We start from the raw sequence: 56,613 nt of genomic DNA on the forward strand, positions 1-56,613 counted from the left end.
GTCGAATACTTCAAACCTAGCCTGTTCACGCCGAACAGACTTTTTTTCTGCCTCATCTATACCCCGCAACTTAGGTTTGCTAGCAATCCACCGTAAATAAAATGCCCCGGCCGGGGCCGGGGCACAAAGCGGGGGGAGGGCTGGTTAAAACTGGCTGCGCACAAACTTATGCCGGGCATCGACCGGCAGCGGGTTGGCGCTGTACCACTCAACGAACTTATCCCACTGCCCCTGGCTCACCGTTCTCCACTTGATAAAGCTGTCTTCTTCGCCTTTCATCAGCAGCCAGTAGTTGTAGGCTTCGGCATGGCCCGCCTGGGCCATCTGCTGCTGGTAGTCAAACAGGATGTTGCGCGGGTGCTTTTCCTCATTCTTCAGCTGGTAGTAATGGCTGATGAAGTTGCTGCGAATGAGGTTGAGCGTGCGCAGGTTGACGGCCCGTTGCTGGCTCACGGCCAAGGCCATGGTGGTTCCGTAGGTAATGCTGTAGGGCATCTTGAATTTTTTGCCTTTGCCAAAATCCCCGATGCTCATCACGTGGCTGCTGAAGTTCACCGATACCGACGAGTCGGAGGGAAAGGTGATGCCGCTTTTGTAGGTGTCGTAGAGCAGCTTGCTCATCTCGGCCGTGCGTTTGGAGTTGCGTTCGAGGTTCATAAACAGCTCGCCGTACATCAGGCCCCACATCTTGGCCGAGGACGACAGGTACAGCTTGGCGGCCCAGTAGTAGTTGGAAGGAAATTGCGGTGCCAGCTCAATGCCTTTCTCGTAGTACTCCAGTGCCGGCTGGTACCGCTCCTGGCCCATCTCCATGTTGCCCATCTCCAGGTGTAGCGGGCCCGAGGCGGGGAATTTGTGTAGTCCGGCTTCGTAGGTGGCAATGGCCTTTTTGGCGTCGCCCGTCATGTCGTAGCTGTTGCCGAGCAGCTGAAAGGTTTTGTCGGAGCAGCTTTTATGGCGCAACAGCGGCTCGAGCAGGGAAATAGCCACTTTATACTCCTCCTGGCTGTAGTGGGCATAAGCCAGCTCGTAGGGGTAGTCGTAGCGGTTGGGGTCGAGCACCCGCGCCTCTTCGAGCAGCTTTATGGATTCAGGAATCTTACCGTTGTCCATGAGCTTAATGGCTTCCAAGCCTTTGGCCAGAGCCTGCTCCTTGGGCGATTGGGCGAAGCCCTGGGCTCCCAGCAACGCCAGGCCCGCAGCAAGTAGTAGTTTTTTCATTGATGAAAGGCAGGAATAGGAACCGTAACGGGCACCGGAACTGAGATAAAAGGCAGATGCCAAAGTACAGGTTAATTCACAGATGAGAATTGGCCTGTTGATGAAAGTAATATGCCCTCCAAGGGGCGCCTGCCACACCTTCAAGGTTACCTTTGAGCGGTCTGCTATTTGTGTTCTCCCTTTGCAATCCCCGTCCGCTCTTCCTTTGCCCGCTCCCGGCGGCCGGCCGCCGGGCCAAAACCGGCGCTGGGAAGAAGGGCTGCTCGCCGGCGCCATCACGCTGGTTTACCTGCTGTATCTGCTCACATCAGAGTACCAGAACCTGTACTACGATGCCGAAAACTACTGGCAGCTAAGCCACCGCTTCTACCAGCAGGGCCGCTTCAGCCTGTTGGGCTACGACGATGCCCTGCGGGGCTATGCTTACCCCTTGGTAAATTTTCTCTGCCTGGTGGTGCGCAAAGCGCTGGACTGGCCCGCCGTGCGGGTAGTGAAGCTTCTCAATGCCGGGCTGGCCGGGCTGCTGTTTGGGGTGGTGGGGCCGCGCCTGTGGCAGGCAGCAACGGACAGCCCCAGCCTGCCCTCGGTAGCCCGGCGCCTGCTCTGGGCCGCACTGGGCTTTGTGTTCTGGCGCGACTATTTCAGCTTTTCACTTTCCGACTTTCCGGCTGTACTGGCGTTGGGGGTGGCACTCTGGCAAGCCCAGCGGAGTACCGGATGGGCGGCACTGCTCACAGGGCTGGCGCTGGCGCTGGCGCTTAATGTGCGGCCCATCTACCAGATTTCGGCCCTACCCGTGCTGGGGCTCCTGCTGCTGGGCCAGCCCAAGCGGGCCTGGGCGGGCCGGCTGATGGCCTGCGGGCTGGGCCTGGTTTTTATTCTAGCTCCTCAGTGGCTGATTAACCGCCGACACTTCGGCGCAAATACGCCGCTGGTGCTTTCGCAGTCCAAGGAGCTGAACATTCATAACCTCTACCTGCAAAAGCTGAAGTGGGGCCTGCTGCACCTTAAGTACGAAGCCTCGGTAGGGCCGGGGCTGCCCACCGGCCAGCTATTGTTTCTGGACCAGGCCGGTGCCCAGGTGCTGCAAGAAGAGGGCCTGGACGACTTCCGTTCGCCGGGGCAGTACCTGCAGGTGGCGCTACGGCACCCGGGGCCTTTCCTGGCCACCTATGCCCGCCACCTGTTCGCCGGGCTCGACATCAGCCATCCCACGCCATACCTGCGGCGCTGGGAACCGTCGGCTTTGCTTAGCGGGCTGAATTATAGCCTCTGGTTCTGGGCCATGCTGGTGACGCTGGGAGGGAAGCGGCCCCGTCGGAAGGCGGCCCTGGTGCTGGCAGGCCTGCTGCTGCCCTGCCTGGCGGTGCTGCCCATGAGCATGGAGGTACGGTTTCTGCTGCCTTTGCACCTGCTGCTGCTGGCGCTGGTGGCCTTTGGGCCTGCGCCGGTTTGGGTGCTGCGAAGCAAGCGCCGGCTGCTGCTGGTAGCAGCCGCCTACGGAGTCTTTCTATTAGGTTGTTTTGCCTTATCAGCCAGTATCACGCGGGCAGTAGAGCCGCGGTTTCAGGGGTATCTGGGGTATGCCGTGCCGGGTAGCAAGCGGCCATAGCGCATGGTACCCCGAATTCCCTGCTGGGGTTCGGGGTACCACAAAAAGCCTGAGCTAATTTGCCTGAAAGAGCTGAGTGCTGAACTCAGCTACGCCCAATGCACGGGAGCCGCCCAGCCAGTCTTCGTGTAGTGCGGCCGCCCGGGCGGGCAATCCATGGTCTCCCCAGGCTGGCAAATCAATAATTGCCTACCGACAGCATAACCAGCGTGCAGGCTTCCTCGGTGCGGATGCCCTGGGCCTGGGCCCGCCGCTCCAGCTCGGGGTTTTCGGTGCCGGGGTTGAAGATGATGCGCCGGGGCTTCAGGCCCAGGATGTAATCGTACCAGGTGGGCTGGTTCTGCGGGCCCACGTAAAGCGTCACCGTGTCAACATCACTGGCTTCTGGCCGGTCGGTATGAATGTCGAGGCCGGCAACCTGGCCTTTACGAATACCCACCGGCACCACTTCGTGCCCGTGATTTTTCAGCATGTGAACCGCCCGGAACGAATAGCGGGAAGGATTGTCGGAGGCGCCGAGGACGAGGGTCTTTTTCATGATTTTATTGTTGTCAGTTGTTCGTTGTCAGTTGTCAGGTAGAAACAACAACCTTTTACGGTAAATGCATACACTTAACTGACAACTGACAACTGACAACTGACAACTGACAACGAACAACTGACAACTGACAACTGACAACCTACCAACTACCCACCAATTCCGTTACAGCTTCGGCACACCGCTCGCCGTCCATGGCCGCGCTCACAATGCCGCCCGCGTAGCCCGCGCCCTCGCCGCAGGGAAACAGGCCTTGCACTACCGGGTGCTGCAGCGTAGCGGCATCGCGCGGAATGCGCACCGGGGAAGAAGTACGGCTTTCCACGCCTACAATCTGCGCGGCGTTGGTGGCGTAGCCGGGAATTTTACGGCCGAAGTTCTCAAACCCCTGACGCAGGCGGGCAGCCAGGGTAGCGCCCAGCACCTCATCCATGCGCACGGGCAGCAGGCCGGGCTGGTAGGAGGTTTCCAGCAGCTCCGCCGATGCCTTGTTTTTGAGGAAGTCGCCCAGCCGCTGGGCCGGGGCCTGCTGGGTTCCGCCCGCGGCCAGGCAGGCCCGCTGCTCAATCTGCTGCTGAAAATGCAGGCCCGCCAGAGGCCCGTGCTGCTTTAGGTCCAGGTCGTCAAGCTCCACGGCCGCCACGATGCCGGAGTTGGCAAAGCGGGAGTCGCGGCGGCTGGGACTCATGCCATTCACCACCACTTCGCCGGGAGCCGTGGCGGCCGGCACAATAAAGCCACCGGGGCACATGCAGAACGAAAACACGCCCCGCTGCCGGCCCTTCACCTCCGTCTGATGCACCAGGGCATAGGAGGCCGCCGGCAGCAGCCCCCGCTCACGCCGCCGGTACTGCGCCTGGTCGATGAGGGACTGCGGATGCTCCACGCGCACGCCCAGGGCAAAGGGCTTGGCCTCAATGAGCACCCCGCGCCGGTGCAGCAGCTCGTAGATGTCGCGGGCCGAGTGGCCCGTAGCCAGAATGGTGGCGTCGGCCTCCAGGGCTTCGCCCGTGGCCGTCACCACGCCGCGCAGGTGGTTGTGGTCGAGAATGAGGTCCGTGACGCGGGTTTCGAAGCGCACCTCGCCGCCGGCGTCGGTAATGGCTTCGCGCAGGGCCTGCACCACGGCGGGCAGCTTGTTGGTACCGATGTGGGGGTGGGCATCTACCAGAATATCGGGGGTGGCGCCGTGCTGCACCAGGCGGCGCAGCACCCGGCCCACGTCGCCGCGCTTGGTGGCGCGGGTGTAGAGCTTGCCATCGGAGTAGGTGCCCGCGCCGCCTTCCCCGAAACAATAGTTGGAGTCGGGGTGCACGGTGTGCTCCTTGTTGATGGCGGCCAGGTCGCGGCGGCGGGCCCGCACGTCCTTGCCGCGCTCCAGCACAATGGGCTTTATGCCCAGCTCAATGCAGCGCAGGGCCGCAAACAGCCCGGCCGGGCCGGCTCCCACAATCAGTACTTTGCGCCGGGCCCGGCTTACGTCCGGATAAGTGAACCAGGGACCGAATAAGTCCTTGGGCGGGGCTTCGGTGTATACATCGGCCCGCAGGCGCACCAGGGGCTGCCGGCCCCGGGCATCGATGGAGCGGCGGCGCAGGTGCACGAAGTCGGCCTGGCCGGGGCGTAGGCCGGCATGTTGGAGAATGGCCTCGTAGCGGGCTAATTCATCGAAGGCTACCTCGGGGGCGAGGAGCAGCTCCAGTTCTTGCTTCATGGGTGGGAAGAGAGTTAGTCTTCAGCGGAAAATACAAAGGTCGGTGGCGGCGCCGGTTTAGCACAACGTAGCCTGGCGGATGGACGCCGGTATGCACTAACCAAGTGCGGGCCGGCATCGTTCTTTGCCGCATGACAACATCGCCGCCCGCCGCCATTTCCCGCCTGCGCTCCATTCTCAGCGGCTCCATCGGCAACCTGGTGGAGTGGTACGACTGGTATGCCTATTCCGCTTTCGCCCTCTACTTTGCGCCCGTCTTTTTTCCTAAAGGCGACGCCACGGCCCAGCTGCTGAACACGGCGGCCATCTTTGCCGTGGGCTTTCTGATGCGCCCATTGGGCGCCTGGCTGCTGGGAGCCTACGCCGACCGCCACGGGCGCCGGGCCGCGCTGCTGCTGTCGGTGCAGCTCATGGCCGGTGGCTCCGTGCTGATTGCGGCCACTCCCGGCTACCAGACCATTGGCGTGGCCGCGCCGGCCCTGCTGCTGCTGGCCCGCCTGCTGCAGGGCCTGAGCGTGGGCGGCGAGTACGGCACCTCGGCCACTTACCTGAGTGAGATGGCCGGCGCCAGGCACCGCGGCTTTTGGTCCAGCTTCCAGTACCTGACCCTGATGGGCGGGCAGCTGGTGGCGCTGCTGGTGCAGCTGGGCCTGCAGCAGCTGCTCAGTACCGCCCAGCTCGAAGCCTGGGGCTGGCGCGTGCCCTTTGTCATCGGAGCCCTGGCCGCCCTCGGCGCGCTCTACCTGCGTAGCCACATGGGCGAAACAGCCGCGTTTGAGCAGCAAAAATTGGCCGACCCGGCCAGTCAGCATCGCAAACCGGGCCTGCCCGACCAGATGCGCCTGCTGATGCAGCACCCCAAGGCCGTCCTGTCAGTGGTGGGCCTTACGATGGGAGGGACCCTGGCCTTTTACACCTTTACCACCTATGCCCAGAAGTTTCTGGTAAATACCACCGGCTTTTCCAAGGAGCAGGCCACGCTCATATCCTTTGTGGCAATGGCAGTGGCCTTGTTTTTCCAGCCCTTGCTGGGGGCGGTTTCGGATAAGATAGGCCGGCGGCCGGTGCTGCTGTTCTTTGGCATCGGCGCCACGCTGGGCACCGTGCCGCTGCTGCGTATGCTGGCCACCACCCAGGCCCCGGGCACGGCTACCGGACTGCTGATTCTCGCGCTTTTTGTAGTGAGCGGCTATACTTCCATCAATGCCGTAGTCAAAGCCGAGCTTTTTCCAACCGAAATCCGGGCCCTGGGCGTAGGCCTGCCCTTTGCTCTGACAGTCGCTATTTTCGGCGGCACCGCCGAGTACCTGGCTCTCTTCGCCAAGGAGCAAGGCGTAGAAGAGTGGTTTTACTGGTATGTGACGGCCTGCGCCCTGCTCTCGCTGCTGGTGTACTGGCGCATGCCCGACACCAAGCAGCATTCGCGCATGGCAGCTGATTAGGTTGTCAGTTGTCAGTTGTCAGTTGTCAGTTGTCAGTTGTCAGTTGTCAGTTGTCAGTTGTCAGTTGTCAGTTGTCAGTTGTCAGTTGTCAGTNAGTTGTCAGTTGTCAGTTGTCAGTAATAATTCTATATGACAATCTTACAACTGACAACGAGCAACTGACAACTAACAAATCAAACCGACTTCATGGACGAGTCTTCGTCTGAGCGGGCTTTGCCGGAGTTGGGAAAACCGTTGGTAAGGCTGCCCAGGTTGGCGTGCGACTTTGAGGCATTGTCGAACACCTCGGTAAGCATGGCGGCAATGGCCTGCGCTACTTCTGGTCCGTTGCGGGCAATGGTGCCGCTGAGCACGTTGTAATAAAAGGACGCCATGGTGTCGGCGTCCCACAGGCGGCCCATGTTTTCGTGTACGCCCCGCAGCTGGTCGAGGGTCTTGTCGATGATTTTCTGGTCGGTCTGGTCCATAGGTTAGAAAGAAATGGGTGTCTTTCTTACGGACAAGCGGCGTTCTAGGTGTCCTGCGCCTGCTTTATACCGACCCGGTTGCGGGATACTTAAGTAGTACTGTACTTGCGCGGTTGCGTTATTCGGGGTCTGGTCCGGGACTTACCTTTGTGCTGTCGCACGGTTACTCCACCTCACCACACGGTTGCCCCTGAAAAGGCGAAACCCCGGTTGGTGAGACAACCGGGGTTTCAAAGAAGCAGGTGGATAAGCACCTAAACTTCTTTCCTGGAATGAAAAAGGAACGTGCGAAAAAACTACTTCAAGCAGTCGGCAAGGCTGTTTTGCTGGGGTTTGTAAGCGGGGCAGCCAAGGCCATTGGCCTGTTGCTGCTCACTCATCTGCTTCAGCGGTAGTTGGGTAAGGGGTTGGGCCGAGTGCCCGGCCCCTTATTTTTTGCCTGGCAAATATACACTTGCCATTGCAAAGGCATAACGCTCAGCTGAAAGAGTTGGTTGCGCTACCGCGCCGGTACCGTGGGCTCGTAATCGGGGGGCAACCGGATATTCCGGTTGCGGAGACACTGGTTGGGGGTGTGGATAGGAAGGCAGAGCGAGTGTCGCAGCTTGCCTGCACCGGCTGAATGCCGCTTACCTAAATCTGACCCGCACCGGTTTTTTACCATCATCAGTGGGGTAAAGTACGGAGAACCAAAGTGGCTTTAGGCGCTTTTGGGCAGTAGTATAGCCAATTAGTTCACCTTTTGCTACGCGTTGGCCAATGGCTACTGTGGCACTTTGCTGCCGTAGGTAGTGGTACCAGGCGTAGCTGCCGTCGTCATGAAAAACAATAATATAATTACCCGATTCAGACGTGTTCTTTGCTACATCCGCCTTGATTTGAGCCACAATGCCTTCTCGCGCTGCGAGCACAGGGGAATTGGCCGGTAGTTTAAAGTAAAAGTTGAGGCTATCGGGTGTGGTATTTACTTCGATAGCGAGTGTTCCTGCCTTTCGAAAAGGAAGCCCATAGTGGTAGGTAGTATCAGGCCTGTTGCCGGTGCATATGCCCATTTGAGCATCAAACTCGTAATGCCAGGCGTTGTCCCAGGGCTTTTCAGGGATAAACGTTACAATGGGCCGTGGGGCTTTGCTGGGAAAAACCACCAGCCTAGCGGGCAGGGCCAGGGAACTGCGCATATTGCGCAATTCAGCCCGTAAGTGAATGGTATAGGGCACAAAGCCCCGGTTCTCGGCCAGGATAAGGACACTGCCGTCCTTGTTTTCTTCATGAAATACCCTGGCTAATGGAGCCTGCCCGGCTGCCTGCAAACTCAGGCAGAGGCCGGCCAGCAGCAGTATAGCTCTAAGCATCGTGCTACCTCAAAAGCTATACTGGCGCTACCGCGCCGGCACAGTTTCCTCCAGCACCTGCTCTACCCAGCTCTTCCCCCAGTCTTCCAGCTCCTGCGCGCTCCAAATCTGGGGGTAGAAGATGCGGCGCTGAAACTTGGGAGGCAGGTAGTTGCGCCAGTTGGTGCCGCCCGTGGCAGGCACGTCGGCGGGGTTGCGCTGCAGGTAGCGCACGGCCGACTTGAAGTGCATCAGCGGCCAGTTGATGTTGACGTTCACATCGAGCTGTTTCAGGGCCCGGATAAGGCGGGGGTGGTGGCGGTCTTCTTCGGAGAGGCGCTGCACCACGGCCCACACGTTGCGGTCGTGGTAGGCCCGGGCATGGCGCACCAGCACATCAGAGTACTTTTTTTCAAACTCCACCAGCGTCAGGGCTTTGGCGCCGGTATCTTCTACTGTGGCGCCGGCCTTCCAGTAGATGCAGCCGAACATCTGCTCGTGGTCGGGCGTCTGGCCCAGGGCCTTGCGCTTTTCCTGGTCGGTGAGGTTCTCCAGGGCCGTGCTGGCAATCTCAATCATGCGGTACTGCACGCTCTGAAAGCCCGAGGCCGGCATCAGGGCCATGCGGAAGTTGAGAAACTGCTGCTTGTCCATGCCGTCGACCATCACGTCGAAGGAGTCAATCAGGTTCTCGAAGTAGCGGTTGATGCGGCCCAGACGTAGCACTACTTCGCCCAGGGTAGGTTCCTTTGGCTCACCAATCTGCTCGTACTCGCACAGGCAGAGCTTGAAGTAGAGCTCGGTAATCTGGTGGTACATGATGAAAATCCGTTCGTCGGGCAGCTTGGTCAGCGGCCGCTGCAGCGAAAGCAGGGTTTCCAGCTCAATGTAGTCCCAGTAGTTGATGTAGTCGGCGTAGTACAGGCCTTCGAGGTAGGAGGCCAGGTCCTGGCCGTCGGGAGCATATTTCTCTTGTAGGCGGCGCAGCTGGGTGAGCACGGCCGGCGAAAACTCGTCCGAGATGGGGTGGGCGGACATGGGTGGTGTGAGGGTTTGGTGGGTGGGGTGGGGCTGGCAAATATCGTTAAAATAAGAAGGAATACGCCCTAGGTTACGAAACCAGTGCAACTTTTTCCCCATAGTACGGTCTATAGGCGTTTTGCTCTCAGGAAAGTAATAGCTTTTCTTTTTTAATCACCGGCTTGTGGGGGGTAAGGGGGCAAAAAACGCGGTGGTTTCCGGCAAACCCGCTACTTTTGGCCTGCGCCGTCCAATGCGGCCAAGCTCACCACCTCCCCGCAGCCGGCCTGGCGCCGGCCCTGCCAATGGCTGAAAAATCCAGCATTTTCGATATGATAGGGCCGGTGATGATAGGGCCCAGCTCTTCGCACACGGCCGGTGTGGTACGTATCGCCCGGGCCGCTATCCGCATTCTGGGCTCCTTGCCCACCGAGGCCGTCATCACGTTTTACAACTCATTCGCCCGCACCTACGAAGGCCACGGCTCCGACCGCGCCATCGTAGCCGGCCTGCTGGGCTTTGCTACCGACGACACCCGCATCCGTACGGCCTTCGACCACGCGGCCGAAGCCGGGCTGAAGTACACCTTCCAGAGCGTGGGCAATGCGTCGACCATGCACCCCAACACCATTAAGGTGCAGGCGACCGACGCCCGCAGCGGCCGCAGCGTGGAAGTGCTTGGCCAGAGCCGGGGAGGGGGCGTCATCCGCATCGTGGAAGTAGACGGCTTTCCTTCCGACTTCTCGGCTTCCCTGCATACGCTCATCGTCGATGCCGACGACGTGCCGGGCTCCATTGCGTTCATTGCCTCGGTTATTGCCCACGACGACTGCAACATTGCCACCATGTTTGTGTCGCGCAAGGGCAAGAACGACGCCGCCCGGCAGTTTATCGAGATGGACAGCCCCATCAAGGAAATCACGCTGGCCTACCTGCGCCAGCTGAGCTGGGTGCACCACATCACTTACATCCCCACGCTGGACTAAGCCCGGGCAACCCCTGGGCTTGAAAAAACATCTACCTACGCGCCTGTGCTGCCACCAATCCGGCAGTTTCGCTATTCTATGATACGTACAGCTTTTGCCTGGGCAGCCAGGGCCACCGGCCAGATTTCGGGAACATCATGTGGCCGGCGCCCCCTGGCTGGGGCTGCGCTGCTGGCGAGCCTGCTTGGCAGCCACAGCACGCTGGCCCAGACGCCCACCGTTCCCCCTACGCCAGGCTTACCTGCTGCCCCGGTAGCGGCAGCAGTACCAACAGGCCCTTGGACCCTGCAGCAGGCTGTAAACTATGCCCTGGAACATAACCTGAATGTGCGCCAGTCCGACCTGCAAACCAGCCAGCAGGAAGCGCAGCAGCGCCTGAACCGGGCCGCCCTGCTGCCCACGGCGGGCATCAGCGCCACCCAGGGCTTTAACTTCGGTACCAACCGCGACCCGTTCACCAACCAGTTTCAGCAGCTGAACGTGCGGTCCAACAACTTTTCGGCGACTACGCAGCTGACCTTGTTCTCGGGCTTCCAGCTGCGCAACGCCATTAAGCAGGGGGATGTGGAGGCCCAGGCCACCCGCCTCGATGCCCAGAAAGCGCGCAACGACCTGTCGCTGAACGTGGCGTCGTCTTACCTGCAGCTGCTGCTGGCCCAGGAGCTCATTCGGGCTTCGGAAGCGCGCATTAGCAGCACGCGCCAGCAGGTAGAGCGCAGCGAGAAGCTGCTCAAGGCCGGCGCCGTGGCCGAGGGCAACGTGCTCGACAGCCGCGCCCAGCTGGCCAGTGAGGAAAGTGCGCGCATAACGGCGCAGAACCAGCGCGACCTTGCCCGCCTCAGCCTGGTGCAGCTGCTCAACCTGGACCCGGCCAGCGCCAGTCGCTTCGAGGTGCAGGCGCCCGCTTTGCCCAACCCCGACGCTTTTGTCGCGACCGGGGATGGGGCCGACCCCAACGCCACCTTTGAGATTGCCCGCCAGCAGCAGCCCGACATCAAGGCGGCCGAGCTACGCATCGAAAGCGCCCGGCGGGGCCTGGAAATTGCCCGCGGGGCCCACTACCCCCGTCTGACGATGGCTGCCGGGGTGCAGTCGGGCTTTTCGTCGGTGCGCAACCAGCAAACCCGGGTGGGGGATGAAACCTTCACGGCCCCCATTTTTCAGGTTGACGCTGCCGCTCCGGGTGGCTTGCGCCCTTCGCCTTACGTGTTTGTAAGCAGCCAGCCCAAGTTTGAGCGACTTCCTTATAAGTTTCTCGACCAGCTGGCCGACAACCGCGGGGAGTTTATTCAATTCTCGCTGAACGTTCCCATTCTGAACGGGCTGCAAACCCGCGTGGGCGTGCAGCGGGCCCAAATCACCATTCAGCAGGCCGAGCTGCGCTCCGAGCAAACGAAGCTGCAGCTGCGCCAAACCATTCAGCAGGCCTACGCCGACGCCCTGGCAGCCCAGCGGCGCTTTTCGGCGAGCTCCCGTCAGGTAGAAGCCCTGACCCTGGCCTTGCGCAACGCCGAAATCCGATTCAACAACGGCCTGCTCAACGGCACCGACTTCAACATCGCCCGCAACAACCTCACCGCCGCCGAGTCGGATATGATTCAGGCTAAGTACGAGTTTGTGTTCCGCCGCAAGGTGCTTGATTTCTACCAGGGCAAGCCGCTGACACTTTAAGGCATGGGGGAATGGTGGAATGCGTGAGTGGGTGAAGGAATTATTACCCAACTTTCACTCCCTAATGCCCTTCCAGCTCATTCACCCATTCACCCATTTACCCATTCACTCATTGATTTCGTGAAAAACAACCGTTTACTGTTTGTACTGCTGGGCATCGTCGTGCTGATGCTGGTGGGGTATGTTGTTGCCAAAAAGCAGGGCTGGGTGGGCAAGCCCAATGGCGTGGAGGTGCTGGTGGCCAAAGCCGGCCCGGCCAACATCGTAGAAAAAGTAAGCGCCTCGGGCAAGGTGCAGCCCGAAACGGAAGTTAAAATCTCGCCCGACGTATCCGGTGAAATCACCGAGCTTTATGTGCAGGAAGGCGACTCGGTGCGAAAAGGCCAGCTGCTGCTGCGCATCCGGCCCGACAACTACCAGGCCATGGTGAACATGCAAAGCGCCCAGGTAAACACCCAGCGCGCCAACGTGGGCCAGGCCCAGGCCCGGCTGCAGCAGCTTATTGCCAACGCCCGGCAGGTGGAGCTCACGTACCGCCGCAATGCCTCGCTCTTCAAGCAGAAGGTGATTTCCCAGGCCGAGTACGAGTCGAGCCGCGCCACGTACGAAGCTTCCCAGGAAGAAATCAACAGTGCCCGCCAGCAGATACGGGCCGCCCAGAGCACGGTAAGCAGTGCCCAGGCCTCGCTGGAGGAAGCCCGTAAAAACCTCAACAAAACCACCATATATGCACCCGTAAGTGGCACGGTGAGCAAGCTCAACGTGAAGAAGGGCGAGCGGGTGGTGGGCACCACGCAGATGGCCGGCACGGAAATCATGCGCATCGCCAACCTCAACAACATGGAAGTGCGCGTGAATGTGAACGAGAACGACATCATCAACGTGCACCTCGGCGACTCGGTGGAAGTTGAAGTGGACTCCTACGCCAGCAAGGATGAAAAATTCCGCGGCCTCGTCACCAACATCGCCAACACAGCCAAGGACGCCCTCACGGCCGAAGCCGTAACCGAGTTTGAGGTGCGCATTCGCCTGCTGCCCGAAAGCTACCGCCACCTGGTGCGCGTGGTGAACAAGCAAACGGTTGTGCCCTTCCGCCCGGGCATGACGGCCTCGGTCGACATCATCACCGACCGTAAGTCGGGCGTGCTGAGCGTGCCGCTGGCGGCCGTTACCACCCGCTCCGATTCCAGCGCGGTGAAAAAAGCGAGCGGCAGCGCCGACCGCGGCCCGGCGAAAGCCGAGCTGGTAGACCCCACTGCCTCGGCGCCCAAGGTGGAGATTGAAGAAGTGGTGTTTGTGGTGAAAAACGGCAAGGCCGTGCTTACGCCCGTAAAAACAGGCATCAGCGACTTCCAGAACATCGAAATCCTGCGGGGCCTGCAGGCCGGCGACCAGGTAGTGAGCGGCCCCTTCCGTGCCGTAGCTAAAACCCTGAAGAATGGCTCGGTAGTGGACATTAAGGATGCCAAGAGCCTGAATAAGGAAGCCCTTAAAGAGGGCCCGGAGGATAAGTAAGCTTCTGGCCACTCCTCGGCGATGCGACCAATTCTGCCTCTTAGCTAAGGAGCGGGATTGGTCGTTTCAGCGAAAAGATGCGCCGAATTCCGTTCTTTTACAGTGTTCTGGTTATGTGCTGCCGGCGTAACCACCCCGGTTGTCGCATTTGCGACAACATCCCCTCCTTGGTAAGGAGGGGAGTTTCGTTCTGCTTACCATTTCTTACTCACTGTTAACTGCTCATTGTTAACTGCCAATTGCCAATCCCACCTTGGAAAAAGTTGCCATGCTTGGCGGGGGCTCCTGGGCCACCGCACTTACGAAAATCCTGTCGGAAAACGGCGCGCGCGTCGACTGGTGGCTGCGCTCGAAAGACGACGTGCAGCACCTGCTGCGCACCCGCCACAACCCGCGCTACCTCTCGGCCGTGCAGTTCGACCTGAACAGCGTGTACCCGACCACCGACCTGGAAGATGCCATTGAGGAAGCCGACTGGCTGGTGCTGGCCGTGCCCGCCGCCTTCGTGCAGCCCGTGCTCGACAAGCTCGACCGCGGCGCCCTCAAGCACAAGCGCGTGGTATCGGCCATCAAGGGCATGATTCCAAGTAAAAACCTGCTGGTGACCGACTACGTGGCCGAGCGGTTCCGCCTGGCCCACGCCCAGCTGGGCGTAATTGCGGGGCCCTGCCACGCCGAGGAAGTGGCCCTGGAAAAGCAGAGCTACCTCACCATTGGCTCGCCCGACGCCGGGCTGGCCCTGGACTTCTGCGACATGCTGCGCAACCGCTACGTGCGCGCCTACCCCGCCGCCGACCTCGACGGCATCGAGTACTGCGCCGTGATGAAGAACATCATCGCCCTTACCGGTGGTATTGCCCACGGCGTGGGCTACGGCGACAACTTCCTGGCCGTGCTGGTAAGCAACGCGGTGCAGGAGATTCGTCGCTTCCTGCAGGCCATCAGCCCGCAGCCGCGCGACCTTTCGGCCTCGGCTTACCTCGGCGATTTGCTGGTGACGGCTTACTCTCAGTTTTCGCGCAACCGTACTTTCGGCAGCATGGTGGGCCGCAGCTACACCGTGAAATCGGCCCAGCTGGAGATGAACATGGTGGCCGAGGGCTACTACGCCGTCAAAAGCATCTACGAGCTCAACCGCAAGCTCAACGTGCACATGCCCATTACCACTGCCGCCTACCGCGTGCTGTATGAGAAGGTGGCCCCGCAGGTAGAGATGGAGCTGCTGAAGGAGCAGCTGCGCTAGCAGTACGCAATGTGTTTTTTCGTCAACTGACCAATCCACAACACCTCACCAATGGGAGCCTGGGGACACCGCAATTTTGAGAACGACCCGGCCGCTGACCTGGCGGACGAGTTTACCGACATGCCCGGCGAAGTAGTGCTGCTGGAGGCACTATCGGTGATTGAGGAAATAGGCGAGGAAGGCGGCATCATCGAAGCCGACGATGCCAGCGCGGCCCTTGCGGCCGCCGAAATCGTGGCTGCCGCCCTGGGCCGGCCGGGCCCCGATTTGCCGCAGGACGTCATGGCGGCGGTAGCGCAGCTCGACCTGGGCGAAGACTCCGAGCTTCAGGAAATGGCCCAGGAAGCCGTGGAAGCCATGCTGCGGGCCTCCGAGCTGAAAGAGCTGATGCAGGAAGGAGCCGATTACGATAGATGGGTGGCCGTCCAGCAGGATTTGCTGGCCCGTCTGCAGTAGCCATACGAACAGCCATGGAGCGTTTCAGGAAGTGGTGGTTTTGCTCGCTTGGAGCGGCCGCCGCCAACTGCCTGCTGATTGCGGCCACCATGCTGTGGCTGGGCAAGCCCTGGTGGCTTACGAAGCAGCCGGCTTATGGCTGGACCATCTACCCGCCACTATCGGCTTTGCCGCCAGAACAGGCCTTGCAAGCAGACCCCATTTTGGGCCCTTATTATACAATCTTGTATAACGGCATGCTCTTCGCCGCCGTTGTAATGGGAGCCCTGGCATTAGCAATGTGGCTGCTGGCGCTTTATTATCGATTGCGAAGCGGGGCGCAGCAACGCTTCTTTGCAGTGCCTGTGCTGCTGCTAATTCCCCTACTGGTGCACATGCTGGGTTTTACGTATCAACTATACCGGACCCCAACCACAAATTTCAATTACGAAGAGCTGGCAGGAAATGAGTTCCGGGTATATGGGCAGGGTCGGCCTCAGCCGGATTCAGTAAAATACCAGGTAGATTCCTCGTCATCTGACTCAACCGAGTAAGACTTTCCTATGCCACCTTGGCTCCCCTTAGCCCTGCTCACGGCGCTGTGCCTGGCTTTGTACAACTTCTTTATCAAGCTGGCCTCGGCCCACGTGCCGGCGGCCGTAGGAGCCGTGGTGCTGCAGCTGGTGGCCGCGGCCCTGGGCGGGCTGTGGCTGCTGCAGCTGAAGTGGCAGGGGCAGCCGCTGCCGGTTTCGGGCAAGGGCCTGGGCTTGGCGGCCGCGGCCGGGCTGGGAGTGGGGCTGGCCGAGATTCTGACTTTTATCGTGTTCAGGCGCGGGGTTCCTTCTTCGGTAGGGACACCGGTGATTGTGGGCGGCTCGGTGCTGCTCACGGCCCTGCTGGGCCTGCTCTTGCTGCGCGAAGCCCTGAGCTGGCCACAAGCCGCGGGGCTGCTGCTGATTGTGGCTGGTATTGCCCTGCTGGCCCGGGGCCACTAAAGGGCCTGCCATGCCCGCAAGGAAGGGAATTCTGGTCGGCGTGCGTGGGCTGTTTGCGGGCAAAATTTGGGCATTGGCGGGTGGAAGTAGGTATTTTTCCTAAACATCTGCCACCTTTGCCTGTAGTGTACCGAGGTCCTCCGGGGCCCTCTGCCGCGTCAATTTCCAAGTTTTTTACCATAAACCTTACTACTATGAGCGACAACCAGTCTGGCAACGGCCACTCGCCGGCCGATGGCACGGGCACGGCCGTGAATGGCACCGGCTCCTCGCACGACGGCCGCATGGCCGACGGCGAAAACGCCCAGACCCTGACCACGCGCCAGGGACACCCCATCTACGACAACCAGAACACCCGCACCGTGGGCAACCGCGGCCCGGCTACGCTGGAGAACTACCAGTTTATTGAGAAAATCAGCCACTTCGACCGCGAGCGAATTCCCGAGCGCGTGGTACACGCCCGCGGGGCCGGCGCTCATGGCGTATTCGAAGCCTACGGCAAAGTGGGTGATGAGGCCATTGAAAAATACACCCGCGCCAAGCTGTTCAGCCAGAAAGGCAAAGAGACCCCGGTGTTTGTGCGGTTTTCCAGTGTTATTCATGGCGGCCACTCCCCCGAAACCCTGCGCGACCCCCGGGGCTTTGCGGTGAAGTTCTACACCGAAGACGGCAACTGGGACCTGGTGGGCAACAACCTCAAGGTGTTCTTTATCCGCGATGCCATGAAGTTTCCGGATATGGTGCACGCGCTCAAGCCCGACCCGGTGACCAACCGCCAGGACGGAGGCCGCATCTTCGACTTCATGAGCAACACGCCCGAGTCGCTGCACATGCTCACCTTCCTGTTTTCGCCCTGGGGCATTCCGGCCAACTACCGGCAGATGCAGGGCTCGGGGGTGAACACCTACAAGTGGGTAAACAAAGACGGCGTGGGCGTACTGGTGAAGTACCACTGGGAGCCCATGCAGGGCATTAAAAACCTGACCCAGCCCGAAGCCGAAGCCATACAGGCCAAGAACTTCAACCACGCCACCGAAGACCTGTACGAAGCCATTGAAGCCGGCAACTTCCCGCAGTGGGAGCTGCGCGTGCAGATTATGAGCGACGACGAGCACCCCGAGCTGGACTTCGACCCGCTCGACGACACCAAGCTCTGGCCCGAAGACCAGTTCCCCCACCTGCCCGTGGGCATGATGACCCTGAACCGCAACCCCGAAAACTACTTTGCCGAAGTCGAGCAGGTGGCCTTCGGTACCGGCGTGCTGGTGGATGGCCTGGATTTCTCCGACGACAAGATGCTGCAGGGCCGCACCTTCTCGTACTCCGACACCCAGCGCTACCGCGTGGGCCCCAACTACCTGCAGCTGCCCATCAACGCGCCCAAAAAGCACGTGGCCACCAACCAGCGCGATGGCCAGATGACTTACCACGTCGATGTGGCGCCCAAGCAGAATCCTCACGTCAACTACGAGCCCAGCTCGCTGAACGGGCTGACGGAGAGCCCCCGCGCCGGAGCCGACCACGAGCCCACGTACCAGGGGCGCCTGGTGCGGCAGAAAATTGACCGCCGCGGCGACATCGATTTCAAGCAGGCCGGTGAGCGCTGGAACCTGCACACCGACCTGGAGAAAGAAGACCTGGTGAATAACCTGTGCGATGCCCTGAGCGCGGCAACCAAGGAAATCCAGGACCGCATGGTGGAGCTGTTTTCCAAGTGCGACGCCGAATATGGTCGCCGCGTGCGCGAAGGGCTGGACCGCATTGCGCACAACCCCAGCGCGGCCACGAGCCGCTACATGGGCCGTCGCCTGCGTCCGGCCGGCAAAGAAGCCGAAGCAGTTCGTCAGGCCGAAGAAATAGCCCACGACGCCAAGCCGTACTAATTGGCGAATCGCAGTCCAATAAAAAAGGGCGCTGCTTCGGCAGCGCCCTTTTTTATTGGCTCAGGGTCGACGGGGAAGAGCAAAAATCTCCACATCGGCATTGCGGTAAGCAGGCGGGAAGGAGATAGGCGGCTGGAACATGCCGCGCTTGTTGGGAAAGGCTACCACGTAGGCATAGCGCACGCTGTCGACTTTGGCATCGTGAAATTGCCAGCGGCGACCCGGGGTAAGCGAATGCGCGTAGAAGCGGAAAAACAGGTTATGAGTAGGCTCCGGAATCAGCACGGGGCCGGGGGGCTGGGCAGCCAGCCAGGCAAGGGCACTGCGGTAGGAGGCATTAGACGAGCGGTAAGCCTGGTTTTGCCTTTCGATGGACCAGGCCTGGTAGCCGATATAGCCCAGGGCCAGGAGGAGCATACTTCCCGGCAGGAAACGCTGCCGGGGCCAGCGGTCGAGAACCCAGTTCAATACCAGCGCAGCCAGAATAAACAGGAAGAAGGCCTTGAACAGCAGCACCCGCTCCGGGGGGAACACGTGCTTGACCATCAACACCGCGTAGGGAACCGCTACAAACCACAGTGCCGGCTGCGCCAGCTGCCGCAGCCAGGTGCGTTGGTTCGAGGGAAGGCGGCCTTGGTTATCCAGGCGCTGCAGCCCGGCAAGACCCAGCAGAACGGCCAGGGTAAGCAGCCCGCCCACGGTGCGCTGCCCGGCCAGAAAGCCCTCCGAATACCAGAGGTAGGCCGGTAGCCCTCGCCAGAACTCCTCAAAGCCCCGGGAGGCCACGAAACCATTTTCAAAAAACAGCTCCGGTCCCGAAATCAGCAGTAAGGGGGCATATAAGGCCAGGGTGGCGGCTACGGTTGTAGCTCCAACCAGAAGCAGGGCCAGCAGGTATTTGCCGGCGCGGGAAAGTAAAAACAGCAGGCCCAGCCAGGAGTAGGCCGATGCCAGCACCAGCGCGAAGGTGGGAATGGTGTAGCTGCCTAGTATGCCGCCGCCCAGCAGCCCAGCCCAGGCCAGGCGGGGGCGCTGTGGGCTTTCACTCAGCGCCAGCGTACTGAAAAACACCAGTCCCGCCAGCACCGTCAACAGCCAGTAGCCCCGGCCTACGCCTGCATGGTATAGGCTTAGCTGCAGCCAGCCAAACCCGGCCGTAGCCAGCAGCGCCACCCGAAAGCTGCTTTGCCGCAGCAGCAGGCCAAACAGCCACACGGTTCCTGCCGTGCTGACCAGCAGCACCGGCAGGCGCATGCAAAACCAGAAGCCCGGGTAAAGCTGATAGAACAGCCAGCTTAGGGTGTTGGCCAGCACGTGGTTGTTGGGAATGGGGTAGTAGCCCCCCACCGCCAGCAGCCCTTTGCTTACAAACACCTCGTAGGAAACGGCGTCGTCGTACTCCGGATTGCGCAGGCTGAAGTAGAGGCGGGTGCCGGTGAGGAGCGCCAGCAGGCCCAGGGCCAGCCGGCGCTGCCCCGGGGCCAGCCGGCGCAGGCACTCCCGGAATGATGCCCCATGGCTCAGCAGCTCAACCTTGAGGCGGGCAATTTCCTGTTGAAGCTTAGGCGGCCGCGCCAAAGCAAGAGTAGCTGCCGCCAACAGGGCGGCAGTTAGCGCCAGCCCGGCTCGGGCATTTTCGTATTCCGCCAGCGTAAAGGGCCTGATGTGCCAGGCATAGAATGGAAAAACCCGGTCCAGGGCCCGGGCTTCTTCCCAACTGCCGCTGCTGAGCAGCAGCGCGGCATAGCCGGTGCAAGCCAGCAGGGCGGCGCAGGTAAGAAGCAGAAAAAAGCGGAAAGACGGCATTCAGTGCTAAGCGTACGGCAAAATTCAGCGGACCCGGGCATAAATCGTCACCAGCTGGTCGCGGTACAAAGCCCGATAAGCCTTTTGCTGCGCAAAGTTTGCCCGCAGCCTGTTATTCACCACCAGCCAGTCGTAGCCCGGGCCTGGCACCGGGTTTCGGCTGGAGTGAAGCAGCAGCTGACTGGCAGGAGGTAGCTGGCGGGAGTAATGCGCGAAAAACAACTCGTGCAGCGGAGCATTCAGCCACACTTTAGTTGGCTGAGGCTTCCCGGCATGCTGCTGAATAAACCAGAATGCCTGGGTAAGCTGCCGGGTTTCGCGCTGGGAGGCCTGCACCTGGGCCTGGTGCTGATAGAGGCGGTAGCCACCTGTAAGCAGCACAGCGGTCAGCAGGGGCAGATAAAGGCGCCGGAGCTGGCAAAGCAGGCGGGGCTGCAAAATCAGCAGGGCCAGCAGCAGGTAGCCAAAGTACGTGAGGTAGAGCAGCACCCGGGTAGGCGCATACACGCGCTGGGCCATCATCATCGGCAGGGGCAAAGCCAGAAGCAGCCAGGCCAGGAAGGCCGTGTTTCGGCGCGGGCCAGCCGGCAGCAAGCACCGCACTGCGGCTGCGCCAAGGCAGGCAGCCGCCAGCCACCACGGCCCGCTGATGCGCAGTGAGGGGCCAAACAGCTCGGCTGCGGTTTCATACAATACCGCCCGGAACGGGGGCCAGAAGTCCGCTGCGGCTTTGCTGGCCACGTAGCGGTTGCCCAGAAGCTGCTCCCAGCCAGACACCATTCCTACGGGTAGGTAAAGCACCAGCGTAAGCAGCAGGATGAAGGCGCCGGCGGCTGCTAATGCCGGGAGCTGGCCGGCGCGCCGCTGCAGCAGCAGGCCGCTCCCAAGGCCCAGGCCAAGGGCCGCCAGCGGGTAGGCATAAGAAGGCACGCAATAAAGCCCCAGCACGCTGCTAGCCAGAAAAGCGAGCCAGGCCAGATGGGGGAAGCCGGCTGGACGCCTTAGCAGCTCGAGCACGGCAAAAAAGCCGGCCTGCACCAGGCAGAACTGCAGAAAGTACCCCCGGCCCACGGCTGCATAGTACGCCCACAGGGGGCTAAGGCCCACCAGGCCAGTTATTAGTAATGCCAGGCGCAGACCAGTTAGCCGAGCCAGTAAAACCAGGCCCACTGCCGTACCGGCCGAGCCCAGCACGAGCGTGGGCAGGCGCATTACCAGCCGGGGGGAAAGGCCCAGCTGCGCCAGCGGCCAGGCCAGCAGGTTGTAGAAAATATGGTTGTTGGGAATGGGATAAAAGCTCGTAACCGACAACAGGCCCGGCCGGACAAAGAAGTCATACGAGGCTATTTCATCCGTGCTCAAAGGGTAGTTGAGCATGTACCAGGCTCTTACCAAGAGCAGCAAAGCTGTCAGCGCAAGGCATAGGGCTTTGGCCTGGAGTGGCAGGCGCTTCCACCAGGCCAGCGAGCGGGTAAAAAGCAGGGAGGCCTCGGCTTTCAGGCGGGCCACGGGACGATGCCGGCGGTGCAGCCACACGGCTGTTGCCACCCCGCCGGCTCCAGCCAGGGCCAGCAGGCTGCGCAGCCACTGCAGCCGTTCTGCCGTGAGGGCCAGCGGCAGCTGCCGGTATCCGTTCTCATGGTACACCAGGTTGCCCAGGGCCTGTAGCTGCGCATACGTGCTGCTTCCGTAGAGCAGCCCCAGCGCCATTCCGGAAAAAGCCAGTCCCAGCGCCGCCACAAAAGCCAGCAATGGAAGCGCAGGCAAGTCCTTTGTTCCGGGCCCGGGTACTAATCGTGCAGGTATGTTCGTCACCGACCCGGGCATGGACAAAATTAGGATTTGGGGGGCAGGGCGCTGAGCTTTTCCAGCTCCGCCCACACGCGGTGCACCGGCAGGCCCATCACGTTGAAGTACGACCCTTCGAGCCGGGTAATGGCCACCATGCCAATCCAGTCCTGGGCACCGTAAGCCCCGGCTTTGTCGAAGGGCTGGTAGTGCAGCACGTAGTAGTCAATTTCGGCCGGTGTCAGGGCGCGGAAATACACCGTGGTCTGGTCGGAAAATACCACCTGCCGGCCGTCGCCGCACTGCAGGCACACGCCGGTGAACACGTCGTGGGCCCGGCCCTGCAGCCGGGTGAGCATGGCCACGGCTTCGGTGGCGTTGGCCGGCTTGTTCAGCACGTCGTTTTCCAGGCACACGATGGTGTCGGCAGTGAGTACTACCTCGTCGGGGGCCAGGTCGGCGGCGTAAGCCGCTGCTTTGCGGGCGGCCAGGTACTCGGCCACTTCGGCCCGCACCAGGTGTTCGGGAAAGTCTTCGTTTACTTCCCGCAGGCGGACTTCGTAAGCCAGCCCCAGGTCCGACAGCAGCTGCCGGCGGCGGGGCGAGTTCGAGGCGAGGATGAGCTTGACGGCAGGGTCAGCGCGGCGCATGGTGTTGATAGTAGGCGGTGAAATGGTTGTCGGCTTCCTCATCGGCAATGCTGCTGAAAAGAAAGCCACCAATGGTTTTGGGATAGAAGAAGGTGGACTTGGGCGGCATCACGGCCCCCGAGTGGCACACGGCTTCTACTTCATTCATGCGCACTTCGTTTACTATCAGGGCTGCGCGGGCTTCGCCGTTGTCGACGCGCAGCAGGCATTCGGCAAAGTTGCGGGCGTAAGTAACCCCAGGCCAGCTGCGTTGGGCTTCCGGGCCGGCAATGCCCAGGGCTTTTTCCAACACAAAAAAGTGGAGCACCGTCAAGTCCAGGGCTTTCACTTCCGGCGTGGTTTCCCAATCCAGCTGCTGGTGTACCTCGGGCCGGAGTCGGATTTTGTACGCCTGGCCGTTGAGGTAAAGTCCAAAGGCCCACAGCTTGCCGGCAATAAACTCGGGCAGGTCGGTGGCTTCAGGCCGGGGCAGCACGGTGAAATACGGCGTCAGGCGGCAAAGAAACTCCTCGTCGCTCAGGTTGCCGGGCAGCTCCAGCAGGAGGCGGTGGGTGGGCAGAATGCGCAGGTCGTCGGCCGCCGCGTTGGTGAGGTACATGAGGTGGTAGTTCCAGGGCTCGCGCCCGGTGGCGTCGGGCGCCGCCTGCTGCCGGGCGCGGCGGTAAGCCAGCGAGCCTTCGTAGCGGTGGTGACCGTCGGCCAGAATAACCTCGCGGTCGGCCAGCACCTGCTGAAACCGCCGGATAATGCGGGCGTCCTGAATCACGGCCAGCACATCGCGGGCTCCCTGGTAGTCTTCTTCGGTTTCATACAGCGGCGTGCGCATGGCCTCGTCGAGGTACTGCTCCAGCTCAAAGGCGTCGTCGCGGTAAAGCCCGTGGGTGGCGCTGGTTTGAAACTCGGTGCGGGCCAGCAGCTCCGCCCGGTCGTTTACCGACGCCGGCAGCGTGTTCTCGTGGCGCAGCACCACATTCTCGGCCCAGTCGTAGGCCCTGATGTGGCACATAAACCCCTTGCGGCAGTAGGCCTGGGCCGAGCCGGGCAGGCGGAAGTACTGGTAGTAGGCATAGATGCCGGGCAGCTCGTCCTGGCGCAGGATGCCCCGGGACTGCCACTCCCGCAGCCGCGTCAGGGCCGCGCCGGCCGGGTCGTCGCCCAGCGGCACCGACAGGTGTATGGAGTTCAGCGGGTTCTGGTACAGGGCCGCCCGCTGCTTGGGCGATACCACGTCGAACAGCGGCGATACCAGCTCGGCAATGCGGCTGCCCAGCTCGGGGTTGTAGCGCCAGCCGCGCAGGGGTTGAATTTCAGCCAAAACAAAAACAATGAGCAATAAACAATGAACAATGAGCAATCGAAGCAGGGCAGCAAACTACATTGTTCATTGCACACTGGTCATTGCTCATTGAAACTAAGGGGCCAGGCGGCTGATTTTCCAGCCTTCGCCTGCCCGCTCGTACAGGATGCGGTCGTGCAGGCGGCTGGGGCGGCCCTGCCAGAACTCAACCCGCTCGGGGGTGAGCACGAAACCGCCCCAGTGCGGGGGGCGGGGCAGGGGCGAGGTACCGGCAAACCGGTCCGCCACTTCCCGCTCCCGGGCTTCCAGCTCCGCGCGGCTGCTCACCACCTGGCTTTGGGGCGAAGCCCAGGCGCCCACCTGGCTGCCCAGGGGCCGGCTTTGGAAATAGGCCGTGGAAACATCCTCGGGGGCTTTTTCTACCCGCCCCTCCACCCGGACCTGCCGCTCCAGCGCGGGCCAGAAAAACGTCAGGGCCGCCCGGGCACCAGCGCCCAGCTCCTGGCCTTTGCGGCTGTCGTAGTTGGTGTAAAACACAAATCCCAGGTCTTCGTGCAGGCCTTTAAGTAAAACCACGCGGGCCGAAGGCTGCCCCTCGGGGCTCACCGTGGCCAGCACCATGGCCGTGGGCTCGTCCACCTGCGCGGCCAGCGCCTCGTCGAGCCAGTGCCGAAACTGCTGCACGGCATTGGCCTGCACATCGGCTTCTGAAAGGGTGCGCTGCGCGTAGTTTTTGCGTAAATCAGCCAGCTGGGCGTCGGTCATGGAATGAATGAGCAAAAAGTCAGGTTGAAAGAAAGGCGCGGTAGGACGGCTGCCCCGTGTATAATTAAGCTGCAAGGTAGCAACGTGGCAGGGCTGCGACGAAAAAGGCGGGCACATCGTCCCGGCTGCCATTCTTTACGTACTTCAGTAACCCAGCTCAGCTTCAGGCGGCTGTTAGCCGAATTGGTTTTTTACTTATTTTAGCTTGGAATATTATGAAGCCTGGTACCCTTTTGATATCTCAGCCTTTTCTGGGCGACCCCAACTTTGAGCGGAGCGTAATTCTGCTGTGCCGGGATTCTCCGGAAGAAGGCTCCTTTGGCCTGGTGCTGAACCGCCTCACCAACATCACGCTGGGCGACGTGCTGGAGCTGCCGCTGGGCGAGCTCTCGCCGGCCGCGCCGCTGCCCTTGTACCTGGGCGGGCCCGTGCAGCCCGATACCCTGCATTACCTGCACCGCCGGGCCGACGTGCCCGGGGCCACCCACCTGGGCCAGGACGTGTACTGGGGCGGCGACTTTGAAGTGGTGCTGGGCTTGCTGCTCAGCGGCGACGTCGGGCCCGACGATATTCGCCTGTTTGTGGGCTATTCCGGCTGGTCGGAAGGGCAGCTGGCGGGGGAAATGGAGCAGCAGGTTTGGATATCTCACCCCGCAAGCGCCGGGAAAGTGTTTACTTTGACAACGGATGCGTTCTGGCGGGACATTCTGCGCGAGAAAGGCGGACGGTTTCGTATGCTGTCCAACTATCCCATTGACCCCCGCCTGAACTAACCCCCGCTTTTTTTCGGAACCCATCATTCCTTTTCGCTCTTCCACCTGGCCCCAAGTGAGGGCCGGCCATTACGAAGCTTATGTCAGCTGAACAAAACCCCACTGCCCCGAACCCGGGCGGCAACGCGCCCGGCCCCGAAGACCGGATGACTATTCTCGAACGCCGCCTGGCCGAAATTCAGGCCAAGTCCGGGGCGCAGCCGGAGCCGGTTGCGCCAGCGCCTGCGGCGGAACCTGCCGGCGAAACCCAACTTGAAATGCCAGTCCAGGGCACGCCGGCGCTGCCGGCCGAAGAGCCTGCGGGCGCCGGCACGGCCGAAGCACCGGCCAACGGGCCCGCCGCCACGGGAACACACAGTGTAGCGCCTCCCGCCGACAGCCCGGAGGCGGCCGCCGCGGCCCAGTCGGCCCAGCACCTGCCCGACGCTGTTGCCCCGGCTGACGGCGACCTGTCGGCCCCGCAGGCCCGCGCCATTGCCCACTACGGCGAGCAGATGGCCGCCGATGCAGCAGCGGAGCCCACGCCGGCTCAGCCCGAAGAAACGCTGGCTGCGGAGCCCATTGCCAGCAGCGCGCCGGCCTTGGTGCCCGACCCGGAAACTGCCGTAGAAGCGCCCGTGGTTTCGGGACCGGCTTCCGAAGCCGAAACCCTGGTGTCGACCGAGCCGGTTGCGGAGACTGAAACAACTACAGCCGAGAGCACGGCCGACCAGGAGCCGGCTCAGGCGGCCGACCACAGCCCGGAGTCTGAGTCCGGCGAAGCGGTAGTTGTCGAAGCCGGCCAGCCCGCCGAGCTGCCCGCGCCCGACTTCACCCAGCTCGACCTCCCCGCCCAGGCCGCTTACCTGGTGCAGCTTATCCGCAGCCCCAACGCCCGCAGCCACCGCAAGCAGATTCTGGACCTTACCCGGCAGTACGAAGCCAACGTAGGCGCCGCCCGCGCCGAGGCGCGGCAGCGCTTCTCCGACAGCGGCAACGAGGCCGAAGCCTTCGCCTTTCAGCAGCCCGAAGGCCAGCAGGAGCTCAACAAGGCCCTGCAGGAGTTCCGCGAAAGCCGCGTGAAGGAAGCAAAAGCCGAAGATGCCAACCGCGTCGATAACCTCACCAAGAAAAAGGCCCTGCTCGACCAGCTCCGCCTGCTGGTAGAAGCGGCCGAAACCAAGGACAGCTCGGCCAAGCTCAAAGCGTTGCAGGCCGAGTGGAAAGCCGCGGGCCCCGTGCCCCAGGCCGACAGCCAGAGCATCTGGGACACCTACCACGGCCTGCTCGATATCTACTACAGCAAACAGGGCCGCTTCCACGAGATGAAGGACCTGGACCGCCGTCGTAACCTGGAAGCCAAGGAAGCCCTTATCAAGCGGGCCGAAGCCCTGGTGAACCTGCCGGGTATCAACAAAGCCCTCGACGAGCTGACCAAGCTGCACGAAGACTGGAAAAACATCGGGCCCGTGCCCAACGACCAGCGCGAGCCGCTGTGGCAGCGCTTCATCGCTGCTTCCGATGCCCTGCACCAGCGCCGCAAGGAGTTTGCCGACGTGCGCTCTACCCAGGAGAAGGCCAACCTGCAAGTGAAGCAGGCCCTGCTGGAGCGTATCCTGCCCTTTGCCGAGTTCGAAACCGACCGGGTAAACCTGTGGCGCTCCAAAACCGATGAGATTCAGGAAATCAAGCAGGAGTGGGAAGCCGCGGGCCTGGTGCCCCGTGCGCAAGCCGATGCCCTGAACAAGCAGTATTGGGCTGCCTATAAAGCCTTCTTCAACCGCAAGAACGAGTTCTTCAAGTCGCTCGACAACGAGAAGAACACCAACCTGAAGGCTAAAATGTCGCTGATTGAGCAGGCCGAAGAGGCCCTGAACAATTCCGACTGGGAAGCGGCCCGCAACGTGGTTATCCGCGTGCAGAAGGAGTGGAAGGAAATCGGGCGCGTACCGGAAAAGCAGGCCGACAAAATCTGGCACCGCTTCCGCACCGCCTGCGACAACTTCTTCGACCGGCCCAAGATGGAAGCCCGGCAGCGCGAAGAGAAGGCCCATGCCTCTTCCGCCGAGCAGGTTGCCCATTTGGATAAAGTGGCTGAGCAGGTGAATGCGCTGTCAGCCGACAACCCCGGCTCTCTGGCAGGCTTCCGCGACATCCTGGCTGAGTGGACGGCGGCGTTCGACCCCACCGAGGACCAGCCCGGTCGTGGCACGTCCGACCGCAGCGAGGAGCAGCTGCTTGGTTTGCTGGGCAAGTACCTCGAGCAGGTACCGGGCCTAAGCTACGCCGACCGTGGGGAGCTGCTGTTCCAGGCGGAAATTGCGCGCCTGAAAGCTCGACCGCAAGCCCAGCAGCAGCTCACCAAAAAGGAAATGGCCTTGCGCAAGGAAATCAACGACCTGGAAAACGACAACGCCACCCTGCAAACCAACCTCGACTTCTTTGCCCGCTCCAAAAACGCGGCTCAGCTGCGTGAGGAATACCAGGGCCGTATGGAAGAAGGCAAGAAGCGGATTGAAACCCTGAAAAAGCAGCTGAAGACGATTCGCAGCTAGTTAGCTCTTGCTTGTACAAATGTGTAAAGCCCCTGCGTCTTTAAGATGTAGGGGCTTTACTGTTTTTCAGTGGTGCGCGCTTACAGTTGCTCGTAGGTGCTAGCAGCGCTATGCAACCGGTAGGATTAGAGTTTAGGGCTCATGGGGCCAGCAGGAATTATATGCTAGCAGCAGCCCATCACCCTGTTCGATGGAAGGGTGCTGGTCTAGGGACTATGTTAGCAGCACGTCAACAAAGAAAAAGCCCCACTGCAACCCGTAAGGCTGCAATGGGGCTTTGCTAAGAGCCTCCTGCCGGGATCGAACCAGCGACCTACTGATTACAAGTCAGTTGCTCTACCAGCTGAGCTAAGGAGGCGTTTAGTGGCACAAAAGTACGGCAGGCCATGCTTTCAACCACGTTTTAACCCGAATTTTCTGAAAAAAACTTACCCTCTGCCGCTATTCACTATGGCCACTGGCTGATATCGAAGCGAATAAGCTCAGTGCTTCGGCTGCCAACGGAAGGTGAGGCCCGCGCCGGAAGCTGGGCTCCAGAACGGCTGCAGCCCCACGTCCCGGGCTATGGGCTTTCGTCCCCAGCGGTTGCGGTGGGTCAGATAGGCGAGGTGAGCCGACAGGATGCCAATGCCGGCGCCGGCAAACACATCCGACTGCCAGTGCCGGTTGTTGAGCATGCGCAGCGCCCCTACGCTGCTGGCAATGGTGTAGGCCCCAATGCCATACCACTGGCTTTTGTCGCGCAGCTCGGTGTGCACAATGCTGGCGGCCAGGAAAGCCTGGGCGGTGTGCCCGGAAGGAAAGGCGTTGTTGGCCGAGCCATCGGGCCGTAAAATATCCGTGGAGGTCTTGAGGGCATACACGGTGCCCAGCATGATGGCCTCCGACTTGGCAATAACCAGCAGCAGGTTCAGCTGGTCGTTGCGTGACTCTACGCCGGCCAGCACCGTGGCCCCAAGCTCGAGGTAGGGAACAAACTGCAGGTAATCGTCGGCCTTGGTATGAAAGCCCGGAAAGGTTTTCAGAATGTCGCGCCGAGCGTCGTAGGAGCTATAAAAGCCGTTGTCGTTGATGGTGCTGATGCCGTAGCCGATGAGTACCGCCGGAACGACTGTGGCCTTGAAGAGCTTGCTTTTGAGAAAGGGCTGCTTGGGCTGCTGGGGCGGGGACTGGTACTTTCGGATGGTGTCGGCCGCGGCATTGGGGGGTGGTACGGGTATCTGCGCCTGCAGCGCTGGGGCTGCGAGGCTCAGCAGGAGCGTAGCCGGGATTGCAAAACGGGTTTTCATACCGCAAAGATGGCATCTAAGACCAGGGGGCCTTAATGCGGAGCTTATAATTGGGTACTTTCACAGGCAGGCTGTTTCTTTGCCTGATTCAACGCTGTTATTTTTTGTGCTGCCGATGCGTTTGCAAGAAGTTTCGACTCCGGCCCAGGCCCGGGAGTTTCTGGAATTCCCCGTTCGTCTCTACAAAGGCGACCCGAACTACGTAAGGCCCCTCGACCAGGACATTGAGGCTGTATTCGACCGCAAGCGCAACAAGTACTTCCGCCACGGCTCGCTGGTGCGCTGGGTGCTCCTTGACGAGCAGGGCAAAACCCTGGGGAGAGTGGCCGCATTTATTAACAAGCGCACGGCCAACACCTTTGAGCAACCCACCGGCGGTCTGGGCTTCTTTGAGTGCATCGACAGCCAGGAGGCTGCCAACATGCTCCTCGATGGCTGCCGCGACTGGCTGGCCGGGCAGGGAATGGAAGCCATGGACGGGCCCATCAACTTCGGCGACCGGGACCAGTGGTGGGGGCTGCTTATCGACAACTTCGGGGCACCCCTCTACGGGCAGAACTACAACCCGCCGTATTACCAGCAGCTGTTTGAGCGCTACGGATTTAAGCTTTACTTCAACCAGTTCACTTACTTCCGTAAGGTGTTGGACCCGCTCACCCCGGCCTATACCGAAAAGGCGGCGCAGCTGCTGCGCAACTCAGAATACCGCTTCGAGCACATGCAGCTCAAGAACCTGCCCAAGTACACGGAGGATTTCCGGCAGGTTTACAACCGGGCCTGGGTGAAGCACTCCGGCGTAAAGGAAATGACGCCGGAGCAGGCCACCAACATCATGCGCAAGCTGCGGCCCATACTCGACGAGAAGGTCTGCTGGTTTGCGTATTACCAGGGCGAGCCCGTCGGGTTTTTCATCGCCTTGCCGGAGCTCAATGAGTTGTTTCGCTACGTAAACGGCCAGCTGAACTGGCTGGGCAAGCTCAAGTTTGCGTATCACCGCTGGAGGGGCGCGGTAAAGACCCTGACCGGAATTGCGTTTGGAATTGCTCCCGAGCACCAGCGCAAAGGCGTGGAGATGGCCATGGTGCTGGCCGTGGCGAAAGTGGTGCAGGATACGTCCAAGGTCAATTACCAGGATTTCGTCATGAACTGGATAGGCGACTTCAACCCCAAGATGATGACCGTGGCCCGCAACCTGGGCGGTGAAATCTGGCGCACTCACGCCACGTACCGCTACCTGTTTGATAGGGAGAAGCCCTTCAAGCGGGCTCCGGCAATCTAAAGAAGGTCCACGGCTTCTGGTAAGCGGAAGCGGTTATATTCTCATCCCAGCCGGACCGGTCGGTTTCCAGGCTTATTCTTATTACCTCAGATTCCCAAATGCAAGTGAATTTCATCCCGGCTACTGTCGCATTCATTCAGGAAAAATTTGCGCAGGAGGGCAGTGGGCACGACTGGGCCCACATCGAGCGGGTGTGGCAGATGGCACGCCGGCTGGCGGAAGAAGAGTCCGGGGCCGACCTCCAGGTTACCGAGCTGGCGGCCCTGCTGCATGATATTGCCGACTGGAAATTCCACGGCGGCGACTACGAGGCGGGGCCGCGGGCAGCCGGCGACTGGCTGCGAAGCCAGGGCGCCGACGAAGCCCTGATTGAGCGGGTGCAGGTAATTATCCGGGAGGTGTCCTTTAAAGGCCTGGGAGTGGAAACGCCGGTCACGTCGGTGGAGGCCGCGCTGGTGCAGGATGCCGACCGGCTGGATGCCATCGGTGCCATTGGCATTGCGCGGGCGTTTGCCTACGGCGGGCACAAAGGCCGGCCCCTGCACGACCCGGCCGTGCCGCCGGTATCCCACGAAAGCTTCGCCAGCTACCAGAAAAGCACGGCGCCTACGCTGAACCATTTCTACGAGAAGCTGCTGCATCTGAAGGACCGGCTGCACACACCGGCTGCGCGTCGGGTAGCGGAAGGGCGGCACCGCTTTATGGAGCAGTTTGTGGACCAGTTTCTGGCGGAGTGGGAGGGAATGCGCTAAAGCTACCATCCGCTTTGCCGGTGCTGAGCAACATCGCTAGGCGAGTAGCGCTTACTCTGACCTACAGGGCCGCTTTTCCGTTAGAAGGGCCAGCGCAAGTGTTGTTCCTTGTTACTTTTACGGTATGCTTCGTCGTTTTCGGTTGACCATCCTACCCGGGCTTATACTGCTTACCGCCCTGCTCGGTAGCTGTCGCACCTGTCCTATGGAGTCCTGCCACGTGCGCAAGGTGCACCTGCACAGCGGCGTGCGCTACCGTGGGCAGCCCCTGTGGAAAAAGCAGAACCCGTCCATTGGCGAGAAAATCAAAACCCATAATCCCAAGTCGGGTACCCATACCAACGACAAGAGCAAGAAGCTTTAGGGATGGGATTTTTTGGTTACGGGCAGGCTGTCGCAGGTTGCATTTTCCAAACAAAAAACACCTCCTGATTTGCCTGTTTTTATCCCTTAAAAAAGGCCGCTACGCTTGTCGTTGTGGCCTTTTTTGCGTAACTTCGCACGCGTAACAAGAACCATTCACTCTGCGGCTGAAAACCCGATAAAACCGGGTTTTAAATGCTGCCTTACAACCCCTCAATGGCGGACGGCGAAAAAATCATTCCGATTAACATCGAAGAAGAGATGCGTGGCGCCTACATCGACTACTCGATGTCGGTTATCATCTCCCGCGCCCTGCCCGATGTGCGCGACGGCCTTAAGCCCGTGCACCGGCGCGTGCTCTACGGCATGAGCGAGCTGGGCGTGGGCTACAACAAAGCCTATAAGAAAAGTGCCCGTATCGTGGGCGAAGTACTGGGTAAGTACCACCCGCACGGCGACAGCAGCGTGTACGACACCATGGTGCGCATGGCCCAGGACTGGAGCCTGCGCTACCCGCTGGTAGACGGGCAGGGCAACTTTGGCTCGGTCGACGGCGACTCGCCGGCGGCCATGCGCTACACCGAAGCCCGCCTCAAGCGCCTGGCCGACGAGATGCTGGGCGACCTGGACAAGGACACGGTTGACTTCCAGCCCAACTTCGACGACTCCCTGGAAGAGCCCAGCGTGATGCCGGCCAAGTACCCCAACCTGCTGGTGAACGGCACGACGGGTATTGCCGTGGGCATGGCCACCAACATGGCACCCCACAACCTGACGGAGGTCGTTGACGGCATCATTGCTTACCTGGCCAACCCCGACATCACGGTGGAAGAGCTCATGGAGTACGTGAAAGCGCCCGACTTCCCCACGGGCGGCATCATTTACGGCTATGAAGGCGTGAAGCAGGCCCTGCAGACCGGCCGTGGCCGGGTAGTGGTGCGGGCCAAGGCGGTGTTCGAAACCTCCAAAACCGGCAAGGAGCAGATTGTCGTCACCGAGATTCCCTACATGGTGAACAAGGCGTCGATGATTGAGAAGACGGCGGCGCTCATCAACGAGAAGAAAATCGAGGGCATTGCCGACCTGCGCGACGAGTCGGACCGCGACGGCATGCGCATCGTGTACGACCTCAAGCGCGACGCCATGCCCAGCGTGGTGCTCAACAACCTGTACAAGTACACCCAGCTGCAGTCATCGTTCGGCGTCAACAACGTGGCCCTGGTTAAGGGCCGCCCCATGACCCTGAACCTGCGCGACCTGATTCACTACTTCGTCGAGCACCGCGCCGAAGTTGTGGTGCGCCGCACCCGCTACGAGCTGGCCGAAGCCGAGAAGCGGGCCCACATCCTGGAAGGCCTGCTGATTGCCCTCGACCACCTCGACGAGGTGATTGCCCTCATCCGGGCTTCCCGCGACGGCGAAGTGGCCCGGGGCCAGCTCATTGAGCGCTTCGCCCTGAGCGAGGTGCAGGCCCGCGCCATTCTCGACATGCGCCTGCAGCGCCTCACCGGCCTCGAGCGCGACAAGATTGTGGCCGAGTACGAGGAGCTGATGCGCCTGATTGACCACCTGAAGGCCGTGCTGGCCTCGGATGCCCTGCAACGCGGCATCATCAAAACCGAGCTGGAGGATATCCGCGACCGGTACGGCGATGCCCGCCGCACGGAAATCAACTACGTCGGCGGCGACTTCTCCACCGAAGACATGATTGCCGACGAGGCCATGGTTATCACCATCTCGCGGGAAGGCTACATCAAGCGCACCAACCTCGACGAGTACCGGGCCCAGGGCCGCGGGGGCATGGGGTCGCGGGGCGTCACCACGAAAAAGGACGACTTCACGGAGCACCTGTTTGTGGCCACCACCCACGAGTACCTGCTGTTCTTTACCGAGCTGGGCCGGGTGTTCTGGCAGAAAGTGTACGAGATTCCCGAGGGCGGCAAAGCCACCAAGGGCCTGCCCATTCAGAACCTCATCGAGATTCCCCGGGAAGACTCGGTGCGCTCGGTGCTGAACGTGCGCGGCCTGCGCGACCCCGACTACTTGGAGAACACCTACCTCATGTTCTGCACCGAGCAGGGCACGGTAAAGAAAACCCCGCTCGAAGCCTACTCGCGTCCCCGTACCGCGGGCATCAATGCCATCACCATCAACGAAGGCGACCGTCTGCTCGATGTGCAGCTGCTGACCCCCAACGCGGAGGTGATTCTGGCGGCCCGCAGCGGCCGCACGGTTCGCTTCAACGAAAGCAAGGTGCGCTCCATGGGCCGCTCGGCGGCCGGGGTGCGTGGCATCACCCTGGAAGACGTACCCGGCAACCGCGTGGTGGGCATGGTGTGCGTGGCCGACTCCAACCAGGAGCTGCTGGTGGTGAGCGAAAACGGCTTTGGCAAGCGCAGTGAGCTATCCGAATACCGGGTAACCAACCGCGGCGGCAAGGGTGTTCGGGCCATGAAAATTACCGAAAAGACCGGCTCCCTGGTGGCCATCAAGGACGTGAACGACAGCGACGACCTGATGATTATCAACAAGTCGGGCATCACCATCCGCCTGCGGATGAGTGAGCTCCGCACCATTGGGCGTGCCACCCAGGGCGTTCGACTGATTAAAATCAGCGGCAACGACGAGATTTCCTCGGTGGCTAAGGTAGCGGCCGATGAGAAAGAAGAAGGGCAGGAGCTCGCAGATGTAGGCACCCTGGCCCTTGCTGCGGCCAGCGGCAGCGCTGCGGGCCTGGCCCTGGCCTCGCTGGGGGCTGCCGAAGGCGACGATGAAGAGGCCGAAGACGAAGCCGATGACCTGGACGAAGACGAAGCTGACGACGAAGCTGACAGCGACGAGGAAGCCGATGAGGCAGAATAAGCCCTAAGTAGGGGAGGGGCGGCCCGGTAACGGGCCGCCCTTTATTTTTGGCGAACCTTAAGCGGGGAAAGTCACGTTTGGCACTTTGTATGCATTGCGGCGTCTGTTCGCATCTTTGTGACAAAATTCCTGCCCACAACACCGGCTTTGGCTGCTCTGCAGCGGGGCCGATTAACAAAAAAACTGCGCAACACAGCGATTATGAAGAAGTCCTTTTTGACGATTGCGGCGGCTGCCGCGCTTACCACTGGCCTGAGCAACGTAAGCCTGGCCCAGACCTCGGCCGTCACCAACGCCATTCTGAACCAGCGCCAGGGTTTGTACGACAAGGCGCGTACCGATATTGACAAGGCCGTTTTGCACGAAAAAACCAGTGGGAAAGCCAAAACCTGGTACACCCGCGGGGAAATTTACGAGCAGATGATGGACAGCCCCATCTTTGGCAAGCAGCTGCAGCCAGGGGAGGGCACGCAGAAAGCGTTCGAGTCGTACAGCAAAGCCATTGAGCTGGATGGCAAAACCGGCGAGTTCGGGAAGCAGGCGGCCGGCAAGATGGACAACCTCTATGCCCGGGCCTTTAACGACGGCGTGAATAACTACAACGCCAAAGACTTCGACAAAGCCATCACCAGCTACAAGCTGGCTTCCCAGATTCGTCCGGCCGACACCACGGTCGTGCTCTATTCGGCATACGCTTCCGAGGCCAAGCAAGACATTCCGGCGGCCAAAGCCAGCTACAATCAGCTCATTGGCATGGGGTATAAGTCGCCATCCATGTTCATCCGACTGCTGCAGATTGCCCGCCAGGAAAAAAATGAAGCGGAAGCTGCCAAGGTGCTGAAAGCGGCGCTCGAAGCTTATCCTACCAATAAAACCTTCCTGATTGAGGACTTGAACATGTCCATGTCGAGCGGTTCGGGTGGCGATGCGCTGGCTAAAATCAACAAGGCCATTGAGGCAGACCCCAATAACTCCAACTTATACGCTGTTCGTGGCTCGCTTTTCGACCAGCAAAAGAAGACCGACCTGGCTCAGAAAGACTATCAGAAAGCCATTGAGCTGGACCCGACAAATTTTGATGCCCAGTTTAACCTCGGGGTCTACAATTTCAACCGGGGAATCGATATGATGAACAAGGCCCGGAAAATGGACTTGAAAACCTATCAGAGCAGCGGCAAAAAGATGGAAGCAGAAGGTAAGAAAATCGTGGAGCAGTCGATTCCTTACTTTGAGCAAGCCATGAAAGTGCAGCCCGAAGACCGGGTGCTTTTAATCTCCCTGCAAAAGGCCTACATCAACGTCGGTCGTACCGCTGACGCGGAGCGTATCAACGCCAAGCTGGAATCTATGGGCAAGTAGCCCTGTGGTGGAGTAGGCATTGAAAGCCCGGTCCTGAAAGGGCCGGGCTTTTTCATTGTTAAAAGCAGTTAAGTAAGCAGGGTCGGGTCGTTTGCCTTATTCAATTTAACATAATATAAATTATAAGACAAAAGAATAACTTTGTTTTAGTCCAGGTGGATACCTTGTCAGGCATTCGTTTTTTATAAATATGCGCGTAATCGCTAGCTTTTGAATCATCATGCACATCAGTGGCTATTCACTCGGGTTGAAAGAGAAACGCAATGGAGTTATTAGCTAGCATATCGACTGCTTGGTCGCCTCTCGCTTCCCGGCTTGTATCTCATCTTCTACTTTGGCTCAATTCCTTATTTAGCTTAGACAGCCTGTGCCCGAGTTGCGCTGCCCAGCCAGCCGATGCGCAAGCATTTGTCTGCTCTCTCAAGTGCAGATTTGCTTAAGTCGAGCTGTAGTGTCCTTAACCGTTTTAATTCGAGGGTTTAGCTAGTATTCAGGTTTGGACAAGACGTTTTATAAATTCCTGTTAGTATACCCCTGGTAAAGGATTCTAGTTGGATTCTGTCTTGACTCATTCGAGCGAGTTGTCCATCCACTGAGCTATACAAACCATACATGCGCACAATTGTGCCGCATGCAGACCAGGCACAAGGCAATGCAGCTTCTCTCTGGGTACCTATTTGTGAATCTCCGTGTTGCTTAGTGCAACGGCTAGCTTCCACACTCCTATTATAAGCAAACTGACAGTACTGCTCTGTTAGTTAGGTTAGTTATGCTTCTCTAAGCTTCACTCCTACCAGTGTAGTTCAGGTCAGTATTAAATGGACTCTCAGGGAGTAAAAATCTTAAAGAAAGTAATACAGTACAAAAGCTGTAGAATCTGATAAATGTACTAAATAGTATAAAAAAGTATATAAAGTTTAAATTATTTTGTACTTTTTTATACTATTTAGTACATCTAGCAAAACTGTTCGTATTATTACCTCCCGAATACCCCACGAAGTTATTACTTATATGCCAAAACTCATTGACTACCCAAGAACAACTTATGCCGGTGCCTGGGAACTAGGCGAAGTAGTGGATGATACCGGAGGCAAGTGCGCCATTGATACGGCAGCCCGTAAACTCAACCGGAAAGTCAGCGGCTCATTTAAGGCCATTATTGGGTCGGCGGTAAAGTTTGGACTCTTAACCAGCAAAAGAGACTTGCTTAGCACCACTACCCTATTCCGGCGCATAAAACACGCATATGACAAGCAGGAGGAGCTGCTGTTTCACCGGGAAGCCTTTCTTACTCCCCCATTATTTACCCAGCTCTGCCGCAAGTTTCGCTCCCGCGAGCTGCCAGTACAAATGCTGGATGTAATGCTGATTCGGGAATTTGGGGTTGAAGAAATAAATGCGCAAGGGGTGGCACGGGCCTTCATTGAAGGCGCCCGCATGGTTGGGCTGCTCGACGAACACAACATTGTGGCCGATATAGACCAGCTAACTGCTCAACAACCCCCACGCCGGGAAATTGCCAGTCCTCTCCCTGCTCTAAATAGCTTTCGTACGTCGCCCCCTCCAGCTCCCCAGCCAGAACCTGGCAACGGCAGTGAAGCGGAAGCGGCAGCCACACCAAGGTATGCCGGCCCCGCTGCCCCACCCCGTTCTATACCTGCCCAGGCTCCTGCCAATAGCACTTCCGACGCCATCGCCAGCCTATTTGGCCTGGAACCCGCTAGCGCGCCAAATAATAACGCACAGCAGGCGGATGCAAAGCCCTTGCGCAACTATATGCCTGAGCCGGAATCCAAGCACACGGCATCAGCCCCACACTCGGCTCCAGCGGCTCCCCTCAGCAGCGCGCCCGCTACGTCATCACCACCAGTCACTGCCTACCGCATACAAATAAGTGGCCCGGGAATCGATAGCCAGCTAAGCATTACAGAAGAAGACGACCTGGTATTGGTTCAGGCGCTGCTGGATAAAATACGCCGGCAGCTACGAAGCTGAAGCCGCTTATACAGACTATTACACTTTTGTGTTAATCAGACTTGTAAGCACACCTGCCTCAAGCGCCATATCCGTCCGGCTAACGGGTATGGCGCTGACGGAGCACAGCCAGCACTTCTTCCAGGCTGACGTTGGTAGCGGCCAGTAAGACCAGCAAGTGGTAAAGCAAATCGGCGGCTTCCCCGGGCAGCGTTTCCCGGTGACCGGCCACGGCATCGATAACAGTCTCCACAGCCTCCTCGCCTACTTTCTGCGCGATTTTAGGGATTCCTTTCTCAAAAAGGGAAACGGTATAGGAGCCGGGGGACTGTTCCGGGTGGTCGCGCCGGTCCTGAATCAGCTGGGACAAGGTGGCCAGAAACCCAATGGGGGCTTCGGGCAAGGCCTGCTGCCCGGGCTGCTCAAAGCAGCTGATGGTACCGCGGTGGCAGGTGGGCCCCGCCGGACGGGCCCGGATAAGCACCGAATCGGCATCGCAATCGGGGTGCAGGCTCACCACGCGCAGAAAGTTGCCGCTGGTCTCCCCTTTTACCCAGAGCCGCTGCCGCGAGCGGGAATAAAACGTGACCCGGCCCTCGCGCTGGGTGAGTGCCCAGGCCTGCTCGTTCAGGTAGCCCAGCATGAGCACCTGCCCGGTATCGGCATCCTGCACAATGGCCGGCAGCAAGCCGGTTTCGGGGTCAAACCGGAGGGTGACATTATCAAGAACAAAGGAAGACATGCGTACGGCGCTGAGGAAATGTTGAATGGAAAACTACTGCCCGGAACTCGGCCGGACCGCAATGCCCTCGGCCTGTAAATAGGCCTTCAGGACGGGCAGGGACGTTTCGTTGAAGTGAAACAAGGTGGCCGCCAGGGCCGCATCCGCTTGCCCGGCCTCAAACACGTCTTTAAAGTGTTCCAAGCTCCCGGCACCACCGGAAGCAATTACGGGCACTGTCACGGCCTGGCCTACCGCCCGGGTCAGGTCAAGGGCAAAGCCCCCCCGGGTGCCGTCGTGGCTCATGGACGTGAGCAGCAGCTCCCCGGCCCCCCGCTCGGCCGCCTCCCGGGCCCAATCGGTGGCCCGGCGTCCGGTGGCTTGGGTGCCGGCCCGGGACATCACCTCCCACTCCGGGCCCACGTGCCGGGCATCGATGGCCACCACCACGCACTGCGAGCCAAAACGGCGGGCCAGCTCATCGATGAGGGCCGGTCGGGCCAGGGCGGCGGAGTTGAGGGACACCTTATCGGCGCCCCCCAGCAGCAGGGCTTCCACATCGGCCACCTGCCCAATGCCACCCCCTACGGTAAAGGGAATGTCGACCACCCGGGCCACTTCGCGCACCAGCTCCGCCAGAGGCTGCCGGCGCTGGTGGGTGGCCGTGATGTCGAGCAGCACCAGCTCATCAGCGCCTTCGCGGGCGTAGCGCGCGGCCAGCTCTACGGGGTCGCCGGCGTCGCGCAGTCCTTCAAACCGGATGCCCTTTACGGTGCGGCCATCGCGCACGTCGAGGCAGGGAATAAGTCGTTTCTTAACCATTGTGGTAGTAATTGCTAGAGAAAAGGCTGCAGGTCTTCCAGGGCGATGCTGCCTTCGTACAGGGCTTTGCCAATTATGGCCCCGAACATGCCCGCTTCGGCCAGGGCTTCGAGGTCGGCAACCGTGGTCACCCCCCCACTGGCAATGAAGCGGGCCGCGGGAAACTGCTGCACGAGGCGTTGGTAGGTGGCCAGGGAAGGTCCCTGCAGCATGCCATCCTTGCTCACATCCGTGCAGATAAACGTCAGGGCACCGGCGGCCAGGTAATCGGCGATAAAGGCTTCCAGCGTGCGGGTGCTTTCCTCGGTCCAGGCCCCGGTCATGATGCGGCCGTCTTTGAAGTCGGCCCCCAGGAATATGGTATCGGGGCCCTGGGAACGCAGCCAGGCGCGCACGGTAGCCGGGGCGCGCACGGCCAGGCTGCCAGCCGTGACGTGCTGGGCTCCTGCCGCCAGCACCTGCACCAGGGAGTCCTCGGTCTGTATGCCCCCGCCCGCGTCAATCACCAGGTTGGTGTGCCGGGAAATGGCTTCGAGGACCGACAGGTTAACCGGCTGCCCGGCCCGGGCGCCGTCGAGGTCGACCAGGTGCAGGCGGCGCAGGCCCGCCTGCTCAAAGCGCTGGGCCACGGCTACCGGGTCCGGCGAGTAAGTGGTGCGGCGCGTGAAGTCGCCCTCGCTCAGGCGCACGCACTGGCCTTGCATGATGTCGATGGCAGGAATAATTTCCATGGATGTGGGCAGCGCGAAGGCAGGACTTTAGAGGGACAGGAAATTGGAGAGGATGCGGGCGCCGGGACTGCTGCTTTTCTCCACGTGAAACTGCAGCCCGTAAAAGTTTCGGTACTGCACGGCCGCGCTGAAGGGCGCCGGATGGGCAGACTGGGCCAGCGTATAAGCACCTACCGGGGCATAGTAGCTGTGCACGAAGTAGACGTGCTCTTCGGGGTCGATACCGGCAAACAACGGCCCTTGCAGCGCCGAGAGGGTATTCCAGCCCATGTGCGGCACTTTGTGCGACTGGCTGGCAGCAAAGCGCTGTACCCGAAACGGCAGCAGCCCGAGCAGGGTGGTGTCGTTTTCCTCGCTGTACTCCCCCAGCAGCTGCATCCCCAGGCATATACCTAGAAAGGGCTGGGTAAGGGTCGGCAACACTTCCGTAAGCCCGGCTTCCCGCAGTGCCGCCATGGCAGAGGACGCCTCGCCCTCCCCGGGAAACAACACCTTATCGGCGCGGCGCAACACCTCCGCATCGGAGGTAAGCTCGGCTTCCACGCCCAGCCGGGCCAGCGCAAAGAGTACGGACTGCACGTTGCCGCCTTTATAATCTACTACTGCAACCATAAGCTACCTGTTAATACATTTGTGAACAGCACACGAATTTTGAGAATGCACCCAGTTTACTCATTTGGCAATACTAAAGAATGCCTTTCGTACTCGGAATAGCCCCATTCGCATCACGCTGCAGGGCCATGCGTATGGCCTTCGCCACGGCTTTGAAAATGGCCTCAATCTTATGGTGCTCATTATCGCCTTCGCAGGCAATGTTGAGCGTACAGCGGGCATTGTCGGTGAATGACTTAAAGAAATGAAAAAACAGCTCAGTCGGCAAGTCCCCCACTTTTTCGCGTCGGAATTCCGCATTCCACACCAGCCAGGGGCGGCCGGAAAAGTCAATCGCTGCCTGCGCGAGAGCTTCGTCCATGGGCAGCAGGAAGCCATAGCGGGCCAGGCCGCGCTTGTCGCCCAGGGCCTGGGTGAAGGCAGTACCCAGCGCCAGCGCGGTGTCTTCCACGGTATGGTGCTCGTCGATGTGTAAATCACCGCTTACACTTATGTGTAAGTCCACACCGCTGTGTCGCCCCAGCTGCTCCAGCATGTGGTCGAAAAATCCCAGGCCGGTTTTAATGGTGGTTTGCCCGCTGCCATCGAGGTTGAGGTGGATGCGGATGTCGGTTTCATTGGTGTGTCGAAGCACCTCGGCTACCCGGGCCGGAAAGCGCAAGAAGGTATAAATGTCCTCCCAGCTGGTTGTGGTGAGGGCGGCGATTTCCTGAGGCTCCTCTCCTATTAAGATGGACTGGCAGCCCAGGTTCTGCGCCAGCTCTACGTCGGTGAGCCGGTCGCCGATAACGAAGGAGTTGGCCAGGTCGTAGCCGTTGACTGGGTCAAGGTAGCGACCCAGCATGCCCGTGCCTGGTTTGCGGGTAGGCAGCTGCTCGTGAGGAAAGCTGCGGTCGATGTGCTCGGCCCGAAATGTTACCCCCTCCCCGGCCAGGATGTCGAGCATGAGCTGGTGCGCCGGCCAGAAGGTTTCCTCCGGGAAGCTGGCCGTGCCCAGGCCGTCCTGGTTGGAAACGAGCACCAGCTCGTAGTCCAGCTCCCGGGCAATGCGGGCCAGGGCCGAGATGGCGCCGGGTACAAACTCAAACTTCTCCAGGCTGTCGATTTGCTGACTGGGCTGGGGCTCGACGAGAATAGTCCCGTCGCGGTCGATAAACAAGGCTTTGGTCATAGGTTGGAAGTAGCTGCCGGGGGCAATCAATTTTTATACTCGCTCGGGAAAGTGGCCGGCTCCGGCACGGCCGGTTTAACCTCACCTATTTGCTGCAGCGCGGCCACCACCTGCCGGTTTTCCTCGGCTGTGCCCACCGTAATGCGCAGGCAGCCGGCGCAGCCGGGCTGGGTACTGCGGTTCCGAACCACGATGCCGTACTGCTGCAGCTGCTGGTACACCGCCGTGGCATCGGTGCGCACCCGCACCAGCAGGAAGTTGGCGTCGGAGGGAAAGACGTGCTCAATCAAGGGCAGGGCGGCCAGCTGCTCGCTCAGCCAGGTCCGTTCGCGCAGGGTGGCTGCCAGCAGCGCGGCCAGCCGGGGCGCATCGGCCAGGGCTTGCAGGGCCAGCTGCTGGGTGGAGGCCGAGATGTTATAAGGCGGCTTGATGATGTTGAGGTAAGAAATCAGGGCCGGGGCGGCATAGGCCACGCCCAGGCGCAGGCCGGCCAGGCCCCAGGCTTTGGAAAAGGTCTGCAGCACCACCAGGTTGGGAAACTCGTGCAGGCGGGTAATCCAGCTCGGCGCATCGGCGTAATCGGCATAGGCTTCGTCCACCACCACCAGGCCGTTGAACGAATTCAGGATGTCCTCCATGGCCTCCCGGGCCAGCAGGTTGCCGGTGGGATTGTTGGGCGAGCACAAAAACAGAACCTTGGCGCGGGACCCGGCCAGCAACCGCGCGGCATCGGCCGGCAGCTGGAAGTCGGGCGTCAGCGGCAGGCGCTCTACCCGCACATCGTTGAGGCGGGCGGCCACCTCGTACATGCCGTAGGTGGGCGGGCACAGCACGATGGCATCTTGCCCGGGGGTACAGCTGAGCCGCAGGAGTAAGTCGATGGCCTCGTCGGAGCCATTACCCAGGAAAATCTGGTCGGCCGATACCTGCTTGAGCTGGGCCAGCGCCTGCTTGATGGCCCGCTGCTGCGGGTCGGGGTAGCGGCGGAAATCCGCGCCCCCCACCGAGGCCAGGCTGTTTTCGTTGGCGTCTAGCATTACCGGCGCCAGGCCTTCAAACTCGTCGCGGGCCGAGGAGTACGGCTGCATCTGCCTCAGCGATGGTCGAATCAGCTGCTCCAGGCTAAAGGATGAGCCAGCCGATTCCTGCCCCGCTTCCCCCAGCTGCGCCCGCCGGATGCTCACGGCCCGGGCGTGGGCAGCCAGGCCCTCGGCTTCCGCCATGGCTTCAACTACCGGCCCCAGCTGCTGCAGGCCGGTGCGGCTCAGGGTCTGAAAGGTTATTTTCTTGACAAACGAATCCAGCGAAACGCCGCTGTACTGCCGGGCGTAGCCGCCCGTAGGCAGGGTGTGGTTGGTGCCCGAGGCGTAGTCGCCCACGGCTTCCGGGGTGAGGTGGCCCAGGAATACCGAGCCGGCATTGGTGACGCGGGCGGCCAGCGTTTCGGGCTCCGCCACGGCCAGTATCAGGTGCTCGGGGGCGTACTGGTTGGAGTACGTCAGCATCTGGTCTGCGTCGCGCAGCAGAATGGCCCGGCTGGCGGCCAGGGCCTGGGCGGCCACTTCCTGCCGGGGCAGAGTAGCCAGCTGGGTTTGCAGCTCTGCCTGCACCCGGTCCAGCAGCGGAGCCGAATCGGTTAGCAGCACTACCTGGGAATCGGCGCCGTGCTCGGCCTGCGACAGCAGGTCGGCGGCCACGAAGGCGGCATTAGCGGTAGCGTCGGCGATGACCAGCACTTCCGACGGGCCGGCGGGCAGGTCGATGCCCACGCCGTACTCGGCCGCGGCCAGCTGCTTGGCTGCCGTTACGTAGCGGTTGCCGGGCCCGAAAATTTTGTCGACGGCCGGCACGGTGTCGGTGCCCAGGGCCAGGGCGGCAATGGCCTGCGCCCCGCCTGCCTTCACCACCTGGTCGATGCCCAGCAGCCGGGCCACAAACAGAATAACCGGGCTGATGCGCCCGTCGGCCTGGGGCGGGCTGCACACCACCACCTCGGGGCAGCCCGCCAGGCGGGCCGGCACGCCCAGCATAAGCAGGGTGCTGAACAGCGGCGCCGTGCCCCCCGGAATGTAGAGGCCCACCCGCTGCACCGGCACGGCCCGGCGCCAGCAGCGCACGCCCGGCATGGTTTCCACCACGGGCTCGGGTTGATTTTGCGCCGCGTGAAAGGCCTTGATGTTGGCGTAGGCCTGGCGAATGGCGGCTTGCAGCGCCGCCGGCACCACCGCTACTGCTTCGTCGAACTCGGCGGGAGAAACCTGGAGCGCAGTGAGGCTGGCACCGTCCAGCTCCAATGCCAGCGCGCGCAGGGCCTGGTCGCCCTGCTGCTGCACCTGCTCAAATATCCGGCGTACCCGCCCGGCTACGGTGGCCGTTTCGGCCGTGGCGGCCCGTTGCTGCAGCCCAGCCCAGGTGGCGGGCGCGGGGTAAGAAAACGTGGGAATCATGGCGCGGGCTTAGGCTATCATTTTTTCAATGGGCAGCACCAGGATGCCTTCGGCTCCCACGGCTTTGAGCTGGCTGGTGATGTGCCAGAACTCGTCTTCCTGCACCACAGACTGCACCGACACCCAGCCCGGCTCGGCCAGGGGCGTCACGGTGGGCGACTTGATGCCCGGCAGCAGGCGGCGCACATCGTCCAGGGCGCTTACCGGGGCGTTGAGCAGGATGTACTTGCTGCGCTTGGCCCGGCGCACGGCCTGCATGCGGAAGCGCAGCTGCTCGAGCAGCTCGGCCTGCAGCGGGCTCAGGTTGGGTTGGGCAATGAGCACGGCTTCGGAGCGAAACACGGTTTCGACTTCGCGCAGGCCATTGCCCAGCAAGGTGGAGCCGCTGCTGACAATGTCGCAGATGGCGTCGGCCAGCCCGATGCTGGGGGCAATTTCCACCGAGCCGCTGATGGTGTGGAGCTGGGCCTGCACGCCGCGCTCGGCCAGGTAGCTACCCAGCAGCTTAGGGTACGAGGTGGCGATGTTGAGGTTTTGCAGGTCGGCCAGCCCCTGGTAGGCAGCGGCACGCGGCACGGCCAGGCTCAGGCGGCACTTACTGAAGCCCAGGGCTTCGACTTCCAGGGCCGAGCCCCCGGCTTCCACCAGCACGTTCTGGCCCACGATGCCCAGGTCAGCCACCCCGTCCTGCACGTAGCCGGGAATGTCGTCGTCGCGCAGAAAGAGAATTTCCAGGGGGAAGTTGGTGGCTTCGGTTTTAAGCTTGTAGGAGCTGCTGACGAAGCTGATGCCGCACTCGCGGATAAGGGTAAGGGAGTCCTCGCTGAGGCGACCGGACTTTTGAATGGCTAAACGAAGCATGAAGCGAATATCTCGCGGGCCGGGCCACGGCCTGGGCAGGCAACGTGACCGGCGCACCTGGTTGGTGCGATAGGCAAACCCGAAATGTGAGAAATGGTAGCCCGGCGCGGCGACGCACCCGGGGAGCGGCGGTGGAGACGCGGGCTACCGGCGCTTAAACTGCGTCCGGCATGAGCTGCCCGGCCTCCCACAGATGGTGGTGGTGGTGAGCACCCACGATGGCGGCAGCCGATACAGCACTTACCCCGGCCACGCCGAACGCCGGCGCGGCAGTTGCATCAAAGCAAAACGGGGAAGCGGTGGAGGTCATTGCGGAGGCAAAGGTAACAGCACAATTGACAAGCCCGCTACGGTCGAGCATATTTTTGCTGGCGGGGTAGATACCGCCCCGGGCGACGAAAGGTTTTGGCCAGGGCCCGAAATTTTATCCGGCGGTCGGCGAACTTGCGCTTTCCTTGCACGCCCCATGTCCAGCTTACTTGCCTTTCTCCAGACCTTACAACCGCTCAGCCCGGCCCTGCTGGCCGCCCTTCAGGCCGTCACCACGCGGGAAGCGCTGCCCGCCCACCACCAGCTGCTGGTGCCCGGGCAGGTAGCGCGGCGCGTGTACTTTCTGGAAACCGGGCTGGTGCGCGGCTACACCCTGCTGCATGGCCGCGAGATTTCCTCCTGGTTTATGCAGGCCGGCGACTTCGTGATTTCCATCCTGAGCTTTTTCACGCAGCAGCCCGGCGACGAGTACATCGAGCTGCTGGAGCCGGCCGTGCTGCACTCCATCAGCTACGAGCAGCTGCAGCAGCTTTACCGCGACTTCCCCGAGTTTAACTTCATCGGGCGGCGGGTGCTGGAGAAATACTACGTGCTGAGCGAGCAGCGGGCCCGGCACCTGCGCGCCCACACGGCACAGGAGCGCTACGAGCTGTTGCTGCGCGACTTTCCTACGGTGTTTCAGCGCGTGGCTGTGCAGCACATTGCCTCGCACCTGGGCATGGCTCCCGAAACGCTAAGCCGGCTGCGGGGCAAAGCCGGATAGGAAGGCGCCAGCGGGCGAAAATGACATTTGTCAGAAAATTGCGGGAGTGCCCGCGGGACCTTTGGGCCTATTGCCGCGAGCCGGTACCCATTCGTCAACGCCCAACGCCTTTGCCATGACTACCCCGCACCGCCGCCGGAGCCGCACCCTGATTTACCTGGCCCTGCCGTTTGCCCTGTACCTGCTGTTCAACATCCTGGGCGGGGCCCTTTACGCCCTGGCCGTGATGGGCGAACACCACATGCGCAACCGCACCCTTTACAGCGCCTCGCTGGCGGAAGCCCGCCACACGGGCGGCTTTGCCGACACCGTGCTGGTGACTCCCCGCCGCCTGCAGCTGGGCGACTACGAAGTGCAGTTTGACGACTGCTGGCTGGAGCAGCTGCGCAGCAGCCACCGCCCGGCCTGGTACCGCCCGCGGGTGGAGCGCCTGAACAATAGGGCGGCTATCTACCTGCATTACCGCGTCAGCTACCAGGGCCGCCCCCTGCCCGGCTACCAGGACGCGGTGACGGTGTACAGCGAAGAGGGCGGGCAGGGCAGCTTTTCTCCCCGGCTCGAGCGGCAGCGGCTGGAAGTGTACACCGAGATTCTGCCCGACAGCACCCTGAACCTCAAGCTGCCCCTGTCCTTGTGCCTGCAATACCTATCCGGCAAAGGGCCCAAAACCTGCGCCGCCGCCTACCCGGTCTCGGCCCAGAAGTGGCTGGAGCGGCAGGCAAGGCCAGCGGCCAGTGATGCTAAAACCGGGCAATAACGCGCAGGTTTACCACCCGCTGCGAGAGGTAGCTGGGCACGGAGTAAATCTGCCCTTTTACGTCCTGCAGGTAGTTGTAGCCGGCCACATTGTTGGCCCCCAGCACGTTCAGGATTTCCAGTCCAATCCACAGGCTTTCGAAGTCGTAGAAGCGGCTGCGCTGGCCGGTGCGCAGGCTTACCACTTTGGAGAAGCCCAAATCCACGCGCTTGTAGCTGCGTTCCAGCTCGGAGGTGCCGCGTAGGTCGGGCAGGTTGGGCGGGCTGAAGGGCAGGCCGGTGCCAAACACGAGGTTGACGTAGCCCCGCACCGAGGGGTTGTTGGGCAGGTGGTCCTGGAAAAAGATGCCCACGTTCAGGCGCTGGTCCTGGGGCCGGCGGATGTAGCCCTTGGCCTCGCGGCCGACTACCTTGCCGTCGCCGTCCACCACGTTGATGGAGTCGCCGACCACGTTTTCGCGGGTCGTGAGCAGGCCCAGGCTAAACCACGACTCGGCGCCCTTCACAAACTCCCCGCTGATGCGCGTGTCGAAGCCGGCGGCGTAGGCCGTGGCATTGTTTTGAGCGAAGTAGCGCAGGCGCACGTTGTCGATGTCGTAGGGCACCACGTCGGTCAGGTACTTGTAGTACGCCTCGGCCGTAAACTTGAAGGGCCGGCCAAACTGCTGAAAGCTGATGTCTTTGCCCACAATGAAGTGCAGGGAGCGCTGGGCCCGCAGCTCGGGGTTGAGCACGCCGGTTTGCACCAGCGGCTCGCTGGGGTTGCGCCGCTCGCCGGCCTGGCTGCGCAGCTCCCGGTAGAACGGCGGCTGGTAGTACACCCCGGCCGCCGCCTTGAACGAGCGGTTGGGGTGCTGGCGGCTGATGGCCGAGAACTGCACCCGGGGGCTCAGCACGAACTGCCCATTGGTGGTCCAGTAGTGGCCGCGCACGCCCACGGTAAGGGTGCGCAGGGTATCGATTTCCCAGGTATCCTGCACATAGGCCTGGCTGCGGGTGCTGAGCAGGCTCAGGTCCGACAGCAGGCGGGTGCGGCGGGCGTCGGGCACGAAGTCGGCCGAGTCGGCAAAGCTGTACTCGTCGAGCTTGTCGGCGATGTACTCCCGGCTCAGCTTGGCTCCCCAGCGCACGGTGTGAGCCTGGGCCGGTACCCAGCGCCCCCGAAGCTCGCCCGTGAAAATGCGGGCCCGCAGGAAGTTGCGGGAGTGCTTGAACTCGGAGCCAATGTCGCGCTGGCGCACGGCCTGGTTGAAGTCCGGCGAGCTGGGGTCGCGGTTTATTTCGGCAAAGGTGTAGGCTGCTTCTACATCGCGCAGCTCAAACTCCTGCGAGCCCACGGCCGAGCCCAGCAGCTCCACCTGCAGGCGGGGCGTAAAGTCGTGCTTGAGGCTGAGCCCGCCCTGGTAGGTGTCGTACTGCATCCGCTCCCGGCCTTCGTAGGCAATGAAGAGGCGGGTAAACTGGTTCGTGGACGTGGAAAAGGTCGCCTGCCCGGTTTCGGGCGAGAAGCGGTAGTCGTTGTGGGCCAGCACGCCCAGGATGCCCAGGGTGGTGCGCTGCAGGTCGTCTTGTTTGCCTAGGCCGATGTTGACGTACGCCTGGCCGTCGTAGAAGGTGGGGTTGTAGCCGCCCTGGGCCTGGCGCAGGGAGCGGAACACGTACTGTGCATTCTTGTAGCGAAGGCCGGCCACGTAGCTTACCCGCCCGCCGGCGCTGCGCGACTCGGCGTGGGCGGCTCCGCCCACCAGGCTGGCCGTGAGCGTGGCGGCAAACTTCTCCGGTGTCTTGTAGTCCACGTTCAGCACCGAGGCCAGCTTGTCGCCAAAGCGCGGCTGCCAGCCGCCGCTGCTAAACTCCACCTGCCGCACCATGTCGGGGTTGATAAAGCTTAGCCCTTCCTGCTGGGCGGTGGTGACCAGAAACGGCCGGTACACCTCGAGGCCGTTTACGTACACCAGGTTTTCGTCGTAGTTGCCCCCCCGCACGTTGTAGGTGCTGGTCAGCTCGTTGTTGGAAACAACGCCCGGCAGGGTTTTCAGGATGGCGTTGAAGTCGCCGAAGGGCGAGGGAATTTCCTTGGCAGCCCGCGGGTCGAGCCGGGTCAGGCTGACTTCCTCGCGGGTGATACCCGCCTCCGTGCGCGCGCGCACGGTCACGTTGTCGAGCGAGCGATTGTCGGGGCGCATGGCCAGGCTTAGGGGGCGGGCGGCATCGGCGGGCAGCACCAGGCGCTGGCGAATGGGCTGATAGCCCAGGCGCCGCGCCACCAGCACCAGCGTCTGCCCCGCGGCCGGCTGGCGTGCGCGCAGCTCAAAGGTGCCATCGGGCCGGGTGTTGGTGCCCACCGGCTGTCCTTCAATGCCCACGCTGACCACCTCCAGGGGCTTGCCCTCGGCATCGCGTACCGTGCCGGTGAGGGTGATGGTGCCGGGCGTAGCCGCCGGCGGGTTGCTTACCTGCGCCAAGGCTGGTGCTGGCAGGGCCAGCGCCAGGGGCAGCAGCAGCAGCACTCCGCCCACCATCCGGCAAGCGGCGCCGCCCTTTTCTTTGCCCCGCAGCCGGGTTTGCTCCAGACCCGTCATATGTTCTTGCTTCACGTTCGTCACAACGGCCTGCCGGCTGGTCTATTGCATGCGGCCGGTGCTCAGCTCCAGCCCGGCCAGGTGCCCGCGCAGGCGCTCCAGGGTTGCCACCGGCCCTTCGGGGGCGTTAAAGACAAAGCTGCCAGCCACCAGCACGTCGGCCCCGGCCTCAACCAGGGGGCCGGCATTGGCCAGGCTCACGCCACCGTCAACTTCAATCAGGGCGTCGGAGCCGCAGTCAATCAGCAGAGCTTTCAGGTCGGCCACTTTGCGCAGGGTGTTGGGAATAAAGGCCTGCCCGCCAAAGCCGGGGTTTACCGACATGATGCATACCAGGTCCAGGTCGGCGGCCAGGTTTTCGAGCACCTGGATGGGCGTATGCGGGTTGAGGGCCACACCGGCCTGGCAGCCCAGCTGCTTGATTTGCTGCACCACGCGGTGCAGGTGCGGGCAGGCTTCGGCGTGCACGGTAATGACGTCGGCGCCGGCATCGCGGAAAGCCGCCAGGTAGTGCTGGGGCTCCTCAATCATCAGGTGTACGTCGATGGGCTGGCGCGCATGGCGTTTCACGGCCTGCAGCACGGGCAGTCCAAAGGAGATGTTGGGCACAAAGCGGCCGTCCATCACGTCGAAATGCAGCCAGTCGGCGGCGCTGGCCGCGAGGCGTTCGGTTTCAGCTTGCAGGTTGGCCATGTCGGCGGCCAGGAGCGAGGGGGCCAGCAACGGGGCGCGGCGGGTTGCGTTCATGCCTGCGAAGGTACGATAGGGAGTTATGAGTTATGAGTTATGAATTAGGAGTTGAAAAAAACACCGGCGGCCTGGGCAAATCGGAGCGCAGGCAGAAAGGCCCTACTTTTGCCCACCTCAAGCGCCTTCACGTAGCCGCTGGACTAATAACGCATCACTTGTAACTCAAAACTCCCTTCCAAATGCCTTATCCTCTTCCCATTCTTGTTCGCGGCATCAACAACCTGTCCGATGCCCGCTACTGTGCCGGCATGGGAGCCGATAAGCTCTCGTTTGTGCTCGACCCCCACCTGCCCGGACACCTGGAGCCTGCTGCGGTAAAGGAACTAGCGGGCTGGGTGGCCGGCGTCGACATCATCGGCGAGTTTGGCGAACTGTCGGCACCGGAAATAAATGCCCTGGCTGCCGAGTGCGCGCTCGATGCCGTGCTGCTGCGCGGCCTGCGTTCGGCCGACGAGCTGGCGGATATTGCGCCGCCTGTTTTGCTGGAGCTCAATCTGGCTGAGCTGCACCAGGAAACCGACCTGGGCACCATTGCCCCTGCCATTGCCGGCGTGGTAGTGGAGCTGCCCGGTCTCGACTTCACGGCCGATTCCCCGGAAGTGGACAACACCCTTTCGATGGTAAGTGAGCTGGCGGCCCAGGCCCCGCTGTGGCTGGGCCCTGGCCTCGACCCGGCCCGGGCCCGCCAGACCGTAGACCTGATGCCAGCCCGGGGCCTGGTGTTCGCCTCCGGCTACGAGATAAAGCCCGGCCTGCGCGACTTCGACCAGCTGGAAGCAGTGTTCGAGGCTCTGGAAACTGAGTAGGCTGTGTGGTTAGGTAGTTGTCAGTTGTTCGTTGTCAGATTGTTCTATATAATTATTCATGACAACTGACAACTGACAACTGACAACTGACAACTGACAACTGACAACTGACAACTGACAACTGACAACTGACAACTGACAACTGACAACTGACAACCTCAATTCAACCGGAACTGCACGTACTTGATAGGTACGCCAACAGCGCGGTACTTGCCCTCGAAGTGGGTTTGTATGGCTTGGGCCTCATTAAAGAGAGGGTCCGTTTCGGCGTACAGGTCGCGGGTGTGGGCCAGCACCTCCGCACCTGCTCGCTCGCTTAATACTTCGAGGGTGTATTCGTAGAGCTGCTCGTTGTCGGTTTTCAGGTGGGCCAGGCCGCCGGGCTGCAGCAGGCGCTCGTACTGATTCAGGAAGCGCGGTGAGGTCAGGCGGCGCTTGATGTCGCGGTCGCGCGGCCGGGGGTCGGGAAAGGTAATCCAGATTTCGGCCAGCTCGCCGGGGGCAAACTGCGCTTCCAGCGCTTCGGCCCGGGTACGTACGAAGCCTACGTTGCCAAGACCCAGGGCCTCGGCCCGGGTGCTGCCCCGCCAGATTCGCTCACCCTTGATGTCGAGGCCCAGAAAGTTGCGGCCCGGGTGGCGCTGGGCCAGGCCCACGGTGTACTCGCCTTTGCCGCAGCCTACTTCCAGCACCAGCGGCTGGCTGTTTTTGAAAAAGTCCGCAGCCCAGCGGCCACCCAGCTGCTCATACTCGGGTTTGCCCGGCTCCACGATGTCGGGGCGGGCGGCATTGTCAGCAAAGCGCTGCAGTTTAACGCGGGGCATAGGGGTTGTTAAATGGAAGAAGTCGAGGGGTTGAGAAGTTTGAACCCGTCGTTTTTAGCTAAAGCAACATTAAGAGTACAGCTCGTCTACTTCGGCAACAACAAAGGTGCTGCCCCCAATAAAGACGACATCGTCGGGCAAGGCCGACTGACGGGCGGCCGCGACGGCGGCCGCAACGGGCCCAAAGTTCTGGCCCAGCAAGCCGGCCGCGGCGGCCATTGTGGCCAGCTCGTCGCCGGGCAGGGCCCGCGGGATGGCCGCCTGGCAAAAGTAATAGCTGGCCTCCCGGGGTAGCATGGCCAGCATCTTGGCTACATCCTTGTCGTTGACGGCACCAATGACCATGTGCAGCCGGCGGTAGCGCAGGCGGCCGAGCTGCTCCAGCACCAGGCGCAGCCCTGCTTCGTTGTGGCCGGTGTCGCACACCACCAGGGGCCGGCGGCCGATGATGCTCCAGCGGCCCCGCAGCCCGGTCAGCTGGGTTACCTCCCGTAAGCCGCGGCGCACCGCGGCTTCGGGCAGCTCAAAGCCCTGGCGGCGCAGCTCGTCCAGCACCGCGAGCACACCGGGCAGGTTGAGGCGCTGGTAGTGGCCCAGCAGGCCCAGCTCTACCGTTCCCAGGTAGGGCTTGCCATTGCGGCGCAGCTCGAAGGCTTGCAGCCCGGTTTCCTCTTCCTGGCCTTGAGCGATACGCTCCGCCTGGTACAGGTCGTCGGCAAACAGCAAGGCGCTTCCCTCCTGCCGGGCTTTGTCTTCAAATACGTGCTGCACCTCCGGCTGGGTCAGGCTCACCACTGCCGGCACGCCCGGCTTGATGATGCCGGCTTTTTCACTGGCAATCTGCGGCAGCGTGTCGCCGAGCAGAGCCTGGTGGTCGTAGCTGATGTTGGTGATAAGCGACACCAGCGGCGTAATGATGTTGGTGGAGTCGAGCCTTCCGCCCAGGCCCACTTCAATCACGGCAATGTCGACTTCCATCCGGGCAAAGTAGTCGTAGGCCAGTGCCACGCACATCTCAAAAAAAGACGGCTGCACCTGCTCAAACAAGCCACGCCACCTGGTCACCCAGTCCACGAGGTAGTCGGGCGGCAGCTCCTGCCCGTTCAGGCGGATGCGCTCGGTGAACTCGCGCAGGTGGGGCGAGGTGTAAAGACCAACTTTATAGCCGGCCGCCTGCAGCACCGCCGCCAGCAGGTGCGAGCTGCTGCCCTTGCCGTTGGTGCCGGCCACGTGCACGCTGCGAAAGCGCCGCTCCGGCTGCCCCATGGCCGCCGACAATGCCAGCGCGTTATCCAGTCCCTTTTTAAAGCCGGCCATCCCTACCCGCTGAAACATGGGCAGCTGCTGGTAGAGATAAGCCAGGGTTTCGGCGTAAGTCATCCTTGTGAATTATGAGTTATGAGTTATGAGTTATGGGATATCCGCCCTTGCCAGACAAATAACTCATAACTCATAACTCATAACTCTTAGTTGACTACCGTACCGAGAAGCGGAAGGTGTAGAAGCCCGTGGCGCCGCCCGAGCCCGAGTTGGTCCGGACGAAGTTGGCATCGAGCAGCTTGTCGCGGCAGAGCTTTTCCTGGGCCGGCGACACGTTGCCAGACACTTTGGTAACGGACTCCACTTCGCCGTCTTCGGTAATCTTAATTTTAAAGCGAACCACGCCGGGGTTGTCATCGATGGGGTCCACGCGGGGCGGGGTCTCGAAGCGCCAGCCCGACATGTCCAGGCCGTCGCCGTCGCCCATGCCACGCCCGCGGCCGTTGCCGCCGCCATCGCCCCCGCCGGTGCCGCCGGTGCCGTACAGGGCTTTAGCGTCGAGCGAGCCCTTGGGGTCGCCCTGGTCGCCTACTTTGCCGGGCCGGTCCCCGTTGTTGTTGCCCGTGGCGGCGGTGCTGCTGCCGTTGGTGCCATTCCCCCCGCCGTCGTTGCTGCCCTTGGGCGAAAACGTCACGGCCACCTTGCGCTGGGGCTTGGGCGTTTCTTTTACCTCTTCCTTCGCGGGAGCCGGCGTTTCCACCGGCGTTTCCGACACCGGGCTGTCCTCGGCGTCGCTGGTAATAATCTTGGCCTGGCTGGGCGGCGTGGGGTCCGACTCAGCTTCGGCCGGCGTGGTCTGGGGGTCGGGGCTCAGGGCCGGGGCCTTGCTGTCGACCCGGTTCTCAGAGGCATTGGCCGTGGCCGTGGTTTGCACGTCGCCGTCACCTTCCGGGTCCAGGCCGTAGTTGAGCTCCACATCGCCCCCGCCGCCGGTTTCGAAGGCTTCCAGGGGCGGGTTGGGGCCGTTAAAGGCCATGAAGTAGAACAGTAGCCCCAGCAGGGCATGCAGCACGATGGTGGCAATAAGGGCCTCTTTACGGTGCTGTTCGGGATAGTCGAGAGCCATTGCTTTTTAGTAATGAAGTAATGGGGTAATGAGGTGAGGAAGGTGGGATAAAGAAAGTAAACAGCAATTGCTTGTTGAGGGAATACCAGTGGCTTAGTTCCAGTTACACCATCTGCCTAACCGCAGTTGACAAGCGGGAAGACAATCGAAACTGTAATAGCAAACGTGGTTGTAGCCAGCCCAGTTCTCTATGGCCTCATTGCCCTATTACTTTATCACCTCCTCACTTATCAGCCTTTACCGGCAGCCTGCTGGGCCTGGGTAGCCATTACCATGCGAATCTTGAGGCGGTTGCCCAGCTCCAGAATGTCCACCAGCTTTTGCACGTTCAGGGAAGCATCCACGCGCAGCACCACGGTGGGCTGGTCGAGGTTTTCCTGGCCGATGAGGGCCTTGAGCTCGTTTTCGAGGTTAGCCGCGTTTACCGGCTTTTTATTGACGTAGTAATCCCCGGCCGCATTTACCGATACGGTAATGGGCTGCTTCATCACCTGCTTGCTCGACTTGGCGCTGGGCAGCAGCAGCTTGATGACGTTGGGGTTCACCATGGTACTCACAATCAGAAAGAACAGCATCAGGAAAAACATGATGTCGTTCATGGCCCCGGTCTCAACGTGAGACGAAGCGCGGCGGCGGCGGGAGAAGTCCATATTGGAGGGAGTTATGAGTTATGAATTATGAGTTATGGGTTACTTGCCCGGGCCAGGACAAATAACTCATAACTCATAATTCATAACTCCCTTTTAATTGTCCTGCAGGATGTCCATGAACTCGATGGCCGAGTTCTCCATGCGGAAGACCATGCGCTCGACCAGGATGCTGAGCCAGTGGTAGCCGACGTGGGCGATGATGCCGACGATAAGGCCGGTAGCCGACGTTACCATCTTGGTGTACAAGCCACCGGCAATCTGGCCGATGCCGAACTCGCCGGTGGCGTTGATGGCGTAGAAAATCTTGATTACGCCGATGATGGTACCCACGAAACCCAGCATGGGCGCAATACCGGCGATGATGCCCAGGATGCTGATGTTTTTCTCGAGGCGGGCAATTTCAATCTTGCCCACGTTTTCAACGGAAGTTTCAATCTCCTTCAGGGGCAGGCCAATGCGGCGCAGGCCTTTTTCTACCATGCGGGCCAGCGGCGAGGGGTTCTGGGCGCAGAGCATTTTGGCCCCGGCCAGGTCGCCTTTCACCATCAGGCCGCGGATGCCCGTCATAAAGGCTTCGGGGTTGCCGGCGGCCCGGCGGATGGTAATGTAGCGCTCGATGATGATGTAAATCGAAACAAACGAGAGCAGAAACAGCGGCAGCATTATCCAGCCGCCCTTGAAAATCAAATCGATGAGGGAAAGCCCTCCATCGGCCTGAGCAACGGCATTTACCGCGGCATTCACCGAATCAGGCGCGGCGGAACCGGCTTGCAACAGAAAAACAGACATGTTTAATAGTTAAGAACCAAATGTGAGTTAGTGGAATGCGCCTTGGTCCGCAAACGACGGGCTTCGTTTTCCGCGGCTGCCTTATCGGCAAAGTCAGCCACCGACAGGCGGAACAAGCGGCTGCCGGGCGGGGGAAGCAGCACCCGGGCCGAGCCGCCCTTTTGTGCCTTACGCACCTTTTCGGCGCTGGCCAGGGTGCGGAAAGCGCCGGCGATAACGTAGAAACGCCCCGTCTGGCTTTTGATTGTGGTAGAGGCCGGAGCTGCGGCTGATGCGCTGGGCGCGGCGGCATTGCTACCCGCCACTGCAGGCTTCGCAACTTTGGCTTTTACAGCCTTATCGGCCAGCGGCTTAGCTGCCGGCTCTTCAAGCTTCACAGCCGCTACCTCCGGGGCTTCCACATTGGTATCCCAGGCATCTTCGGCGGCGCCGGTTGCTGGGGCACTGTTCTCGTCCACAGCTTCAGCGGTGCTGGCAGGAGAAGTTGCGGGTGCTGGCAGCTCTGCCGGGGCCTTCGCGGTTGCGGCCTCCCCGTTATCGGACCAGGCGGGCTGGGCCAGGGTCGCCTGCTGCGGCTTCTCCAGCAAATATGCCGGAGCCGAGGCCACTGAGCTCGCCGCTTTGGGCTGGAACCAGCTGCTGAGGCCGAGCTGCCACTGCGCCGGCACCTGGCCGCCCCGCAGGGCCATCAGGTAGTTAGCCGAGACCAGCAGCGTCGCCACCACCGCTACCGCCAGGCCGGGCAGCAGGCGGGCCATTTTACCCCGGCGGGCCGTGCCCGAGCGCAGCACGGGCTGGGCCGCCTTCTCGCGAGCCAGGCGGGCATTGGTAGCCAGCACGGGGCGGGCCACTACCTCCGGCAAGCCAAAGGAAGCCGGCAGCAGGTTGTCGGAGCCGGTGTACTCAAAGGAAAGCCCCCGGCCGGCCGCCTGGCGGAAAATGCCAATTCCCGGCAGCTCGGTGCGGTTGGTTTCCTGCAGGTCCTGCTGCAGCCGGGCCACGGCCTGCCGCACTACTTCGCGCGCCTGGGCAATGGAGATTTCCTGGTACTGAGCCAGCGCATCCACCAGCAACCCATCGTTACGGGTCAGCGCCTGGTTGAAGGCCA

The 56,613-nt window shown here is 61.3% G+C and carries 50 protein-coding genes and 1 tRNA gene (1 of these 51 only partly in view); 22 read left to right on the forward strand and 29 right to left on the reverse strand.

What is annotated here, in order from left to right; translation table 11 throughout:
- Positions 1-144 precede the first annotated feature (144 nt).
- Positions 145-1,221, reverse strand: a complete 1,077-nt coding sequence (locus ABD919_RS10690; protein WP_345235996.1) for a tetratricopeptide repeat protein — start codon at positions 1,219-1,221, stop codon at positions 145-147.
- Positions 1,222-1,426: 205 nt separating this feature from the next.
- Between ABD919_RS10690 and ABD919_RS10695 the strand changes: the two genes are divergently transcribed.
- Positions 1,427-2,833 (forward strand): hypothetical protein, encoded by a 1,407-nt coding sequence (locus tag ABD919_RS10695; protein WP_345235997.1) that lies wholly within the window; start codon positions 1,427-1,429, stop codon positions 2,831-2,833.
- A gap of 178 nt (positions 2,834-3,011) precedes the next feature.
- On the opposite strand, the gene ABD919_RS10700 is transcribed toward ABD919_RS10695, so the two are convergent.
- Both ABD919_RS10700 and ABD919_RS10705 read right to left on the reverse strand, forming a co-directional pair.
- Positions 3,012-3,371: a CoA-binding protein gene (locus tag ABD919_RS10700; RefSeq protein WP_345235998.1), complete on the reverse strand. Its 360-nt coding sequence runs from the start codon at positions 3,369-3,371 to the stop codon at positions 3,012-3,014.
- A gap of 142 nt (positions 3,372-3,513) precedes the next feature.
- A complete protein-coding gene (locus ABD919_RS10705) occupies positions 3,514-5,085 on the reverse strand; it encodes an NAD(P)/FAD-dependent oxidoreductase (RefSeq protein ID WP_345235999.1) in 1,572 nt (523 codons plus the stop codon).
- Between the two features lie 131 nt (positions 5,086-5,216).
- On the opposite strand from ABD919_RS10705, the gene ABD919_RS10710 reads away from it, so the two are divergent.
- Complete coding sequence (locus ABD919_RS10710) at positions 5,217-6,527, forward strand: MFS transporter (protein WP_345236000.1); 1,311 nt, start codon at positions 5,217-5,219, stop codon at positions 6,525-6,527.
- Between the two features lie 173 nt (positions 6,528-6,700).
- On the opposite strand, the gene ABD919_RS10715 is transcribed toward ABD919_RS10710, so the two are convergent.
- Positions 6,701-6,994, reverse strand: coding sequence for a hypothetical protein (locus tag ABD919_RS10715; RefSeq protein WP_345236001.1), 294 nt, complete (start codon positions 6,992-6,994; stop codon positions 6,701-6,703).
- A 272-nt stretch (positions 6,995-7,266) separates the two neighbouring features.
- Between ABD919_RS10715 and ABD919_RS10720 the strand changes: the two genes are divergently transcribed.
- Positions 7,267-7,389: a hypothetical protein gene (locus ABD919_RS10720; RefSeq protein WP_345236002.1), complete on the forward strand. Its 123-nt coding sequence runs from the start codon at positions 7,267-7,269 to the stop codon at positions 7,387-7,389.
- A gap of 234 nt (positions 7,390-7,623) precedes the next feature.
- Here ABD919_RS10720 and ABD919_RS10725 read toward each other — a convergent pair whose 3' ends face one another.
- Complete coding sequence (locus ABD919_RS10725) at positions 7,624-8,346, reverse strand: M23 family metallopeptidase (RefSeq protein WP_345236003.1); 723 nt, start codon at positions 8,344-8,346, stop codon at positions 7,624-7,626.
- A 27-nt stretch (positions 8,347-8,373) separates the two neighbouring features.
- On the reverse strand, positions 8,374-9,363 hold the full coding sequence (locus tag ABD919_RS10730; RefSeq protein WP_345236004.1) for a tryptophan 2,3-dioxygenase family protein: 990 nt from the start codon (positions 9,361-9,363) through the stop codon (positions 8,374-8,376).
- 287 nt (positions 9,364-9,650) lie between these two features.
- On the opposite strand from ABD919_RS10730, the gene sdaAB reads away from it, so the two are divergent.
- The 8 genes from sdaAB to ABD919_RS10770 all read left to right on the forward strand — a co-directional run bounded on the left by sdaAB (position 9,651) and on the right by ABD919_RS10770 (position 18,073).
- Positions 9,651-10,331, forward strand: coding sequence for an L-serine ammonia-lyase, iron-sulfur-dependent subunit beta (gene sdaAB / locus ABD919_RS10735; RefSeq protein ID WP_345236005.1), 681 nt, complete (start codon positions 9,651-9,653; stop codon positions 10,329-10,331).
- Between the two features lie 78 nt (positions 10,332-10,409).
- Entirely contained in the window at positions 10,410-12,002 is a 1,593-nt protein-coding gene (locus ABD919_RS10740) for a TolC family protein (RefSeq protein WP_345236006.1), read from the forward strand.
- A gap of 120 nt (positions 12,003-12,122) precedes the next feature.
- A complete protein-coding gene (locus tag ABD919_RS10745) occupies positions 12,123-13,517 on the forward strand; it encodes an efflux RND transporter periplasmic adaptor subunit (protein ID WP_345236007.1) in 1,395 nt (464 codons plus the stop codon).
- Positions 13,518-13,770: 253 nt separating this feature from the next.
- A complete protein-coding gene (locus ABD919_RS10750) occupies positions 13,771-14,760 on the forward strand; it encodes an NAD(P)H-dependent glycerol-3-phosphate dehydrogenase (RefSeq protein ID WP_345236008.1) in 990 nt (329 codons plus the stop codon).
- 51 nt (positions 14,761-14,811) lie between these two features.
- A complete protein-coding gene (locus ABD919_RS10755) occupies positions 14,812-15,216 on the forward strand; it encodes a DUF4259 domain-containing protein (protein ID WP_345236009.1) in 405 nt (134 codons plus the stop codon).
- Positions 15,217-15,230: 14 nt separating this feature from the next.
- Complete coding sequence (locus ABD919_RS10760) at positions 15,231-15,749, forward strand: hypothetical protein (protein ID WP_345236010.1); 519 nt, start codon at positions 15,231-15,233, stop codon at positions 15,747-15,749.
- 9 nt (positions 15,750-15,758) lie between these two features.
- Entirely contained in the window at positions 15,759-16,190 is a 432-nt protein-coding gene (locus ABD919_RS10765) for an EamA family transporter (protein ID WP_345236011.1), read from the forward strand.
- Positions 16,191-16,384: 194 nt separating this feature from the next.
- On the forward strand, positions 16,385-18,073 hold the full coding sequence (locus tag ABD919_RS10770; protein ID WP_345236012.1) for a catalase: 1,689 nt from the start codon (positions 16,385-16,387) through the stop codon (positions 18,071-18,073).
- Between the two features lie 60 nt (positions 18,074-18,133).
- Here ABD919_RS10770 and ABD919_RS10775 read toward each other — a convergent pair whose 3' ends face one another.
- From ABD919_RS10775 to pdxH, 5 genes are all read right to left on the reverse strand, one after another.
- Positions 18,134-19,879, reverse strand: coding sequence for a hypothetical protein (locus ABD919_RS10775; RefSeq protein WP_345236013.1), 1,746 nt, complete (start codon positions 19,877-19,879; stop codon positions 18,134-18,136).
- Between the two features lie 24 nt (positions 19,880-19,903).
- Complete coding sequence (locus ABD919_RS10780) at positions 19,904-21,646, reverse strand: hypothetical protein (protein WP_345236014.1); 1,743 nt, start codon at positions 21,644-21,646, stop codon at positions 19,904-19,906.
- 68 nt (positions 21,647-21,714) lie between these two features.
- Complete coding sequence (locus ABD919_RS10785; protein WP_345236015.1) at positions 21,715-22,317, reverse strand: Maf family nucleotide pyrophosphatase; 603 nt, start codon at positions 22,315-22,317, stop codon at positions 21,715-21,717.
- Positions 22,304-23,632, reverse strand: a complete 1,329-nt coding sequence (locus tag ABD919_RS10790; RefSeq protein ID WP_345236016.1) for a DUF1015 domain-containing protein — start codon at positions 23,630-23,632, stop codon at positions 22,304-22,306. Before ABD919_RS10790 ends, ABD919_RS10785 begins: the two co-directional genes overlap by 14 nt.
- 96 nt (positions 23,633-23,728) lie before the next feature.
- The gene (pdxH, locus tag ABD919_RS10795; protein WP_345236017.1) at positions 23,729-24,379 is read right to left on the reverse strand and encodes a pyridoxamine 5'-phosphate oxidase; all 651 of its coding nucleotides are present in this window, start codon (positions 24,377-24,379) and stop codon (positions 23,729-23,731) included.
- 215 nt (positions 24,380-24,594) lie between these two features.
- Here pdxH and ABD919_RS10800 point away from each other — a divergent pair, with 215 nt between their 5' ends.
- Positions 24,595-25,152: a YqgE/AlgH family protein gene (locus tag ABD919_RS10800; protein ID WP_345236018.1), complete on the forward strand. Its 558-nt coding sequence runs from the start codon at positions 24,595-24,597 to the stop codon at positions 25,150-25,152.
- An 80-nt stretch (positions 25,153-25,232) separates the two neighbouring features.
- Positions 25,233-27,686 carry a DUF349 domain-containing protein gene (locus ABD919_RS10805; RefSeq protein ID WP_345236019.1) on the forward strand — a complete coding sequence of 818 codons (2,454 nt, stop codon included), beginning with the start codon at positions 25,233-25,235 and terminating at the stop codon, positions 27,684-27,686.
- A 285-nt stretch (positions 27,687-27,971) separates the two neighbouring features.
- On the opposite strand, the gene ABD919_RS10810 is transcribed toward ABD919_RS10805, so the two are convergent.
- Positions 27,972-28,044: transfer RNA gene (locus ABD919_RS10810), tRNA-Thr, on the reverse strand.
- Between the two features lie 124 nt (positions 28,045-28,168).
- Positions 28,169-28,975 (reverse strand): phosphatase PAP2 family protein, encoded by an 807-nt coding sequence (locus ABD919_RS10815; protein ID WP_345236020.1) that lies wholly within the window; start codon positions 28,973-28,975, stop codon positions 28,169-28,171.
- Positions 28,976-29,090: 115 nt separating this feature from the next.
- On the opposite strand from ABD919_RS10815, the gene ABD919_RS10820 reads away from it, so the two are divergent.
- The 6 genes from ABD919_RS10820 (at position 29,091) to ABD919_RS10845 (ending at position 37,585) form a co-directional block, all read left to right on the forward strand.
- Positions 29,091-30,254: a hypothetical protein gene (locus ABD919_RS10820; RefSeq protein WP_345236021.1), complete on the forward strand. Its 1,164-nt coding sequence runs from the start codon at positions 29,091-29,093 to the stop codon at positions 30,252-30,254.
- 98 nt (positions 30,255-30,352) lie between these two features.
- Positions 30,353-31,006, forward strand: a complete 654-nt coding sequence (locus ABD919_RS10825) for an HD domain-containing protein (RefSeq protein ID WP_345236022.1) — start codon at positions 30,353-30,355, stop codon at positions 31,004-31,006.
- Positions 31,007-31,211: 205 nt separating this feature from the next.
- Positions 31,212-31,370, forward strand: a complete 159-nt coding sequence (locus ABD919_RS10830) for a hypothetical protein (RefSeq protein WP_345236023.1) — start codon at positions 31,212-31,214, stop codon at positions 31,368-31,370.
- Positions 31,371-31,585: 215 nt separating this feature from the next.
- Positions 31,586-34,231 (forward strand): DNA gyrase subunit A, encoded by a 2,646-nt coding sequence (gene gyrA, locus ABD919_RS10835; protein WP_345236024.1) that lies wholly within the window; start codon positions 31,586-31,588, stop codon positions 34,229-34,231.
- A gap of 201 nt (positions 34,232-34,432) precedes the next feature.
- Positions 34,433-35,590: a tetratricopeptide repeat protein gene (locus ABD919_RS10840; protein ID WP_345236025.1), complete on the forward strand. Its 1,158-nt coding sequence runs from the start codon at positions 34,433-34,435 to the stop codon at positions 35,588-35,590.
- A 1,011-nt stretch (positions 35,591-36,601) separates the two neighbouring features.
- Positions 36,602-37,585 (forward strand): hypothetical protein, encoded by a 984-nt coding sequence (locus tag ABD919_RS10845; RefSeq protein ID WP_345236026.1) that lies wholly within the window; start codon positions 36,602-36,604, stop codon positions 37,583-37,585.
- Positions 37,586-37,664: 79 nt separating this feature from the next.
- On the opposite strand, the gene hisIE is transcribed toward ABD919_RS10845, so the two are convergent.
- The 8 genes from hisIE to ABD919_RS10885 all read right to left on the reverse strand — a co-directional run bounded on the left by hisIE (position 37,665) and on the right by ABD919_RS10885 (position 45,239).
- On the reverse strand, positions 37,665-38,306 hold the full coding sequence (hisIE, locus tag ABD919_RS10850; protein ID WP_345236027.1) for a bifunctional phosphoribosyl-AMP cyclohydrolase/phosphoribosyl-ATP diphosphatase HisIE: 642 nt from the start codon (positions 38,304-38,306) through the stop codon (positions 37,665-37,667).
- A gap of 33 nt (positions 38,307-38,339) precedes the next feature.
- Complete coding sequence (gene hisF, locus ABD919_RS10855; protein ID WP_345236028.1) at positions 38,340-39,107, reverse strand: imidazole glycerol phosphate synthase subunit HisF; 768 nt, start codon at positions 39,105-39,107, stop codon at positions 38,340-38,342.
- A 14-nt stretch (positions 39,108-39,121) separates the two neighbouring features.
- On the reverse strand, positions 39,122-39,838 hold the full coding sequence (locus ABD919_RS10860; protein WP_345236029.1) for a 1-(5-phosphoribosyl)-5-[(5-phosphoribosylamino)methylideneamino]imidazole-4-carboxamide isomerase: 717 nt from the start codon (positions 39,836-39,838) through the stop codon (positions 39,122-39,124).
- A 27-nt stretch (positions 39,839-39,865) separates the two neighbouring features.
- A complete protein-coding gene (gene hisH, locus ABD919_RS10865; protein WP_345236030.1) occupies positions 39,866-40,450 on the reverse strand; it encodes an imidazole glycerol phosphate synthase subunit HisH in 585 nt (194 codons plus the stop codon).
- A 73-nt stretch (positions 40,451-40,523) separates the two neighbouring features.
- Entirely contained in the window at positions 40,524-41,621 is a 1,098-nt protein-coding gene (gene hisB / locus ABD919_RS10870) for a bifunctional histidinol-phosphatase/imidazoleglycerol-phosphate dehydratase HisB (RefSeq protein ID WP_345236031.1), read from the reverse strand.
- 26 nt (positions 41,622-41,647) lie between these two features.
- Positions 41,648-44,068: a histidinol dehydrogenase gene (gene hisD, locus ABD919_RS10875; protein WP_345236032.1), complete on the reverse strand. Its 2,421-nt coding sequence runs from the start codon at positions 44,066-44,068 to the stop codon at positions 41,648-41,650.
- A 9-nt stretch (positions 44,069-44,077) separates the two neighbouring features.
- Positions 44,078-44,929: an ATP phosphoribosyltransferase gene (gene hisG / locus ABD919_RS10880; protein WP_345236033.1), complete on the reverse strand. Its 852-nt coding sequence runs from the start codon at positions 44,927-44,929 to the stop codon at positions 44,078-44,080.
- 154 nt (positions 44,930-45,083) lie between these two features.
- Positions 45,084-45,239 (reverse strand): hypothetical protein, encoded by a 156-nt coding sequence (locus ABD919_RS10885; RefSeq protein WP_345236034.1) that lies wholly within the window; start codon positions 45,237-45,239, stop codon positions 45,084-45,086.
- Between the two features lie 156 nt (positions 45,240-45,395).
- Here ABD919_RS10885 and ABD919_RS10890 point away from each other — a divergent pair, with 156 nt between their 5' ends.
- Positions 45,396-45,962 carry a Crp/Fnr family transcriptional regulator gene (locus tag ABD919_RS10890; protein ID WP_345236035.1) on the forward strand — a complete coding sequence of 189 codons (567 nt, stop codon included), beginning with the start codon at positions 45,396-45,398 and terminating at the stop codon, positions 45,960-45,962.
- 115 nt (positions 45,963-46,077) lie between these two features.
- Positions 46,078-46,719 carry a hypothetical protein gene (locus tag ABD919_RS10895; protein WP_345236036.1) on the forward strand — a complete coding sequence of 214 codons (642 nt, stop codon included), beginning with the start codon at positions 46,078-46,080 and terminating at the stop codon, positions 46,717-46,719.
- On the opposite strand, the gene ABD919_RS10900 is transcribed toward ABD919_RS10895, so the two are convergent.
- Together ABD919_RS10900 and rpe are read right to left on the reverse strand one after the other, a co-directional pair.
- A complete protein-coding gene (locus tag ABD919_RS10900) occupies positions 46,703-49,315 on the reverse strand; it encodes a TonB-dependent receptor (RefSeq protein WP_345236037.1) in 2,613 nt (870 codons plus the stop codon). The genes ABD919_RS10895 and ABD919_RS10900 overlap by 17 nt on opposite strands.
- A 27-nt stretch (positions 49,316-49,342) precedes the next feature.
- Positions 49,343-50,047: a ribulose-phosphate 3-epimerase gene (gene rpe / locus ABD919_RS10905; protein ID WP_345236038.1), complete on the reverse strand. Its 705-nt coding sequence runs from the start codon at positions 50,045-50,047 to the stop codon at positions 49,343-49,345.
- A gap of 182 nt (positions 50,048-50,229) precedes the next feature.
- Between rpe and ABD919_RS10910 the strand changes: the two genes are divergently transcribed.
- Complete coding sequence (locus ABD919_RS10910; RefSeq protein ID WP_345236039.1) at positions 50,230-50,856, forward strand: beta/alpha barrel domain-containing protein; 627 nt, start codon at positions 50,230-50,232, stop codon at positions 50,854-50,856.
- Between the two features lie 158 nt (positions 50,857-51,014).
- On the opposite strand, the gene trmB is transcribed toward ABD919_RS10910, so the two are convergent.
- The 6 genes from trmB to ABD919_RS10940 form a co-directional block, all read right to left on the reverse strand.
- Positions 51,015-51,680 carry a tRNA (guanosine(46)-N7)-methyltransferase TrmB gene (gene trmB, locus ABD919_RS10915; RefSeq protein ID WP_345236040.1) on the reverse strand — a complete coding sequence of 222 codons (666 nt, stop codon included), beginning with the start codon at positions 51,678-51,680 and terminating at the stop codon, positions 51,015-51,017.
- A gap of 69 nt (positions 51,681-51,749) precedes the next feature.
- The gene (locus tag ABD919_RS10920; protein ID WP_345236041.1) at positions 51,750-53,060 is read right to left on the reverse strand and encodes a bifunctional folylpolyglutamate synthase/dihydrofolate synthase; all 1,311 of its coding nucleotides are present in this window, start codon (positions 53,058-53,060) and stop codon (positions 51,750-51,752) included.
- A gap of 94 nt (positions 53,061-53,154) precedes the next feature.
- Positions 53,155-54,066, reverse strand: coding sequence for a hypothetical protein (locus ABD919_RS10925; protein ID WP_345236042.1), 912 nt, complete (start codon positions 54,064-54,066; stop codon positions 53,155-53,157).
- A 230-nt stretch (positions 54,067-54,296) separates the two neighbouring features.
- On the reverse strand, positions 54,297-54,716 hold the full coding sequence (locus ABD919_RS10930; RefSeq protein WP_345236043.1) for an ExbD/TolR family protein: 420 nt from the start codon (positions 54,714-54,716) through the stop codon (positions 54,297-54,299).
- Positions 54,717-54,809: 93 nt separating this feature from the next.
- Positions 54,810-55,505 (reverse strand): MotA/TolQ/ExbB proton channel family protein, encoded by a 696-nt coding sequence (locus tag ABD919_RS10935; protein WP_345236044.1) that lies wholly within the window; start codon positions 55,503-55,505, stop codon positions 54,810-54,812.
- A gap of 2 nt (positions 55,506-55,507) precedes the next feature.
- On the reverse strand, positions 55,508-56,613 hold the 3' portion of the coding sequence (locus ABD919_RS10940; protein WP_345236045.1) for an HU domain-containing protein. 142 nt of this gene lie beyond the right edge of the window; the window shows 1,106 of its 1,248 coding nt (coding positions 143-1,248); its start codon lies beyond the right edge, outside the window; the stop codon is at positions 55,508-55,510.

The organism is Hymenobacter saemangeumensis (assembly GCF_039541835.1).
Classification (GTDB): domain Bacteria; phylum Bacteroidota; class Bacteroidia; order Cytophagales; family Hymenobacteraceae; genus Hymenobacter; species Hymenobacter saemangeumensis.

Bases quoted from the DNA above. Each gene is read 5' to 3' on its own strand.
- ABD919_RS10690 (WP_345235996.1), bottom strand. From the start codon at position 1,221: ATGAAAAAACTACTACTTGCTGCGGGCCTGGCGTTGCTGGGAGCCCAG.
- ABD919_RS10700 (WP_345235998.1), bottom strand. From the start codon at position 3,371: ATGAAAAAGACCCTCGTCCTCGGCGCCTCCGACAATCCTTCCCGCTAT.
- ABD919_RS10705 (WP_345235999.1), bottom strand. From the start codon at position 5,085: ATGAAGCAAGAACTGGAGCTGCTCCTCGCCCCCGAGGTAGCCTTCGAT.
- ABD919_RS10710 (WP_345236000.1), top strand. From the start codon at position 5,217: ATGACAACATCGCCGCCCGCCGCCATTTCCCGCCTGCGCTCCATTCTC.
- ABD919_RS10715 (WP_345236001.1), bottom strand. From the start codon at position 6,994: ATGGACCAGACCGACCAGAAAATCATCGACAAGACCCTCGACCAGCTG.
- ABD919_RS10720 (WP_345236002.1), top strand. From the start codon at position 7,267: ATGAAAAAGGAACGTGCGAAAAAACTACTTCAAGCAGTCGGCAAGGCT.
- ABD919_RS10725 (WP_345236003.1), bottom strand. From the start codon at position 8,346: ATGCTTAGAGCTATACTGCTGCTGGCCGGCCTCTGCCTGAGTTTGCAG.
- ABD919_RS10730 (WP_345236004.1), bottom strand. From the start codon at position 9,363: ATGTCCGCCCACCCCATCTCGGACGAGTTTTCGCCGGCCGTGCTCACC.
- sdaAB (WP_345236005.1), top strand. From the start codon at position 9,651: ATGGCTGAAAAATCCAGCATTTTCGATATGATAGGGCCGGTGATGATA.
- ABD919_RS10740 (WP_345236006.1), top strand. From the start codon at position 10,410: ATGATACGTACAGCTTTTGCCTGGGCAGCCAGGGCCACCGGCCAGATT.
- ABD919_RS10755 (WP_345236009.1), top strand. From the start codon at position 14,812: ATGGGAGCCTGGGGACACCGCAATTTTGAGAACGACCCGGCCGCTGAC.
- ABD919_RS10760 (WP_345236010.1), top strand. From the start codon at position 15,231: ATGGAGCGTTTCAGGAAGTGGTGGTTTTGCTCGCTTGGAGCGGCCGCC.
- ABD919_RS10765 (WP_345236011.1), top strand. From the start codon at position 15,759: ATGCCACCTTGGCTCCCCTTAGCCCTGCTCACGGCGCTGTGCCTGGCT.
- ABD919_RS10770 (WP_345236012.1), top strand. From the start codon at position 16,385: ATGAGCGACAACCAGTCTGGCAACGGCCACTCGCCGGCCGATGGCACG.
- ABD919_RS10775 (WP_345236013.1), bottom strand. From the start codon at position 19,879: ATGCCGTCTTTCCGCTTTTTTCTGCTTCTTACCTGCGCCGCCCTGCTG.
- ABD919_RS10785 (WP_345236015.1), bottom strand. From the start codon at position 22,317: ATGCGCCGCGCTGACCCTGCCGTCAAGCTCATCCTCGCCTCGAACTCG.
- pdxH (WP_345236017.1), bottom strand. From the start codon at position 24,379: ATGACCGACGCCCAGCTGGCTGATTTACGCAAAAACTACGCGCAGCGC.
- ABD919_RS10800 (WP_345236018.1), top strand. From the start codon at position 24,595: ATGAAGCCTGGTACCCTTTTGATATCTCAGCCTTTTCTGGGCGACCCC.
- ABD919_RS10805 (WP_345236019.1), top strand. From the start codon at position 25,233: ATGTCAGCTGAACAAAACCCCACTGCCCCGAACCCGGGCGGCAACGCG.
- ABD919_RS10815 (WP_345236020.1), bottom strand. From the start codon at position 28,975: ATGAAAACCCGTTTTGCAATCCCGGCTACGCTCCTGCTGAGCCTCGCA.
- ABD919_RS10820 (WP_345236021.1), top strand. From the start codon at position 29,091: ATGCGTTTGCAAGAAGTTTCGACTCCGGCCCAGGCCCGGGAGTTTCTG.
- ABD919_RS10825 (WP_345236022.1), top strand. From the start codon at position 30,353: ATGCAAGTGAATTTCATCCCGGCTACTGTCGCATTCATTCAGGAAAAA.
- ABD919_RS10830 (WP_345236023.1), top strand. From the start codon at position 31,212: ATGGAGTCCTGCCACGTGCGCAAGGTGCACCTGCACAGCGGCGTGCGC.
- gyrA (WP_345236024.1), top strand. From the start codon at position 31,586: ATGGCGGACGGCGAAAAAATCATTCCGATTAACATCGAAGAAGAGATG.
- ABD919_RS10840 (WP_345236025.1), top strand. From the start codon at position 34,433: ATGAAGAAGTCCTTTTTGACGATTGCGGCGGCTGCCGCGCTTACCACT.
- ABD919_RS10845 (WP_345236026.1), top strand. From the start codon at position 36,602: ATGCCAAAACTCATTGACTACCCAAGAACAACTTATGCCGGTGCCTGG.
- hisIE (WP_345236027.1), bottom strand. From the start codon at position 38,306: ATGTCTTCCTTTGTTCTTGATAATGTCACCCTCCGGTTTGACCCCGAA.
- hisF (WP_345236028.1), bottom strand. From the start codon at position 39,107: ATGGTTAAGAAACGACTTATTCCCTGCCTCGACGTGCGCGATGGCCGC.
- ABD919_RS10860 (WP_345236029.1), bottom strand. From the start codon at position 39,838: ATGGAAATTATTCCTGCCATCGACATCATGCAAGGCCAGTGCGTGCGC.
- hisH (WP_345236030.1), bottom strand. From the start codon at position 40,450: ATGGTTGCAGTAGTAGATTATAAAGGCGGCAACGTGCAGTCCGTACTC.
- hisB (WP_345236031.1), bottom strand. From the start codon at position 41,621: ATGACCAAAGCCTTGTTTATCGACCGCGACGGGACTATTCTCGTCGAG.
- hisD (WP_345236032.1), bottom strand. From the start codon at position 44,068: ATGATTCCCACGTTTTCTTACCCCGCGCCCGCCACCTGGGCTGGGCTG.
- hisG (WP_345236033.1), bottom strand. From the start codon at position 44,929: ATGCTTCGTTTAGCCATTCAAAAGTCCGGTCGCCTCAGCGAGGACTCC.
- ABD919_RS10885 (WP_345236034.1), bottom strand. From the start codon at position 45,239: ATGACCTCCACCGCTTCCCCGTTTTGCTTTGATGCAACTGCCGCGCCG.
- ABD919_RS10890 (WP_345236035.1), top strand. From the start codon at position 45,396: ATGTCCAGCTTACTTGCCTTTCTCCAGACCTTACAACCGCTCAGCCCG.
- ABD919_RS10895 (WP_345236036.1), top strand. From the start codon at position 46,078: ATGACTACCCCGCACCGCCGCCGGAGCCGCACCCTGATTTACCTGGCC.
- rpe (WP_345236038.1), bottom strand. From the start codon at position 50,047: ATGAACGCAACCCGCCGCGCCCCGTTGCTGGCCCCCTCGCTCCTGGCC.
- ABD919_RS10910 (WP_345236039.1), top strand. From the start codon at position 50,230: ATGCCTTATCCTCTTCCCATTCTTGTTCGCGGCATCAACAACCTGTCC.
- trmB (WP_345236040.1), bottom strand. From the start codon at position 51,680: ATGCCCCGCGTTAAACTGCAGCGCTTTGCTGACAATGCCGCCCGCCCC.
- ABD919_RS10920 (WP_345236041.1), bottom strand. From the start codon at position 53,060: ATGACTTACGCCGAAACCCTGGCTTATCTCTACCAGCAGCTGCCCATG.
- ABD919_RS10925 (WP_345236042.1), bottom strand. From the start codon at position 54,066: ATGGCTCTCGACTATCCCGAACAGCACCGTAAAGAGGCCCTTATTGCC.
- ABD919_RS10930 (WP_345236043.1), bottom strand. From the start codon at position 54,716: ATGGACTTCTCCCGCCGCCGCCGCGCTTCGTCTCACGTTGAGACCGGG.
- ABD919_RS10935 (WP_345236044.1), bottom strand. From the start codon at position 55,505: ATGTCTGTTTTTCTGTTGCAAGCCGGTTCCGCCGCGCCTGATTCGGTG.